The 57,671-nt window shown below is 34.1% G+C and carries 45 protein-coding genes (1 of these 45 cut by a window edge); 31 read left to right on the forward strand and 14 right to left on the reverse strand.

The window, feature by feature from the left end; genetic code table 11:
* Positions 1 to 273: 273 nt before the first annotated feature.
* Positions 274 to 792 carry a hypothetical protein gene (locus Q1A60_RS11325; RefSeq protein WP_299765640.1) on the forward strand — a complete coding sequence of 173 codons (519 nt, stop codon included), beginning with the start codon at positions 274 to 276 and terminating at the stop codon, positions 790 to 792.
* Between the two features lie 98 nt (positions 793 to 890).
* Here the strand turns inward: Q1A60_RS11325 and Q1A60_RS11330 are convergent, their stop codons facing one another.
* The gene (locus tag Q1A60_RS11330; RefSeq protein WP_299765642.1) at positions 891 to 2,984 is read right to left on the reverse strand and encodes a M1 family metallopeptidase; all 2,094 of its coding nucleotides are present in this window, start codon (positions 2,982 to 2,984) and stop codon (positions 891 to 893) included.
* A gap of 192 nt (positions 2,985 to 3,176) precedes the next feature.
* Here Q1A60_RS11330 and Q1A60_RS11335 point away from each other — a divergent pair, with 192 nt between their 5' ends.
* The 7 genes from Q1A60_RS11335 (at position 3,177) to recG (ending at position 10,894) form a co-directional block, all read left to right on the forward strand.
* Entirely contained in the window at positions 3,177 to 4,430 is a 1,254-nt protein-coding gene (locus Q1A60_RS11335) for a hypothetical protein (protein ID WP_299765644.1), read from the forward strand.
* Positions 4,431 to 4,463: 33 nt separating this feature from the next.
* Entirely contained in the window at positions 4,464 to 5,597 is a 1,134-nt protein-coding gene (locus Q1A60_RS11340; protein WP_299765646.1) for a DUF819 family protein, read from the forward strand.
* Between the two features lie 128 nt (positions 5,598 to 5,725).
* Positions 5,726 to 6,547: a PHB depolymerase family esterase gene (locus Q1A60_RS11345; protein WP_299765648.1), complete on the forward strand. Its 822-nt coding sequence runs from the start codon at positions 5,726 to 5,728 to the stop codon at positions 6,545 to 6,547.
* Between the two features lie 63 nt (positions 6,548 to 6,610).
* Positions 6,611 to 7,321 carry an ATP-grasp domain-containing protein gene (locus Q1A60_RS11350; RefSeq protein WP_299765650.1) on the forward strand — a complete coding sequence of 237 codons (711 nt, stop codon included), beginning with the start codon at positions 6,611 to 6,613 and terminating at the stop codon, positions 7,319 to 7,321.
* Positions 7,322 to 7,424: 103 nt separating this feature from the next.
* The gene (locus Q1A60_RS11355) at positions 7,425 to 7,952 is read left to right on the forward strand and encodes an SRPBCC family protein (RefSeq protein WP_299765652.1); all 528 of its coding nucleotides are present in this window, start codon (positions 7,425 to 7,427) and stop codon (positions 7,950 to 7,952) included.
* A complete protein-coding gene (locus Q1A60_RS11360) occupies positions 7,952 to 8,476 on the forward strand; it encodes a hypothetical protein (RefSeq protein ID WP_299765654.1) in 525 nt (174 codons plus the stop codon). Before Q1A60_RS11355 ends, Q1A60_RS11360 begins: the two co-directional genes overlap by 1 nt.
* Positions 8,477 to 8,791: 315 nt before the next feature.
* On the forward strand, positions 8,792 to 10,894 hold the full coding sequence (recG, locus tag Q1A60_RS11365; RefSeq protein ID WP_299765656.1) for an ATP-dependent DNA helicase RecG: 2,103 nt from the start codon (positions 8,792 to 8,794) through the stop codon (positions 10,892 to 10,894).
* A gap of 2 nt (positions 10,895 to 10,896) precedes the next feature.
* Here recG and Q1A60_RS11370 read toward each other — a convergent pair whose 3' ends face one another.
* The 4 genes from Q1A60_RS11370 to Q1A60_RS11385 form a co-directional block, all read right to left on the reverse strand.
* Positions 10,897 to 12,012 carry a hypothetical protein gene (locus Q1A60_RS11370; protein ID WP_299765658.1) on the reverse strand — a complete coding sequence of 372 codons (1,116 nt, stop codon included), beginning with the start codon at positions 12,010 to 12,012 and terminating at the stop codon, positions 10,897 to 10,899.
* A 232-nt stretch (positions 12,013 to 12,244) separates the two neighbouring features.
* On the reverse strand, positions 12,245 to 13,351 hold the full coding sequence (locus tag Q1A60_RS11375; protein WP_299765660.1) for a DUF2911 domain-containing protein: 1,107 nt from the start codon (positions 13,349 to 13,351) through the stop codon (positions 12,245 to 12,247).
* Between the two features lie 72 nt (positions 13,352 to 13,423).
* Entirely contained in the window at positions 13,424 to 14,650 is a 1,227-nt protein-coding gene (locus Q1A60_RS11380; RefSeq protein WP_299765662.1) for a TlpA disulfide reductase family protein, read from the reverse strand.
* A gap of 112 nt (positions 14,651 to 14,762) precedes the next feature.
* Entirely contained in the window at positions 14,763 to 17,060 is a 2,298-nt protein-coding gene (locus tag Q1A60_RS11385; protein WP_299765664.1) for an endonuclease, read from the reverse strand.
* Between the two features lie 323 nt (positions 17,061 to 17,383).
* Here Q1A60_RS11385 and pheT point away from each other — a divergent pair, with 323 nt between their 5' ends.
* The 3 genes from pheT (at position 17,384) to Q1A60_RS11400 (ending at position 21,192) form a co-directional block, all read left to right on the forward strand.
* The gene (gene pheT, locus Q1A60_RS11390) at positions 17,384 to 19,810 is read left to right on the forward strand and encodes a phenylalanine--tRNA ligase subunit beta (RefSeq protein WP_299765666.1); all 2,427 of its coding nucleotides are present in this window, start codon (positions 17,384 to 17,386) and stop codon (positions 19,808 to 19,810) included.
* A 146-nt stretch (positions 19,811 to 19,956) separates the two neighbouring features.
* On the forward strand, positions 19,957 to 20,679 hold the full coding sequence (locus Q1A60_RS11395; RefSeq protein ID WP_299765668.1) for a hypothetical protein: 723 nt from the start codon (positions 19,957 to 19,959) through the stop codon (positions 20,677 to 20,679).
* Positions 20,680 to 21,192 (forward strand): DUF2007 domain-containing protein, encoded by a 513-nt coding sequence (locus tag Q1A60_RS11400; RefSeq protein ID WP_299765670.1) that lies wholly within the window; start codon positions 20,680 to 20,682, stop codon positions 21,190 to 21,192.
* A 2-nt stretch (positions 21,193 to 21,194) separates the two neighbouring features.
* Here Q1A60_RS11400 and Q1A60_RS11405 read toward each other — a convergent pair whose 3' ends face one another.
* A complete protein-coding gene (locus Q1A60_RS11405) occupies positions 21,195 to 22,814 on the reverse strand; it encodes an ABC-F family ATP-binding cassette domain-containing protein (RefSeq protein WP_299765672.1) in 1,620 nt (539 codons plus the stop codon).
* Positions 22,815 to 23,121: 307 nt separating this feature from the next.
* Between Q1A60_RS11405 and Q1A60_RS11410 the strand changes: the two genes are divergently transcribed.
* A complete protein-coding gene (locus tag Q1A60_RS11410; protein ID WP_299765674.1) occupies positions 23,122 to 24,495 on the forward strand; it encodes a thioredoxin-like domain-containing protein in 1,374 nt (457 codons plus the stop codon).
* Positions 24,496 to 24,621: 126 nt separating this feature from the next.
* On the opposite strand, the gene fsa is transcribed toward Q1A60_RS11410, so the two are convergent.
* Together fsa and Q1A60_RS11420 are read right to left on the reverse strand one after the other, a co-directional pair.
* On the reverse strand, positions 24,622 to 25,278 hold the full coding sequence (gene fsa, locus Q1A60_RS11415; protein ID WP_299765676.1) for a fructose-6-phosphate aldolase: 657 nt from the start codon (positions 25,276 to 25,278) through the stop codon (positions 24,622 to 24,624).
* A 98-nt stretch (positions 25,279 to 25,376) separates the two neighbouring features.
* Positions 25,377 to 26,180: an SDR family oxidoreductase gene (locus tag Q1A60_RS11420; RefSeq protein WP_299765678.1), complete on the reverse strand. Its 804-nt coding sequence runs from the start codon at positions 26,178 to 26,180 to the stop codon at positions 25,377 to 25,379.
* 171 nt (positions 26,181 to 26,351) lie between these two features.
* On the opposite strand from Q1A60_RS11420, the gene Q1A60_RS11425 reads away from it, so the two are divergent.
* Positions 26,352 to 26,792, forward strand: coding sequence for a hypothetical protein (locus Q1A60_RS11425; RefSeq protein WP_299765680.1), 441 nt, complete (start codon positions 26,352 to 26,354; stop codon positions 26,790 to 26,792).
* A gap of 22 nt (positions 26,793 to 26,814) precedes the next feature.
* Here Q1A60_RS11425 and Q1A60_RS11430 read toward each other — a convergent pair whose 3' ends face one another.
* The 3 genes from Q1A60_RS11430 to Q1A60_RS11440 all read right to left on the reverse strand — a co-directional run bounded on the left by Q1A60_RS11430 (position 26,815) and on the right by Q1A60_RS11440 (position 28,428).
* Complete coding sequence (locus Q1A60_RS11430) at positions 26,815 to 27,261, reverse strand: thioredoxin family protein (RefSeq protein WP_299765682.1); 447 nt, start codon at positions 27,259 to 27,261, stop codon at positions 26,815 to 26,817.
* 123 nt (positions 27,262 to 27,384) lie between these two features.
* Positions 27,385 to 28,017, reverse strand: a complete 633-nt coding sequence (locus Q1A60_RS11435) for an NAD(P)H-dependent oxidoreductase (protein ID WP_299765684.1) — start codon at positions 28,015 to 28,017, stop codon at positions 27,385 to 27,387.
* 159 nt (positions 28,018 to 28,176) lie between these two features.
* Positions 28,177 to 28,428: a type B 50S ribosomal protein L31 gene (locus Q1A60_RS11440; protein WP_089372536.1), complete on the reverse strand. Its 252-nt coding sequence runs from the start codon at positions 28,426 to 28,428 to the stop codon at positions 28,177 to 28,179.
* Positions 28,429 to 28,613: 185 nt separating this feature from the next.
* Here Q1A60_RS11440 and Q1A60_RS11445 point away from each other — a divergent pair, with 185 nt between their 5' ends.
* Together Q1A60_RS11445 and Q1A60_RS11450 are read left to right on the forward strand one after the other, a co-directional pair.
* On the forward strand, positions 28,614 to 29,126 hold the full coding sequence (locus Q1A60_RS11445) for a DUF4199 domain-containing protein (RefSeq protein WP_299765686.1): 513 nt from the start codon (positions 28,614 to 28,616) through the stop codon (positions 29,124 to 29,126).
* 1 nt (position 29,127) lies between these two features.
* Positions 29,128 to 30,069 (forward strand): glycosyltransferase family 2 protein, encoded by a 942-nt coding sequence (locus Q1A60_RS11450; protein WP_299765688.1) that lies wholly within the window; start codon positions 29,128 to 29,130, stop codon positions 30,067 to 30,069.
* 7 nt (positions 30,070 to 30,076) lie between these two features.
* On the opposite strand, the gene Q1A60_RS11455 is transcribed toward Q1A60_RS11450, so the two are convergent.
* A complete protein-coding gene (locus tag Q1A60_RS11455) occupies positions 30,077 to 32,728 on the reverse strand; it encodes a T9SS type B sorting domain-containing protein (protein WP_299765691.1) in 2,652 nt (883 codons plus the stop codon).
* A gap of 137 nt (positions 32,729 to 32,865) precedes the next feature.
* On the opposite strand from Q1A60_RS11455, the gene Q1A60_RS11460 reads away from it, so the two are divergent.
* From Q1A60_RS11460 to Q1A60_RS11480, 5 genes are all read left to right on the forward strand, one after another.
* Positions 32,866 to 34,593 carry a phospho-sugar mutase gene (locus tag Q1A60_RS11460; protein ID WP_299765693.1) on the forward strand — a complete coding sequence of 576 codons (1,728 nt, stop codon included), beginning with the start codon at positions 32,866 to 32,868 and terminating at the stop codon, positions 34,591 to 34,593.
* 55 nt (positions 34,594 to 34,648) lie between these two features.
* Entirely contained in the window at positions 34,649 to 36,478 is a 1,830-nt protein-coding gene (locus Q1A60_RS11465; RefSeq protein WP_299765695.1) for an ABC transporter ATP-binding protein, read from the forward strand.
* Between the two features lie 327 nt (positions 36,479 to 36,805).
* Positions 36,806 to 37,363: a sigma-70 family RNA polymerase sigma factor gene (locus Q1A60_RS11470; protein ID WP_299765697.1), complete on the forward strand. Its 558-nt coding sequence runs from the start codon at positions 36,806 to 36,808 to the stop codon at positions 37,361 to 37,363.
* A 21-nt stretch (positions 37,364 to 37,384) separates the two neighbouring features.
* Positions 37,385 to 37,882 carry a hypothetical protein gene (locus tag Q1A60_RS11475; RefSeq protein ID WP_299765699.1) on the forward strand — a complete coding sequence of 166 codons (498 nt, stop codon included), beginning with the start codon at positions 37,385 to 37,387 and terminating at the stop codon, positions 37,880 to 37,882.
* A 7-nt stretch (positions 37,883 to 37,889) separates the two neighbouring features.
* Positions 37,890 to 38,348, forward strand: a complete 459-nt coding sequence (locus Q1A60_RS11480) for a hypothetical protein (protein ID WP_299765701.1) — start codon at positions 37,890 to 37,892, stop codon at positions 38,346 to 38,348.
* Here Q1A60_RS11480 and Q1A60_RS11485 read toward each other — a convergent pair.
* Positions 38,332 to 39,423 carry an oxidoreductase gene (locus Q1A60_RS11485; protein WP_299765703.1) on the reverse strand — a complete coding sequence of 364 codons (1,092 nt, stop codon included), beginning with the start codon at positions 39,421 to 39,423 and terminating at the stop codon, positions 38,332 to 38,334. The two genes, Q1A60_RS11480 and Q1A60_RS11485, sit on opposite strands and share 17 nt — an antisense overlap.
* 68 nt (positions 39,424 to 39,491) lie before the next feature.
* Between Q1A60_RS11485 and Q1A60_RS11490 the strand changes: the two genes are divergently transcribed.
* The 11 genes from Q1A60_RS11490 (at position 39,492) to Q1A60_RS11540 (ending at position 56,972) form a co-directional block, all read left to right on the forward strand.
* On the forward strand, positions 39,492 to 40,703 hold the full coding sequence (locus Q1A60_RS11490; protein WP_299765705.1) for a methyltransferase domain-containing protein: 1,212 nt from the start codon (positions 39,492 to 39,494) through the stop codon (positions 40,701 to 40,703).
* A 15-nt stretch (positions 40,704 to 40,718) separates the two neighbouring features.
* The gene (locus Q1A60_RS11495; RefSeq protein WP_299765707.1) at positions 40,719 to 41,750 is read left to right on the forward strand and encodes an endonuclease; all 1,032 of its coding nucleotides are present in this window, start codon (positions 40,719 to 40,721) and stop codon (positions 41,748 to 41,750) included.
* Between the two features lie 308 nt (positions 41,751 to 42,058).
* A complete protein-coding gene (gene purL / locus Q1A60_RS11500) occupies positions 42,059 to 45,724 on the forward strand; it encodes a phosphoribosylformylglycinamidine synthase (protein ID WP_299765709.1) in 3,666 nt (1,221 codons plus the stop codon).
* Positions 45,725 to 45,800: 76 nt separating this feature from the next.
* A complete protein-coding gene (locus Q1A60_RS11505) occupies positions 45,801 to 48,182 on the forward strand; it encodes a M14 family zinc carboxypeptidase (RefSeq protein WP_299765711.1) in 2,382 nt (793 codons plus the stop codon).
* 201 nt (positions 48,183 to 48,383) lie between these two features.
* Complete coding sequence (locus Q1A60_RS11510; RefSeq protein WP_299765713.1) at positions 48,384 to 50,159, forward strand: AMP-dependent synthetase/ligase; 1,776 nt, start codon at positions 48,384 to 48,386, stop codon at positions 50,157 to 50,159.
* 235 nt (positions 50,160 to 50,394) lie between these two features.
* The gene (locus tag Q1A60_RS11515) at positions 50,395 to 51,117 is read left to right on the forward strand and encodes a DUF1028 domain-containing protein (protein ID WP_299765715.1); all 723 of its coding nucleotides are present in this window, start codon (positions 50,395 to 50,397) and stop codon (positions 51,115 to 51,117) included.
* A gap of 26 nt (positions 51,118 to 51,143) precedes the next feature.
* On the forward strand, positions 51,144 to 51,509 hold the full coding sequence (locus Q1A60_RS11520) for a BlaI/MecI/CopY family transcriptional regulator (RefSeq protein WP_299765717.1): 366 nt from the start codon (positions 51,144 to 51,146) through the stop codon (positions 51,507 to 51,509).
* 44 nt (positions 51,510 to 51,553) lie between these two features.
* The gene (locus Q1A60_RS11525) at positions 51,554 to 54,100 is read left to right on the forward strand and encodes a M56 family metallopeptidase (RefSeq protein ID WP_299765719.1); all 2,547 of its coding nucleotides are present in this window, start codon (positions 51,554 to 51,556) and stop codon (positions 54,098 to 54,100) included.
* A gap of 150 nt (positions 54,101 to 54,250) precedes the next feature.
* On the forward strand, positions 54,251 to 54,757 hold the full coding sequence (locus Q1A60_RS11530) for a hypothetical protein (protein ID WP_299765722.1): 507 nt from the start codon (positions 54,251 to 54,253) through the stop codon (positions 54,755 to 54,757).
* 464 nt (positions 54,758 to 55,221) lie between these two features.
* Positions 55,222 to 55,350 (forward strand): hypothetical protein, encoded by a 129-nt coding sequence (locus Q1A60_RS11535; protein ID WP_299765723.1) that lies wholly within the window; start codon positions 55,222 to 55,224, stop codon positions 55,348 to 55,350.
* 437 nt (positions 55,351 to 55,787) lie between these two features.
* Positions 55,788 to 56,972: a hypothetical protein gene (locus Q1A60_RS11540; protein ID WP_299765725.1), complete on the forward strand. Its 1,185-nt coding sequence runs from the start codon at positions 55,788 to 55,790 to the stop codon at positions 56,970 to 56,972.
* A 123-nt stretch (positions 56,973 to 57,095) separates the two neighbouring features.
* On the opposite strand, the gene Q1A60_RS11545 is transcribed toward Q1A60_RS11540, so the two are convergent.
* Positions 57,096 to 57,671, reverse strand: partial view of a T9SS type A sorting domain-containing protein gene (locus Q1A60_RS11545; protein WP_299765727.1) — the 3' end only. It continues 627 nt past the right edge of the window; the window shows 576 of its 1,203 coding nt (coding positions 628–1,203); the start codon falls outside the window, past its right edge; it ends in the stop codon at positions 57,096 to 57,098.

Here is a 57,671-nt window from a genome sequence, read left to right on the forward strand (position 1 = left end):
TGATTGGGATTTACTATTTCGTGAAGAAATAAGAATTGATAGTATCTCGTTATGTAATACATTTTTTCTTACTCCAGATTGTAAGATTTGTATTATACTCATAAGACTTTCGAAATTATCAAGGGTTGCGTTTATTCAAAAAATATTTTTTCTAAATCAAAAAATCATATCCTCTTATCAAAAAAATTACGTCTTAATAAAACAAAGCGTATGCACTAACGTTGTAAAACTGTTATAAATCATTTACATTAGTCATCCCAAATTTGCATACCCATGGAACAAAACATAGTTAACCTTGCTTTTAATTTACTCCCTGCTCTTATTGTTGCTGGTATTTCATATTACTTTTTTAGTCAGTATACTAAAAGTGAAGATGGAAGAAGACGCTTTCTTTTACACAAAGCAAATCAGGCATCTGCATTGCCTCAGAAACTACAGGCATACGAACGCTTAACCTTATTCTTAGAGCGTATTTCTCCAGGAAGTCTCCTTATACGTGTAAAACCATATAGTGATGATAAAAACGAGTATGAATCTCTTTTACTTCGTAATATAGAACAAGAGTTTGAGCATAACTTAGCGCAACAGATTTATGTAACAGAAGAGTGTTGGAATGTAGTACGTACAGCAAAGAATGCAACGATTTCTATCATTCGCAAAACCAACATGAGTGGTAAAATAGATAATAGTGATAAACTTCGCGAGACTATTTTACAAGACCTTATGGATAATCAAGCGCCTAGCGAAGCTGGAATTACCTATATCAAAAGAGAAGTGGCTGAACTTATTTAAATAAAAAAAAGAAAAGAGAGTATAGAATATAGATCGCTACGCTTTTAGACTTATATATTTACAATTCAACGATTTAGGACTTAGGACTTAGGACTATATCACAAATTTACACGTTCTAAATAGGCAAGCTCTTTCTTAGAAAGCAACGGCCTCACACTTTCCATAATGTCTTTGATACGATCTTCTTTACTGAGTTGATTTAAAAGCGCCCGTGAGCTTTCTCTAAATCGCCAGTTATGATGTGTACATGCTTCCACTAAATTTTTAAGACTTGTACGATCAAATGATTGTATTTGGGTTAAGAACTGAAAGGCATTTTCACGTAATTGAAAGGGATGCTCTTCGCCTGTATACGAAACCAATTCATCATATCGGGCGCCTGCCTCATCACTTTTATACCCTTGTGTTGCTAAACTTAATGTCAACCATAACGTACGGATATTTCCATCTGAAAAACCAAACTGTCCGTCCATTTGATTCAATACTTCTTTTTGTTTTTTAAAGTTAGTAGTTGCGCGATATAGTAACCATAATTTTAAAAATGCTTGCTCTCTCGTTACATAACTATCATCTCGTAAAAAGCTTTCAAATTGATACACCAAAGGCTGTGGAATTTGTTCTACAGAGGTAGCAATTGCCTGTCGTATTAATGTATTTTTACTCGTAAACGCTTGTTTATACAATCCGATGCTCTGTTGTAAATTGGTTCCTGCAAGTTGATATACAGCCTCCTGCCCTAAATAATCATTTGGGAGTTTTAAGATATTATCTAGCTGTCGTATCTTATCTTTCAACGCTACTGGACGTAATGCTTGTAACTCAAAATACGATCGCATAAATGACGATTTTTTTAGAGATTCTAAGGCTTCAGCTGCTTGAAAAGCACTTTGGTATAGCCAGCCCTTTTTATATTCCGTTAGTTCTTGTCCATACGCAGCTTCCACCTCGTTCATAAAGTCATCGGTGGTTACATTTTTATATTGGTAGGTTTCAAGATATTTTTTAACCGCTTTCGCGAAAGCGTACTCCCCTACCGTCTCTTTTAAAATATGCAAGGCCCAGGCTCCTTTTTGATAGTAGGTCAAACTACTGCCACCAGCCGCTACCAATTTTTGACCTTTTCCTTGATCGCTTAACTCCCGCAATTGCTCTGCCGATTCGTATAACTTATAATAGAAATAATCATCTCCAAATACTTCGCGTTCGGCGAGTAAGGCATAATACGTAGCAAATCCTTCTTGAAGCCAATGGTGTTCACTTTTTGTAGCTGTCACCAAATCTCCAAACCACTGATGGGCGAGCTCATGCGCATTTACATTGACATAATTACGATCTGTAAATCCGATGCTATCTACTACAAAACTATCGGAGAAAATAGTGGTTCCCGTATTTTCCATGCCTGCATATAGAAAGTCTTTTACAGGAACTTGTTTATAATTTTGCCAAGGATAGGGTACGCCTATTTTCTTTTCAAAAAAATCAAAAATCTTTTTAGAATAGCGATACGTAGATTCCGCTAATAGTGCATCTTCTGGATAATAATAAAATTCTAAAGGTATGCCTGAAGTAGATGGGAAACTTGTTTTTTGATAATCTCCTATGGCAAGCGCTACTAAATAACTAGACATCGGTTTTTTCATATCAAAACTCCAAACGATATTACTACCAAGGGTTTCCTTTTTAATCATTTTTCCATTAGTAATCACTTGATAGGCTGAAGGGGCAATCACTGAAATATCAAATTCTATTTTATCATTTACATCATCTATACTAGGCAACCAATGCGAGGTATACTTCCCTTGTCCTTGTGTCCACACTTGATCTTTTTCGTTAGTATTGACAAAGTACATCGTTTGTTTAGGGGTAGCTGTATACTCAAACTGTACGGTATATTTTTTAGATGCTTTAAAATTTCCTTTAAACAGAATATGGTCCTTTTCTGCTAGTACCTCAGCGATATCAGAACTATCGGTCACTGTCATTTTTTTGGCATCTAGACGTACTTCGCTTACATTTTCAAAAGGCTGAAAACTCACCCATATTTGACCTTTTATACTTTTGGTTTCAAACTGAGGTGTTAAAACAGCACGAATACTTTGTATATCGACTGTCGCTGTTTGTGGTGCTATTTCTTGCGTATACGCTTTCGCGAAAGCGAACACAGCAATCATAAAAGAAATAAAATACTTCATGAAAGTAAAAATACAATTATCTCATTGTATACACGATATCAAAAATCCATACTATGTATATTTTCACAAGAATTTAATACATCTACCACATCTATAAATTGATTACTACATAAAAGCTTGCTAATTTATCTTGTATATTTACTACATACCTTTAGCATTTCGTAACGCTTCTTTTGTTTTAACACCCTATATATGACACGTAATATCTGTATTGTTCTTAGTATTTTATCTAGTATAACTTTATTATATGGACAACAAACGCAAACTGACAGTTATACACAATACGAATTACTTGATCCAGGTAGTCAGTCATTTCGTATTATCTACGACGTAAGCGGAACGTCTAGTGGTGCTACTTATTATTGGAATACGCTTAGAAAAGGAAGTGAGCATATCGTTAATGCCGTCTGGGATTTATATTCAGGTAACCAACTAACTTGGGAAATTGTAACGGGTGCTATTGCTAGAAAAAATGGTTTATCTAGTGCGGCATTGGATACAGAGTACCTACAAATAAAACTCGCTAGACCTATACCAAAAGGAGGTCAAGCTAGACTACGAATAGACAAAACATACAAAGACACTGCTAGTTATTTTAAGGAAGGGAACGCAATTATTTTTTCTCGCACATTAGGGATTAAACGCAACAGTATTGTGTTACCAAAAGGATATGAATTGATACATTGTAACTATCCATCACAAGTACAACTTACGGATGATGCTCGTATCAAAGTCAGCTTTTTAAATCGAGGATCGCAGGCCGTCCCTTTAGTTATTAAGGCAACACCACTTCCTAATAATAAATTCCCTGCCATTCCAAAAGAAGACACCTATGTTCCTGGGTCAGGAAATGGACGTGATGCGAGTAAAGCCCGATTAGGTTGGACATTTAGAGAACGTGCATTTCAAGATCGAGATATTGTTTACTTTTTACAACAGCCTGAAACCCATTCTTTTTTACTGTATCATGATTATACAGAATCACGACCTGGTATTGATCGCTATCTAAATATAGTACGCAAAGGGAGTAAGGCTAAAGATCCATCAGCGATTATTTTAGACACGGGAGAACAGTTAAAAATAGAATCTTTAAAAGGAAATGAGATTAGCCAACGTGGTATTACGATTTTCTCTCCTATTACACCAGAAACCGAAGTGATTGCAATTTGGTTTGATCCTGTAAAAGAAGGAGAAACAAAACGTTTACGTATTACAGAAACCTATACCGATCCTAATCGCTATGTAGTGTATAAAGATCAATTGGTTTGGGATCGTAGTTTTGGAAGAAGTAGAAATACAATAGTACTTCCAAAAGGATGGTTTTTGACCACTTCATCTATTCCAGCTATCATACAACAGAATGAAGAAGGCTTAACAACCTTACGATTTATAAATGATAGACCGGATCTTATCGATGTATTTATCAAAGCGCAACGAAGAAAATAATAACTAATCCATTTCTAGTACGTATACTATCTTATGAATATCACAGAAAATCCCGTTTATGTATTACTCATGCTGTTAGGAATGGTGATTCTGGCTGTATATGCAGCCAAAACAAAATTGGGCAAAAAATTGGGCGTCGCTTTAATCGTTATTCTTTTTACTGCGGTCATCGCCAACTTAAAACTGATTCCATCTGCATCCAATTCGATTCCATTATACAGTGGTATTTTTACATACCTAGCACCTATTTCAATATTTTATTTACTCTTAAACGTAAATCTCTCTTCTATTAAAAAAGCGGGTGCCCCTATGATTATTTTGTTTATAATTGGGTCATTAGCGACAACGCTTGGTATTTTAATCTCTTGGTATTTGATTTCACCTCAAGAAGTTTTAGGAGATGATGCTTCTATTATAGCAGGGATGCTTACGGGTACATATACTGGAGGAAGTGTCAATTTTAATGCGGTTGCCTTAGAATATAATTTCCAAGAACGTGGTGTTTTATATGCGGGTACCATTGCCATTGATAATGTAGTGACAACCTTATGGATTATTGTAACGCTTGCTTTTCCTGCACTTTTACGCAAGTTTTGGAAAGATAAAAAGATAAGTACTCCAGACAAAACTAGTGATACAGAAGAAAACGAAACTCTCAATTTTCATAGTTTGATGTGGTTGTTATTCTTAGGGCTTGCTGCCTATTTTGCATCTGATTTATTAGCGACCTACGTTCCTCAGATTCCATCTATGATTACTATTTCTACTTTAGGAATTATCTTGGCTCAGATTCCATTTGTTTCTAAATTAAAAGGGAGTCAGACCTTAGGGTTGTATTTGGTGTATATTTTTTTGGCAGTAATTGGTGCCTACTGCGAACTTAGTGCTGTGGTAGAACTAAAAACTATAGGACTTACACTTCTTGGCTTTACTGCATTTGCTGTGTTTCTTCATGGTATCCTCACCATTCTTTTTGGCGGTCTGATCTATAAAGATTGGGATATGATTGCGATTGTGAGTCAGGCAAATATTGGTGGTGGGACTACGGCAATTGCACTTGCAGAAACTTTTAAACGTAAAGAACTCCTGCTTCCTGCTATACTTGTTGGTTCTTTAGGGAATGCAGTGGGTACGTATTTAGGATTTATGGTGGTGTATATATTGTGATGTTTTAGTATACGCTCCTGCCTATAGGCAGGCAGGTTTGGTTCTTTTTTTGGCGATGAAAAAAAGAACAATTAATACTTCGTAAACATATTCGCCGTTATATAATAACCTAACGAACAACGCATCGTATGAAAACCACACGCAAGATTTCTCTGATCATAGCACTATGCCTTCTTTCTTTCAATCATAGTATTGCACAAATAACGACCACTACTTCTGATATTGCTACGTTTACTACCGTAGAAAAAAACTATCCTGATAGCGCCATTGATGGATATAATTTATATGTTCCAAAATCATGTACCTCAACATCTGAAGCATATCCCGTGATTGTATTCTTACAAGGAGGACTTGGCGTAGGTGGCGATGTAGATGTGATTTACGGATGGGGATTACCTAAAATGCTTACAGAACCTGACACTATAGATAAAGATCTTCGAAAACTTGTAACAGATACTTTTGTAGTGATCATGCCGCATATAGAAGAAGGGCAATTTTACTCGAATGAAGATGCTATACAGACTATTATAAAGGAGGTCGCAACTACTCAGAATATTGATACTAAGCGTATCTATTTAACAGGGTTAAGTCGTGGTGGACATGGTACTTGGGGACTAGCAAGCCGGATTCCCGAGACCTTTGCTGCCGTAGCACCTATCTGCGGAGGGAATCACGGTATTTCTGATTATCAAGCATTGGCGCAATTACCCATTTGGAACTCTCATAATACTGGAGACAATAGAGTCAGTTATAATAATTCTGAGCGTACTATTTCAAGATTAGAAGCAACAGGTATTTCCTTTCAAAAAACAAAAAGTATCGCAAGTACCAATTACAAAAAATACAATCATATTTTTACAGCTACCAAAAGTGATAGTCATGATGCATGGACAGAAATGTATTCTAATCCAAATGTATACAATTGGTTTTTGAAGTATCGGAAGGAGTAATTCTAAAAACGGATTGCAAAAAAAATAAATAATAGTTCTAGATACTTGTTTATCTTCATATCCATGAAAAACGAACTATTATTAATTCCTAACAAAGCAGATATTGAACGTGATGCCATTGCTAATACGTGGATTAATAATGGAGGAGAAGTAAAACGTATTGGTAAATTTTGGGAACATCCAGATATTGGTACAAAAAGAGTAACTATCTATGGAATAGACACTTTTAGTTTGGTTTTAGCACAAGTAATAGGTGTGAGCTTAATTGAACCTAAAGATGAAGTTATAAGCGAGCTCTCTCAAAAATGGATAAAACGTTCTATACACGTTTTGCCTATTTCTAACGTATCTGAATCTTTGTTCCCTACGTTTATTAAACCCGTAAAACCTAAGACATTTAAATCGCAAGTGTATCTTAGTTACGAAGAGTTCATAGTAGGAACCAAGGGAATTGGATCAGAAGAAGAAATTATTCAATCTGAAATCTTACACATAGATGTAGAAGTAAGAACATTCATTTTAAATAACAACATCCTTGATATGGCAATCTACGAAGGAACTACCAATCTCGAAGATGCTAAGACATTCTTAAAAGACTTTTTAACCCATCACACTATTGATGTACCCAACACTTATGTTATTGATTTAGGATACAATACAAAAGATGATTGGTTTATTATTGAGTTTAATTCAAGTTGGGGTGCTGGACTAAATGGATGCAACCCTGATAAGGTAATTGCAGGAATACGAGAAGCCACTATAAACCTTTTTTGAGAAATTTTGTAACTTTAGTAAGATCATTGTTACAAGAAAATCAATATATCTATACAGATATAATACAATGTAACTAATACTCAACTAACCAAAATCACTCATTATGAAATACCTAAAGTATCTCTTCATTCTCATTATTGTACTGCTATTAATATTTATCGGGAAAGGACTTTTAACCTCTTCTATATCCTATGAAAATGAAATTACCGTAAATGCATCTGCCAAAGAATCTTGGGCAATCATGTCAGACGAATCCAATTTACCAAAATGGATCAAAGGATTTAAAAAAACCGAACATGTAAGTGGTACACCCAATACCGTAGGCGCAGTGTCTAAAGTGTATATTGAGGAACAAGGTGAGGAAATGACAATGGAAGAGACTATTACTGCAGTAAAAGAAAATGAACTCATGGCAATGACCTTTACCATGGATTTTATGAACATGGATTATGAAATGTCTTTTAAAGAAAAAGATGGTAAAACAGTCATCTCTTCAAAATCAACAACCACTGGAAATGGTATCATGGCTAAATCTATGGTTTCTTTTATGAAAGGGTCTATGTCTGAGCAGGAGGATAAAAACTTAACGAATCTTAAAAACTTAATTGAAGGGAATACAAAAAATTATTAATGAAATACCATATTATACTATTACTGATAATACTGTCATATAGAGGTGTATATTCTCAAGAAAAAGAGTACCTAGTGACTAATGACAATGACACCATTTACGGTAAAATAATTAGAGGAACAAACTATTTAAATCCATCAAAAACAATTTTCAAAATTAAAGACAAAGAAGGGAAGAAACACTTAATTAATCCTGCCGAAGTAAAAGTCTTACGCTCATTAAAAGGTGTTGATGGCGATTGTATAATAAGAACTGTTTATGGTACTTTTTTTATTAAGAAAATTATTCACGGTCGTATAAATGTATTTCAAATGATTGATAACGTTTTTTATTATACATCAAAAGATAATGAAAAGATTAAGGCTGCTGACTTTGGTGGGTTTGGATCAAGAAAAAAAGCACATGCTGAAATTAGAACTTTAATTAAAGACAACCCTAAAATATTGAAAGAATTTGATTCTCTAAAAGGAAGTGCTAAAAATATTTTATATATCATAAAAAAGTATAATCAATTTTATTACTAATTATATTATCAAACTTTAAAATCTACATTATAACTCTAGAAAAAACTTAATTAAATACAAAAGTTATTATCTAGAACCTATTACCAAATACCAAAAGTAACAACAGAATAAAAGATTAATCCGAATAATTAGCCACCACATAATCTCCCCAATCGGCGACGGCTTTAAGAAGAAAATTATTATTTTTCTAAAATAGTGAAGAAGTGGTATACGCTTTCGCGAAAGCAATAAAAGCATAATCACAATCTTTATCATAACATAAAGTGGTTACATAAAATTTTCAAATCCTGTAGAATTTCATTTAACTTAGCTTTAATGAATCCCACATTCCTTCAAACACCTATCGATTACTTAAAAGGCGTTGGTCCTAACAGGGCTGACCTGTTGCGTGCAGAATTGGGCATTCATACCTACCAAGACCTCATCCATCTATTTCCCAATCGATATATAGACCGTACGCGCTATTATACCATTTCAGAATTAGAACGCAATAGCGCCGATGTGCAAGTAATTGGAAAAGTGACCAGCTTGAAAATGGTGGAAGGAAAAGGCAGACGACTCGTCGCTACCTTTAAAGATGATGGCGGTGTGATGGAGCTCGTTTGGTTTAGAGGTCAAAAGTGGATTCGGGAAAGCATCAAACTCAATACAACCTATGTCATTTTCGGAAAAACCAATTATTACAATGGGAAATTTTCGATGCCACATCCAGAAATGGAATTACTGGCAGATCACAAAAAAAGTTTGCGAAGTGCCATGCAACCGGTCTATCCAAGCACCGAAAAATTAAGTAATAAAGGGATCACAAATAAGGTTGTAAATACCTTGATGCAGACACTCTTTTTGGAGGCTAAAAATCACCTCTATGAGAGCCTTTCAAAACCCATTGTAGAAGCTTTGAAATTAATGCCAAAAAGAGAGGCATTATTGAACATTCATTTTCCGCAATCTCAAGCCGATTTGGCACGGGCACAATACCGTTTAAAATTCGAAGAATTTTTCTATATCCAACTTCAATTGGCATTCAAAAATCGGATGCATAAAACCAAAATAAAAGGATATCCTTTTGAAAAAATAGGAGACAATTTTAACAACTTCTATAACAACCATTTACCTTTTGAATTAACAGGTGCTCAAAAAAGAGTACTTAAAGAAATCCGTCACGATTTGGGTTCCAATGCGCAAATGAGTCGGCTTTTACAGGGAGATGTAGGCTCTGGGAAGACAATTGTAGCGTTATTATCAATGTTAATAGCACTTGACAACGGTTTTCAAGCTTGTTTGATGGCACCAACTGAAATTTTGTCAGTCCAACACTATAATGGATTATTAGAATTATGTAAACCATTGAATACCAGAATATCATTATTAACTGGATCAACTAAAACTTCAAGTAGAAAAATCATTCACGAACAGCTTGAAAGTGGCGAATTACAGATACTTATTGGTACACATGCATTGCTCGAAGATAAGGTAAAATTTAAAAACTTAGGGCTTGCTATTATTGATGAGCAACATCGTTTTGGTGTAAAGCAACGTAGTAAATTATGGCATAAAAATGAGTTCCCGCCACATGTATTGGTAATGACTGCCACTCCTATTCCGCGTACGCTTGCGATGACCGTTTATGGAGACCTCGATGTGTCCATTATTGACGAACTTCCGCCAGGTCGAAAATCAATAAAAACAGTACATAGATATGACGCTAATAGACTCAAAGTTTTTGCCTTTATTCGAGACGAAATTAAGAAGGGAAGACAGGTCTATATTGTGTACCCGTTAATCCAAGAATCTGAAGCGATGGATTACAAGGATTTGATGGATGGTTACGAGAGTATTTCGAGAGAGTTTCCCCTACCCGATTTTCAGATTTCTATCGTTCACGGAAAGATGAAACCTGCCGACAAGGATTATGAAATGCAACGCTTCATTAATGGTGAAACACAAATTATGGTTGCCACTACGGTGATCGAAGTAGGAGTTAATGTTCCAAATGCTTCGGTGATGATTATTGAAAGTGCTGAGCGTTTTGGATTGAGTCAGCTACATCAATTACGTGGTCGTGTGGGTCGAGGAGCCGAGCAGAGTTATTGTATCCTTATGACCAGTTTTAAGCTCTCTAGCGACTCCAAAACCAGATTGGAGACAATGACACGCACCAACGATGGTTTTGAGATTGCAGAGGTTGATTTAAAGCTCAGAGGCCCTGGAGATATCACCGGCACACAACAAAGCGGTGTACTGCATCTTAAAATAGGCGATATCATTCGGGATAATGATATTCTGAAAGTCGCTCGGAGTTATGCTTGGGGCGTGGTGAAAGATGATCCCGCTTTCGCGAAAGCGGAAAACCAAATCATACGCTTTATGTATGCACAAATGGTCAAGTTTAAAAATATCTGGAGCTATATAAGTTAATACTATTCCAACAACACAAGATTCCAAGGATGATCTGTCACTTCAAGGTTTACTAAAAGCTCAGCTTCATTAGAGAACTTAGCAACACCTCCTTTTGCTGTACCTGTAGCGTCTGTATAGCTATACCCTATCAACCAACTATTGGTTACTACCGAATAGTCTATTGTCGTTCTAGTAAGATTTGTCCATTCATTTTCACTGGCAAGCATTTCTAATGCAGGCGTTACATCTATGACCGTTTCTTCTTGTGTCGTAATATCATATATCGCTGGCAAAGGATCTAAAACAGTAGGCTCTGGAAAAGCGCGCACATAATATATTTTTGAATCGAAAACTATTTCTGATCCATTTAACTGTACAGGTAAAGAAGAATTACCAGTATCTAATGCAGCAAAAGATGCAAGATCAAAACGAGTATAAGTGGCATTATTGAAAAACACAAAAACATCATTTGATTCTCCAAAAACAAAACCATTAATACTTCTATTTTCAAATAGCTGTATTCCCAAAGATTCCATGATATTAGTATTCACAAACACTAATTTTGATTGCAAATTACCAGCATCAATTTCTCTGTTTTCATAAAAAACAAGATGATCATCCTGATATACAGCTTCTACAGTTTGTCCTATATCCCCTACAGGAATAGTCGTAACTATATTCGTATCTAAGTCAATAACGCGAACAGTAAAATTATCAAAATTGCTTGAATCATGAAGCCCTGAAAAAACAGTAGTTTCAGAATTTATAGTCCAGTTTCTAATTTCGTTTTCTCCTTCTGAAAAGAAATTCATTGCACTTACGACTCTGTCTGTTCGTAAGTTTTTTAACCAAACTTCATTCCCCGAATACATACCTGCTACATCTCCAGATTCATGCACTCGTTGAATAAACGGACTTATACCGTTAGAAACCGTTAGATTAGAAATTATTCCTGTTTGTGTAGATACATCAAATTGATACTGTAATACGGCACCTTGTGTCGAAAAATTTAGAAATGAAAAATCAGGAAGACTATTCGTTGCTTCCTCAGGGAGTATCATTGCGGTATCGTCTGTATCTGAACAACTACATAGCATAACAGCACTCAATACAAGGGTATATAAGAAATACCTCATCAGCTTTTTTTTAGAAAGATACTCAAAAAGCTGCTTAATGTATAGGGATATCACAAAAAAAGCCCATCAAAATGGGCTTTTTAGCATCTAAAAAATGCTTTTGATTTCAATGTCAGGTTGAGTGCAGTCGAAACCTATTTATTAAGCATTAAGCAGCAATAGTTCTCGACTGCGCTCGAAATGACATTTGAATTTACGTTTAGCATTCTTTTAAAATTATATATTCTATAACCTAATTAATATCTTCTCCTTTTTTAAGCTTATCTATGTTTGCTTGCACATTCCCTTTAGAACCTGCATTAGGTGCATTTGCTAAGGCTTTTTCAAGATATTTGATCGCTGTTTTATAATCGCCTTTAGCAGAATAATATCTCCCTAACCCGTATTGTGTAGGCCACGCATTGTTATTCTTCTTTGCATTCTCTTTAAAAGCTTTTTCTGCTTTATCTAGATTTCCATTTGCAATTAATTGTCTTCCATACCCATGCATTTCTAATGCTGTTGCTTGATCTAATACACTTTCTATTTCTGCAATTGCTTCATTAGGCTTCCCCATTTGATTCAAAATTGCCGATTTAATTTGTGCATTTGCAAATGTCTTTTGGCTAAAGAACCAGCCATTTTGTGCACTATTAATCCACTCTAAAGCTTTTTCCATATTTCCAGCTCTAAATGCATATTGCGCTGCATTTTCCCAAGCCTGACGGTTAAATCCTGTTTGATCTCTTAGTTTATTACTAATATCATCCATCACAATTGAAGTGACGTCAAATCCAATTTTAAAAGGAATTGCTTTTTTCTCCCATTGTAATGCTACTGTTGCTGATGTAGCATCTACCGCTGTAAATTGATACGTAAGTAATTCTGTATGTGGTACCTCAGTCGTAGTTACCTTCACACGTAATGCATCTTCTTTTTCATCATAAAAATAACTTCCCCAAGAACTTGAGTTGTTTGAAAATACAATCGTAGCTGTATTATCTTCTCCCAATGCAACATGCAATCCATAGGTCCCTGCTTTGATTGCTTTTCCTTCTACGGTAGCATCATGTGTTAATGTAATCACCGTATTTTCATCGGCTCCAGCACGCCATGGCGCCGCTGTAGATGTTCCAAAACCTAAATTTTGAAACCCATAATGTGCAAGTGGTGTTCCCCATATTTTACGACCACGTACACTAGGTCTAGAATACGTTATGGCAATATCAGAAATTCCTACCGTCTGACTTACTGTTGCTTTTTGACTTGTAGCGGGTGTTTTAATTTGTGCCGTACCGTCAATACTAAACACAAGAAAACAGATTACCGATAAGGCAATCCAATGTTGGATATTTTTCATTTTAAGGTTGTTTTTTTAGACCTTAAAAGTACAAGACCTTCTTTTATGAAAATGTTATGCTCTTGTTAAAACCTACTCAGCAAGTAGATTTTTAACATACTGATCAAAATCTACTTTAAAATCTATGAATTTTTGACCTGTAGCCGCTCCATTAAATCCTGTATGAATACGTCTTACTTCTCCTTTCTTATCTATAAAAATAGATGTAGGATATGAGATAATATGATTCAACATAGGTAATTTCTCTTGTGCTAGTTTTTTATCAGAATCACCGTATTGTGCCAATAAAATAGGATATGAGATATCCAGTCGGTCTTTTAAACGTTGTATACTCTTAAATGCCTTTTCTTGTGTAGGTGCATATTCAAAGGCCAATCCTATAATTTCAAAATTTGAGTTTGGATTTTCTTTGATATACTCTACATAAAACTTAGATTCTTCCAAACAGTTTGGACACCAAGATCCTAAAATTTGAACAAGTACTACTTTGTTTTTATAGCGCTCATCACTAAGAGATACCATCGTTCCATCTGCTTCGGGAAATGTAAACGCTAACCCATCATATCCTTTTTTGATATAGGTCAAATCTTTTGCATCTGGAAGTTCATAGGCATCATTTCGTTTTGAGACAAAAGGTTCTTTCCAGTGATTTCCGCTATAAAAATGTCCTTCAAGTGTGCTATCCGTCACTGTTGCGGTAAATAAAAACGCATGTGCCCCATCAAAGGTAGACAACTGTAATTGATCGCCATCTATACTTCCTTCTAGAAACCGGTAATCGCCTGTGGTAGTTCTAAAAGTACCTGTTACGTTACTTCCTTCTTGCTTAAAGATTCCTTTGGCAATATAGGTCTCTTCAGGTCCGTTTTCGCTGAACACAGTTTCCCAATTTCCAGTGATATTAGTGGTAGGCTTTTTTACGCTTTCGCGAAAGCGTACTCCGTCACCATACACCATTTTAAAAGAAACCACACGATCTAAACTAGGCTTTATAAAATCACCTGTGATTTGATGTCCATCTTCACTAAACGCTCCTTGAAAATACCCTTCAAATACGGGCGTTTGAATACGAATCTTATTTCCATCAATCTCGATTTCATCTACTGTGATGCGCTCTTCTGCATTTTGAATCACCAGAGTTCCGTTTTCTTTTACTTCAAAAATAAAAGGCAATTCTTTAGTGTCTTGCACGTCTAGCGTAGCTCTCCAGAAACCTGTTTGTAGAGTTGGAGAGGTAGGTGTTTTTTTTTCGCACGAAAGTGCACTGATGCATAATATAATGAGGAATATTTTTTTCATAGTACGTCTAAAGTCTACTGAATCGTTGTATTCTTACAATATACATAATATAGTATATAAAAAAATCGCTTAAGAACGAATCCTTAAGCGATTTCAGGTATGTTATTTATATTTATTGTTTTATAAACTTCTTAGTCATAGTTCGCTGTCCATCAGAAAGGTGTATAAAATAAACACCTTTACGTAAACCTTCTATCATAGTTGCAGTATTAAATGTATTTTGAGCGATCTCCTGCCCTAGTACATTGTATACTACATAACTCACAATTCTGCTATCTGCCATTTGTAAACGTACCGATGTGTCTTGTTGTGTTATTTGAACATCATAGGTACGTGCTTCTGATTGTAACTTCCCGTCCGTTTTAACTTTTGGAGCTGCAGTGGCATTCCTATTTGTGCTAATAGTTATATTGTAGTCTTCTACTTCGCCATACGAAAATGTCTCACAGGCTGTAGGAACTCCGTTCCACTTCATAGCCACACGCATTCTAGTTGTTCCAGCTATAGCAGCTGTAGGTACTGTAAAGTTGTAGGATAGGTTTCCTGCATTTGACGTAGATCCTGTTACTACTTTTTCGGAAGTTTCAAACGTTCCGTTTTGATTAAAATCAATCCAAACACCCCAATTTTCTGTGTAGGATTGTCCAGAAAACCCAATACTTAATACGATTGAATTTGATCCATATCCTATCACTCCAGTTTGATTTGTAAAATCGCCATACCCTCCATTAGCTCCCGTTGCATTAGAAATTCCTCCTAGTCCAACAAAATCGATGTATTCAAAGTTGACATTATTTCCGTTAGCATTACAGTAGTTTAAAACGATCGCATCTGTTGTTACGTTTACTGAATTACTTGCATTAGAAACATTAGAAGCGGCATCTTTTGCACGTACACTAAATGTATAATTAGTAGCTGGAGTTAATCCAGACACGGCATAGTTTGTACTAGCAGTGGTTCCTATTACGGTGTTTCCATTATATACATCATATGCTGTAACACCTACATTATCTGAAGATGCATTCCAAGATACTGTAAGAGAGGTTTCTCCTACATTTGAAGCTGTAAGGTTGGAAGGCGCTGTAGGTGCTTGTGTGTCTGCTGCTGGTGTATTTCCTTCTACAATATGTGATCCAAGATCACTAGTTGTGTTTGAAGGAAAGCTATCCCATTCTGATGTCGTATAGGTTGTAGAAGGTGATACCACAGTTGCTTTTCTTCGCAATGTTACATCTTTCGCAAAATTAGAACTCCCTCCGTTAAATGTTCCGATGATATCAATAAGTACTCCGTTTTTAAATAATCCAACGGCATCATTTCCATTAAAAGTGATTGCTGAATTTGTAGTCGTTGTATTTGCTACATTTAAAATCGCTGTATTTGCTGAGCTATGTGCCACGACAAAAACAGTTTCGTTTGCTAAAGAACCGCTCAATGAGAAGTCTGAACTCCATCCTCCTGATCCATTGGTTTGCTTTCGCAATGAGTAATTAGTTAATGTTACGGCTGTTCCTGTAAAGTTTGCGATCTCTACTGCTTTATTAAATGAAGATCCTTCTACATATTCGGAAAAGAATAGTTCAGTGGCTTCAGCGTCCCCATTTCCAGGATTGCCAGTACCATCTCCAAATCTATCTTCGGCTTGTGGTCCTCCCCATATTTGTGTCGCAAAAGCTGGATTATCAATAAAAGGGTTTCTATTTCCTTGTATCCCTGCTAAAACATCATTACGTGTATCTTCAAAATCGCTTACAGGGTCTTCTACATTCCATTCCAAAAATAGATCAATCATATTTGCGTCACTTGCTACTGCATTTCCTACCCCTACATTAGAAGGCAAACAACGGCTATTATAACGGATGTACATATATAACATCATACGAGCAACATCGCCTTTCCATTCATCTCCAGGATAAAAATGACCTTGTGCTGTTACACCTGCATTTCCTGAACCTGCAGCATATTTTCTATTACTACGTTGGGAATTCAATTGAATATCACTTGGGCGAATGTGGTGTGCATCTGCTCCTGGGCCTTCACTCCCTAAATTAGGATTTCCTAAAGATCGTGGGTAGGCATGCTCCCTATTCCATTCTCCTGCACTTCCTCCGTTTAAGTTTTTATCTCTAGACCTATCTGTTAATGTATTCCCATCGGTATCATCATATCCATATATAAGCAATACGTTATTAGCATTGGTTGGATCTAAATCTGCCGCTTGTAATGCTTCCCATACTCCAGGGGTATAGCTTAAAAAAGTAGTGTGAGTTTGCGTGACTTTCGTTGATAATTCATTTTGCAAGGAGGTGCCTTGCAATGTTAGATTTACGTCATCATAATACGATGGTATTTGACTAAATGCAATAGTAGTAACACAAAAAAGCGCTACTAAGAGTAATGATTTCTTCATAAAAAATTATGTTTGGTTAGTGTACTTCTGCAAAAATAAAGATTCTAATCTAAGTTTCTTATTATTAAATTGTTATCTCTACAATACGTTACGAATCTACTAGAAAAATCAAGCGATTCCTATGCGCGCATAGCAACTATTCTAAAGGATACTAACATTACGAAAATAGCTGTCTAAAAATCAACACATTAACGCTCAATGCATTGTTTATAATTCATTCTAAAAAAATATTAAAAATATCTATTAGATAGTCTCGTGACTTCTTTGTCTACTTAGCATCTTATTCTATCTTTGTCAACTTATTAAATTATTATTTTAATTTCATGAAAATATCCTATAACTGGCTAAAACAATTTATCAAGATAGATTGGGATGCAGAAAAGACTGGAGAACTTTTAACAGATTTAGGTCTTGAAGTAGAAGGTATAGAATCATACCAAAGTGTAAAGGGAGGCCTTGAAGGGGTTGTTATTGGACACGTACTCACTTGTGAACAACATAGCAACGCAGATAAGCTTAAAGTAACTACGGTAGATATAGGAGGTGATGCTCCTGTACAGATTGTTTGTGGTGCACCAAATGTAGCTAAAGGACAAAAGGTACCTGTAGCTACCATAGGTACTACATTATATACAGATGAAGGAGAAGCATGGACGATTAAAAAAGGAAAGATACGTGGAGAAGAATCTCATGGTATGATCTGCGCCGAAGATGAATTAGGTCTTGGAAAGAGTCATGATGGGATTATGATACTAGATGCTGATCTTGTACCTGGAACTCCTGCTGCCGATGTATTTGAAATAGAAAATGATCAGGTATTTGAAATCGGACTTACTCCTAACCGTGCAGACGCCATGAGTCATTTAGGAACGGCTCGTGATTTACGCGCAGGTTTAATGCAACAGGATATCATACCAGAACTGATTACGCCTTCTAATTCTTCGTTTAAAATAGAAAACAGACTTAATAAAGTAGATGTTTCTATTATAGATGGGGAACGTGCTCCTAGGTATGCAGGTGTCGTCATTAGTGGATTAAAAGTTGCTGAGTCTCCTGCTTGGATCCAACACCGTTTAAAAGCAATAGGATTAACACCTATCAATAATATTGTAGATGTTACTAATTATGTACTTCACGAATTAGGACAACCGCTTCATGCCTTTGATCTTGCAAAAATCAAGGGGAATAAAATTGAAGTTAAAACTGTAGAGAAAGGAACTAAATTCACAACACTTGATGGTGTAGAACGTGAACTCCATGAAGAGGATCTTATGATCTGTGATGAAGAAAAACCTATGTGTATTGCTGGAGTTTTTGGAGGAGAACATAGCGGAGTTACTGAAGGCACTACAGCTATTTTCTTAGAAAGTGCGTATTTCAATCCTGTTTCTATACGTAAAACTGCAAAACGCCACGGACTTAATACAGATGCTTCTTTCCGTTTTGAAAGAGGGATTGATCCTAATATTACAGATTATGCACTCATGAGAGCTGCTGTTTTATTATTAGAAGTTGCAGGTGGAGAAATCACTAGTGAAATTGTAGATATCTACCCTAAAAAAATAGAAGATCAACAAGTATTCTTGAGTTTTGAAAATGCTACAAAACTTATTGGAGAAGAATTACCAAGAGAAAAGATAAAAGCCATTTTATCTTCCTTAGATATCAAAATCAATAATGTTACTGAATCTGGTTTAGGAATGACCATTCCTGCCTATCGTAATGATGTAACTCGTGAAGCTGATGTTATAGAAGAAGTATTACGTGTATATGGGTATAACAACATTAATTTTGGAAATAAATTAAATGCTACTATAGCCAACTCTTCTAAATTTGAAGATCACAAAGTGCAAGATGTAGTTGCAAATCAACTCGTAGCGCAAGGGTTTTATGAAATCATGGCTAATAGTTTAACGACACCTAGCTATGTAGAGTATTCTGAGTTATTGAACACTGAAAATAATGTCACCATGCTTAATCCTTTAGGACAAGAGTTAAGTATTCTAAGAAGATCTATGCTTTTTTCAGGATTGGAAGCGATTTCATACAACAACAACAGAAAACATGCAGATCTGAAGTTCTTTGAATATGGCAAGACTTACCATAGTTATGATTCTGGAACTGTAGAAAATAAACACCTCGCCATATTTGTTACTGGAAATCGTCATACAGAACATTGGAAACATACTTCTGAAACTACCGATTTCTTTTACCTTAAAGGGATGGTACAATCTGTTTTAGATCGATTAGGTATTACGCGAGGAAGAACAGCTACTGTAAAAAATGATGTTTTTGCTGAAGCCGTAGGCATTCAACTAGGCAAAACCAAACTTGTAGAATATGGTCTTATAAAAAAATCTATTCTTAAGAAATTTAATCTATCGCAAGATGTGTATTATGCAGACTTCAATTGGGATAATATTCTGGAAGTCGCAAAACGAAATAAAATCAAATTTCAACCGATTCCAAAATATCCATCGGTACGAAGAGATTTTGCATTATTACTGGACTCCGCTACTCGATTTGAAGAGATTCATACGATTGCCAAACAAACAGAAAAACAATTACTTAAAGACATCCAATTGTTTGATGTATATGAAGGTAAGAATTTACCTGAAGGCAAAAAGAGTTATGCCGTAAGTTTCTTATTACAAGATGAACATAAAACACTTACCGATAAACAAATCGACAAAGTAATGAATAAGTTACAATTCCGTTTTGAAAAAGAATTAGGTGCTAGCTTACGTTAAAGTTATTACGGATCTATTATAATTACAAAAGTCCTGTTTTACTTAAAACAGGGCTTTTTTGTTTAACGTTTATAAAACCTGAAGAGCTGTTTCTTTTGAATATTGACAAATACAGGAAAACTATGTATCTTTAAAATAAAAAGAAAATGCTACTTCAACGTACTAATATCCAAGAGAAATTACTCAAAGAGCGTAATAAAATAGGGACAGGAGATGATATATTAGCTCAAGTACATCGTGTTTTTGAAGAAGACCGCTTTCGCGAAAGCGGAATTTTAGATGTCTTAAAAGGAGTTCAAAAAGAAGATAGTGTACCATTTACTATCGATCTTCTCGATAAAGACCGAATCTTTCACAGTAAACAAATCAAAAAGATTTGCATTAACTATCGCTTACGATTTTTGGATACGAAATACTTTAAAGGGAAATATCCACAAGGTGCTTTAGATGAAATTAAATACCTAGAAAATAAACATAACACCCTATTAAGTAATTTTAAGATTATAGCCCCTTCAAAAATGTTTGTACTTGAAAAAGCAGATGATCCTTTGCTTTTTGCTCCTATGGGAAATGGGTATTATTATTTGATACATAAATGGGGAAATGATCTTCACCCTTTACGAAAGTTATTGATGTGGCCTTATAAGTCTTTTGAAAATTTAATCGTTTTCATCATATTAGTAAGTATACTTGCAACAGCCCTTATACCTGATGGATTATTTACTAAAGAACAAGATTTTTCTCAAGACATTATGGTATTCTTTTTTATGTTTAAATCTATTGCTGCCGTTGTTTTATTTTATGGGTTTGCATTAGGTAAAAACTTTAATACAGCTATCTGGAATAGCAAATATGACAAAACACGTTAGATGAATATATTACCAAAATCTCAATACGAAAAGATTTTTAATGGTTCTCAAATTACCACACAACATATAAAGCTTGTGTTGGAAGAAGCAGGTATTTCTAGTATTATTAGAGATGATGGACAAAGCGCTTTACGAGGTGGCTTTGGTGTGGCTCATACAAATGATGTTACACTCCTTGTAAATAAGAAAGATGTTCTGAAGGCGAAACACATTGTCACTAGCACTTTAGAAAAAATAGAAACCGAAAAAATCTCTGATCAAGACCTAGAAGCATTATCGCAACAAAATGATCCTGTTATTTCTATGACGAAACCTGCACAAAAAAAAGAGACCTATCGTAGATCTCCTTTTAATTTATTTATAAATGTTGCACTTATTATATATTCAGCTTGGAGACTCTCTCCTTTACTTAAGGGCGAAACACTCTCTACATTACGTATTGTTGCAAGCTCTGGTATTATTATTTTTTGTACTTGGACAGTTATTTCCCATTTTTCACAAAAAAAAGCATAGTACTAGTTATACATACTAGCACGTAGTTCTTTTATTTTAGCATCGCTCATATATTCATCAAATGTCATATAGCGATCTATAACTCCTTTTGGTGTAAGTTCTATCACTCTATTCCCTACCGTTTGTGCAAACTCATGATCATGTGTTGTTAGCATTACGGTTCCTTTAAAGTTTTTCAAGGCATTATTAAATGCTGTAATTGACTCAAGATCTAAGTGGTTTGTAGGTTCATCTACCATTAAGATATTAGCACGTTTCATCATCATTTTACTGATCATACAACGTACTTTCTCTCCTCCTGATAGTACATTAGATTTCTTTAATGCTTCTTCTCCACTAAAAATCATTTTTCCTAAGAAGCCACGTAAATGCACTTCTTCTCTTTCTTCTTCCGTTTGTGCGTATTGACGTAACCAATCTACCAAGTTAAGATCTGCCGATTGGAAATACTCAGCATTATCTAAAGGAAGGTATGATTGTGTTGTTGTGATTCCCCATGAGAAATCACCACTATCTGCCTTTTGTCTTTCATTGATGATTTCATAAAATGCAGAAGTAGCTCTACTATCTCTAGAAAACAACACTGCTTTATCACCTTTAGCTAGGTTGATATCTATATTCTTAAATAACGTTTCGCCGTCAATAGAAGCAGCTAATCCATTTGCATTAAATATTTGGTCTCCGGCTTCACGGTCGCGATCAAATATAATACCTGGGTAACGTCTACTTGAAGGTTTGATTTCTTCGATATTTAACTTATCGATCATTTTCTTACGAGAGGTTGCTTGTTTTGATTTTGCAACATTGGCACTAAAACGAGCAATAAATTCCTGTAATTCTTTTTTCTTTTCCTCTGCTTTTTTGTTTTGCTGAGCTCTTTGTCTAGCCGCTAATTGAGAGGACTCATACCAGAATGTATAATTACCACTGTAATGTGTAATTTTATTATGATCTATATCTGATATATGTGTACATACGGCATCTAAAAAGTGTCTATCATGCGATACCACAATTACACAGTTATCATAATTTGCTAAGAAATGTTCTAACCAATTAATCGTTTCATAATCTAGATCATTGGTAGGCTCATCCATAATAAGTACATCAGGATTTCCAAATAATGCTTGAGCAATCAACACACGTACACGTTGTTTTCCATCAAGATCTGCCATTAATGTATAATGAAACTCTTCTTTTATTCCTAAATTAGAAAGCATTGCTGCTGCATCGCTATCGGCATTCCACCCATTCATTTCATCAAATTGCAATTGCAATTCTCCTATACGGTCTGCATTTTCATCAGAATAGTCTGCATATAAAGCATCTATTTCTTTTTTAATAGTATACAAGGGTTTATTACCCATCACTACAGTTTCTAAAACATTGTACTCATCATATGCATAATGATTTTGTTCTAGAACAGACATACGCTTACCCGGCTCTAGATGTACGTGTCCAGAAGTAGCATCTTGTTTTCCAGAAAGGATTTTAAGAAACGTAGATTTCCCAGCACCATTGGCACCAATAATACCATAACAATTACCAGAAACAAAAGATGTATTTACTTCGTCAAATAAAACACGTTTCCCAAACTGTACCGATAAATTAGAAACTGAAAGCATAGTCTATATCTATTTATATTTTTAAGCCTGCAAAAATACCGATAATTAAAGAGATTGTGAAGTAGATTTGAAAGTATACGAGTATTATTTTTTGTTTTTGTGTAAAAATAAATAGGACAAGCCCTACGTATGGTTGTAAAGTCTAATTATTTAGATAAAATGATATGCGTTTTAACTTCTAATTAACAACACTATTTCTACGTAAAAGTTACATTTGAAAGTTAATCTGTAAAATATCATAGTTATCACCTACACTCAACGACATACCACTTTTATAGGAATTATCCCCGTTCTCTTATCGCTATTTGTGTTAAGTGCTTGTGACACGACAAAAAAAGACACCGCAAATGGCACTTATATTGGTGGAGAAGTTATCAATCCTAAGAGGGATCACATATTGCTTCAAAAAGATGATAAAATTATAGATACCATCCCTTTAGATGCTCATAATCGTTTTTTGTATGAGTTTAAAGACTTTGAAACTGGACTATATAGATTTTGGCATAGAGAGCATCAACTTATCCATATTGAGCCTGGAGATAGCATTATGATGCGTGTAAATACACTAGAGTTTGATGAATCGCTTAGTTTTTCGGGGAAAGGCTCTGAACGAAGCAACTTTTTATTAGATATGTATCTTAATTGGGAGTTAGAAAATGAAGGTTTTACGCAACATTATCAAAAAGAACCCGAAGACTTTGAGGCATTATTAGATTCTATGCATCAAGTACGCTTACATAAATTAAATAAGTTTTATCAAAAACACGATGATATTTCTGATAGCTTCAAAGAAATCGCAGAAGCAACTGTCAACTTTGATAATTATCAACGTAAGGAAAGTTATCCGTTTTCTCATTATAAGAAAAATGACAAACTTACCTTTATTGATGAATTGCCGTCAGACTTTTATAGCTTTCGCGAAAGCATAAACATTAACAATCCAAACTTAAGAGATTTATATCCCTACCAACGGTATTTGAATGCTTTTTTAGATCATCAATCGTATAAAGAGTATTGCCAAGAGCAATCCTACAATACCGTCTCCTTTTTACACAATTACAACGAGATAAAAGTTATCGATAAATACATTGAAAATCCTGAGCTAAAAGACATGAAGTTGTTTAGGACAGCAAGAATATTTATTGCAAATAGTAATGACAAGAAAAGTGTTGATGAAATTTTCAGTCTACTTTCTACATCTATCACTTCTCCAGAGGTGAAGATGAACGTAGAAAAACTATATGATTCTCATAAGAAAATGGAAGCTGGTAATATTATTCCAGATCTTATGCTTGTAGATGCAGAACAGCGTATGGTAACACTCTCTAGTAGAATTCAAAAGCCTACAGTACTTTATTTCTGGTCTTATAATAATCATATGCATCTTGAGGAATCGCATAAAAAAGCAAAGGACTTACAATCAAAATATCCTGAATTTAATTTTATAGGCGTCAATGTAAATGATGAAAATGATAAGTGGGTAAAACACATTAGACAGCATAAATTTAACTCTTCTATGGAGTATCGATTTGACGATGCAAGAAAAGCAAGAATATCATTAGTGATCAATGATTTGAGTAAAACAATTGTATTAGACAGGAAAGGTAAAATATTAAATAGTCATGCTAACATTCACCGTACGGATTTTGAAAATGAGCTTCTAGCCTATCTTAATAAATAAACTGCCTCGAGACACCTAGAAGTATTAAACCTTTGGCGGCACCAATAAAATCTTGCTTAATAACATACAAAAGCCGATTCAAAATTTGAATCGGCTTTTGTATATATACCTAGAAATAGTAATGGTTTAGTTATTTCCTTTCTTATAATCTGCTAAAAACTTTGCAAGACCTATATCTGTAAGAGGGTGCTTTAGCAATCCTTCTATAGATGATAATGGTCCTGTCATAACATCTGCTCCTATTTTTGCGCAATCTATTACGTGCATTGTGTGACGTACAGAAGCTGCTAAGATTTCTGTCTCAAAAGCATAGTTATCATATATATGGCGAATTTCTGCAATAAGGTTAAGGCCATCTGTAGAGATATCATCAAGACGTCCTATAAATGGAGATACATATGTTGCGCCTGCTTTTGCTGCTAGGATTGCTTGACCTGCAGAAAACACAAGAGTTACGTTGGTACGAATTCCTTTATCACTAAAATATTTACAAGCCTTTATCCCGTCTTTAATCATAGGTAATTTTACCACAATTTGATCGTGTAATGCAGCTAATTCTTCACCTTCTTTTACCATTGCATCATATTCTGTTGCGATGACTTCTGCACTAACATCTCCATCAACGATATTACATATATCAACATAATGTTTTAAGATATTATCACGACCAGTAATGCCTTCCTTTGCCATAAGTGAAGGGTTTGTCGTTACACCGTCTAGTACGCCAAGGTCTTGTGCTTCTTTAATTTGAGCAAGGTTTGCGGTATCAATAAAAAATTTCATAAGATAGAGTGTTATTGTTTTATTTTTTGCAAAAATAGGTAAAGAAATAATCCTAATATATACGTGTGGTTTTAATTTATCTCACACTTATGCACAATCTATAATTTATAATGATTCAAAAGTAATTTTTCATACCAAGTATCTGGCAATATGCGCTTAAGTGCTATGCTAAATTTTTGCATAAAAAACCCAACGCGATAGTGAACTTTAGGATTCTTAGAAAGCATAATACGATGTACTACTTTTGCCATCACTTCTGTATCCATTCCTGCATCTACATGCTCATCCATTAATCGTAATGTATTTCCGTAGTTTTCTTTATATGGAGAATCATCCAAAATCGGAGCATGATAACGTCCCGCAGCAATATTGGTTGCAAAATCTCCAGGAGCTACTGTTGTCATCTTCACATTAAACTCTTTAAGCTCCATACGGTATGCCTCTGTTGTAATACCAAGCGCTCCTTTTGTAGCACTATAGATTCCTCTATAAGGCAATCCCATATACCCCGCTATGGATGTAACATTAATAATCATACCACTACGTTGTGCACGCATAGATGGCAATACAGCCTTTATGACTTCTAAGGCCCCAAAATAATTTGTTTCAAAGACACGTCTTACCTCGTTATCTGGAGTTTCTTCTAACGGTCCTGTGATTCCCATTCCTGCATTATTAATGACATAATCAATGCGATCTTGCTCTTTAAGTATGGTTTGAATAGCATTTGTGATAGAATCGTGATCGGTAACATCTAAAGAGACCATACGCACCTTTCCATCTGTAGTTGCTTTTGGATTACGACTTGTTCCATATACGGTATACCCTTTATCAGCAAGGTAATGCGCTATTGCTTTTCCAATTCCAGAAGATGCACCAGTTATTAAAACGACCTTAGACATGTGTATTTCATTTAAGCGCAAATATCAAACTACACACATCAATATGCAAATTATACATAAAAGGATTATAGAGAACAAACAATATATTTTCAAAACGCCTTAAAAAAGACTCATAAACAAATACTTACAAAGATATCGTATCTTAAGTAGACATACTAAAACCATACGTCAATGAAAACTCCTTACCTAAAAGATAATCGATTGTATGAAGTAATTGGTTTAATTCAAGTATTAGCTTTTGATATAGATACTAGTAGATCAGAAACAGGTATCGCTAGCGAGCTATCTCAAAAACCAATAAGTGGAAGTTCTTGGATACAAATAGCTACAGAACATCCTAAGCTATTTAGAGTAAGATCTGGAACAAACCAAAAAAAGAGAGCTGCCTTAATTTCAAGATATGTTTTAGAATATGAAGATCATGAGGAACACTCAAAAGGAAAAAGACCTCCTTTAGATCCTAATTTAGTTACAAAATTAATAGATACAGCTATTGAGCTTCATGATAGGCAATTGCAAAGAAAAGAAAAATGGAAAGTGATTGTCCCTATGTTAGTTGCTGTAATTGCAGCTATAGCAGCCATTACATCTGCATTTATTGGAAATTCATAAAAAATTAAAAAAATAGAACCTATTACTTAATAGCACGTGCTTTATCCAAAAAAGCAAAGTAACCACTTGTATCCCTTAACATACTATATGCAGAAATACTTTCTTTGACTTTACCATTTGCATCCATAGCCAATAACGTAGGAAACGCCCCTTCTTTATTGTATTTTTTCTGAAGTTCTTTATTTTTTTTAAACTGTTCTGGTGTTAGAATATCTTCTCTAAAAGGAACATCGACTTCAAGTAGTACAAAATCTGTTGATTGCTTTAGAAATGTTGGATTTTGCCAAAAATCTTTTTTCAGCATCTTACAAGGACCACACCAATCGCTTCCTGTAAAATACATTAAAATAGGTTTGTTTGTTTTTTTTGCTACTTTTTTTGCTTGATCAAAATCAGTAAGCCATGTAGCTTCTTGAGCATTTGAAACAGTAACTATAGCAAAACAAAGAATAAATAATAAGCGCTTCATGATAGGATTATTATATCAACAAATTTAAAGTTTTATATGAAATCAGCAAACCCAATAAAGAGTTGATCGATTTCTATTACTCAAAATAACAAGAATCTTGCCAAAATATTGTTAGTCTTTTATTTAAATTTCAATCACTGCATCAGATAATGTCTTTCGTACTTTCTTAAAATCAGCAAACATATCATCTGTTGCACGATACCCTATAGGCATCACCAAAACAGAAGAGAGACCTTTTTCCGAAAGATTCAAAAGTGCATCATAACTTTCAGAATCAAAACCTTCCATAGGACATGCATCTATTTTTTCTATAGCACATATGGTCAACAAATTACCCATTGCTAAATACGCTTGCTTTGTAGCCCAATTCTCTATAGCTTCGATAGACTCTTTTTCAAAATGACCATATAGATAGTCTCTAAACGGTTTTAAAATTTCATCGGGTGTATCTCTTGTCTTTTTAACATTATCAAAATAAGCTTCGATATAAGACTTATCAATATTTTTTTCAATACAGAAAACAAGTACATGAGAAGCATCAGAAACTTGCTGTTGATTCATAGATACAGGAACCAATTCATCTTGTAATTTTTGATCATGTATCACGAGTAGTTTAACAGGCTGTAAACCAAAACTAGATGCGGTAAGATTAAACGCATTCTTAATAAGAGTTACTTTCTCTGCTGTAAGATGACGCGTTGCATCAAACTTTTTTGTAGCATAACGCCACTGAAGTGCTTCTAATATTTGTGACATAATTATACGTATTAGGAACTACAAAGATACTATCAGACACCTATATAATAAGAATCTATAGATAGTAAAAACTAATAGTGGTATTTAGAATAAAAGAGTATAGAACTAAAAAAACCCTCCAAAATAAGGAGGGCTTTAGTATATAATATGTATGCAAGCTTATTTTTTAAACTTAGCATATTTGTTTTTGAATTTATCAATACGACCAGCAGTATCTACTAACTTAGCTTTTCCAGTATAGTAAGGATGAGAAGTTCTAGAAATTTCTAGTTTGATAAGTGGATACTCCGTTCCATCAACTTCTATCGTTTCTTTAGTGTCGGCAGCAGATTTTGTTAAAAACACTTCATCATTTGACATGTCTTTAAATGCAACTAATCTATAATTTTCTGGGTGTATACCTTGTTTCATCTCTTAACGCTATTATTAATGCTCGATTTTTCGAGGTGCAAATTTACATATAAATAAGTTATTTGCAAATTTAAAAACATAAAAATACACTTAAAAAATCGATTTTATGAATTTTAATCTTACAATGTAACGTTTTGGTATCTTTGTATACAAATGTAACCATAACCAACACCTCTCAAAAAACTATGGAAAATATAAAATTAAATGTTCAAAAATATGCTTTAGGTTTAGGACTAGTTGCTGGGGTTACTAGAATTCTAATTGATGTCATCCCTAAAACTTTAGATTTATCTCCAGTAGCATGGTACTCTACGTACGCTATAGCATTTATTCTTGAAATTATATTTATAGTTTATGCAATTAGAAAGTTTAAAAAATCAAACGGATCTTTAAACTTAGGTGAAGCTGTCAGAGTTGGTGTAATAATTATGCTAGTTTTAGGTTTACTTTTCACAAGTTTTGCTTATATCTATGACAATTTTATAGATACAGAATTTACAATGCGCAAAACTATTGAGTTTATGGAAAGTTTTAATCCGGATGGAGTTGAACAAATAGAAGCTCAATTTGCAGATGCAAATGAAAATAAGGCTAAATCTTTATTAGGAATATTAACTTATACACTGTATTTTGTATTCATAGGAGCTGTAATTTCATTAATTGCTGGTGCAGCAATGCGTACAAAAGAACCTCAATAATATGCAACTATCTGTTGTTATCCCCTTGCTCAATGAGCAAGAATCTTTAAAAGAATTACACCATTGGCTTTCAGAAGTACTGGAAGCCAATGGTTTTTCATATGAAATCCTATTTATTGATGACGGAAGTACCGATCAATCGTGGGATGAGATTTATACGCTTTCGCGAAAGCATACACAAGTAAAAGCCATTCGGTTCAGTAAAAACTACGGGAAGTCACAGGCATTACACGCAGGTTTTAAAGCCGCACAAGGAGATGTGATTATTACCATGGATGCCGATTTACAAGATAATCCCGAAGAAATTCCTGAGTTATATAAAATGATCACAGAAGAAGGATATGACTTAGTGTCTGGATGGAAAAAGAAGAGATATGACTCTGTTATTGCTAAAAATTTACCTAGCAAATTATTTAATGCTGCAGCTCGTAAAACTAGCGGATTAAAATTACACGATTTTAATTGTGGCCTGAAAGCATATAAAAAAGATGTTATAAAAACTGTAGATGTCTATGGAGAAATGCATCGCTATATACCAGTATTAGCAAAAAATGCTGGCTTCTCTAATATTGGAGAGAAAGTAGTTCAACATCAAGCTCGTAAATATGGAACTACCAAGTTTGGGATGGAACGCTTTATCAATGGGTTTTTAGATTTATTAACTATTTGGTTTCTTTCAAGATTTGCCAAAAGACCTATGCATCTTTTTGGAGCGTTAGGTGTTTTTATGTTCTTTATAGGGTTTTGCTTTTCTCTTTATCTAGGTATCGATAAATTATTTATAAACCCAGAAGGGCGTTTAATTACTGATCGGCCTCAATTTTATATTGCTTTAGTTGCTATGCTTATCGGTGTACAGTTATTTATAGCTGGATTTATTGGAGAACTCTTACAACGATCTTCTAAGGATAAAGAACGTTATCAAATTAAAGAAACCTTATAAGGCTTGATTAACGACGCCTTATTAATGTAAAGTGTCCATAATATTCTGCACCTTCATAGTTGATACGGTACCAATACGCATTTGTAGGCATTAAAACACCGGCATACGTACCATCCCAGCCTTTATCGTTATAATCCATCGCATAAAGTAGTTTCCCAAATCTATCAAATATAGACACTTCCATTCCTTGATAGTCTAGTGCCTGATTTACATGCCAGAAATCATTATACCCATCATTATTAGGTGTAAAATAACGCGGTGCACCTCGTACTAATAGGAGTTCATTTATAGTATTACAGTTATCTTCTGCCATTACGACTAGATTATAATAACCCGGAGCTATATCATTAAATACGGGAGATGTTTGAAATGTTAATCCACCATCTATAGAATACAACAGATTTGGATTATTATTTTCATTAGTAATAACGATACTATTGTATTGTTGAAAATCATTTATGGTATACGTAATATTTATTGCATCTGCATCAACGACAAAAAATGTAGCTCTATCTTCACAACCACCATTATTAGCGACTACTATTTCATAGTTCCCTGTTTCAAAAACAGTAATAGATGGTGTCATTTCTCCCGTAGACCATAGATAGGAGCTAAACTCATCAGAGACAGACAAAATAACCCCTTGTTCTTCATCACATAAAATGATTTCTTCATTAAACAATTCAGGTGTTTCTAATATAAAAAGTTCTATAAAACCTATCGCTAAACAACCTAGTTCACTTTCAACTCTATAATAAAGCCCAGGAAATCCCTGAAAGGAATCTATAGGCGCTATAAACACATTATTATTTTCAGATATAGCATCTTCTGCTGATGTATATAATTTTATAGAAAGGTTTGGAAAATCTACTTCTAATTCTTCAAGTATTTCTTCTATTACTATAAATATATCTTCTTGACTTCCTACAATATCACAAACCTCTCTAAATCTATCTTCTGGATTAGAGCCATCTTGAATAACAAGATTAATTTGACCAACAAAAAAACAATCAAATGAAATATCTACTCGTGTATAAATGATTTGACCATTCATTATGCTTTCATAAAAAGTAGGATTGGTTATACTATTTTCATTGTTTTGCGCATCTACAAATGAATTAAAAAATTGAGCATTAAAAAATTCAGGTACACTTTGATTTTGGGTATCAAAAAATAAAGAAATTGCTTCTTCTAAATTAAAAAAGCCCGTATCTCCTCCGTCTAGATTACATTGTAAAAGCGTTACATCTAAAACTTCTGGTTGTGTAACTATAGGTACTATCTTAGTATACGGTACGACAGTACCGTCTTGAAAAGTTACTGTCGCTACTATATCATAAACTCCAGAATCACTAAATGTATGTGTAGGGTTTATCAATTGTGATGTATTATCTGCACCGCTAGCAGGATCATCAAAATTCCAATCTACACTCAATATCTGCTTGGATGTATTTAATGTAAACGCTGTCATATCACCAGAACATAAATCATCATACTCTATGATATTATTAAAGTAGGATTGCACATATAAAGGCAGACCTATTGAACTTATACCTGCAGATAATCTGAATATATTATTTCCAAATTCTGCATCTAACCCTAAACGATTAGGACGTTTAATGACAGATATAAACTGACTTGTCCTACTGCTATAATAAATTTTACAATCTATTGCCAGTTGTAAAGCTCCTGCAATATCACTAAGGGAATCACTTTCAATCTCCATAAGCAAAAAACTAGTCGCTCCAGGATTTGCGCTATTTAAATCATATTGATATAGAAATATATTACCCGTAAAAAGGCCTTGAGAGAATGGCATTTTTGCACTGGAATATAAAACCTCTGAATTAGAAGAAAATTCTACCCCATAATACACCATACCACTAGCAAGAAATTGTTCATTACTAACGACTCCACTCTGATTATTAAAATCATACAAATAGAGTTCTCCATTAAACTGAGGTTCAAAAATAGCATGAGCCACAGCGAGTCGCTCTCCATCTGGGGAAAGCTTAATAGCTCCTCTTATATTATTAAAGTCATCAATTAAAGGTCCTATGGTAGATGTCACTGGAGCAGATATTCCTGCAGCCGTTACTGAATATGCATAAAATGTATCTAAGTAGTGTGTTACTACCCAATACCCAGAGCCATCGCTTTTAGCAACAGCTGTTAATTTTTCAGATCCTTGAGGCAATAAATTCACATTCTTTTGTGCTGTAACTGCTCCTAATCCTCCTTGTAAACTCATGTCTACAACCGAGTAATTAAGACCTGCCCCAACATCATTTGCTTGATAATATTGAACCGCATCTGATGTGAAAACATAATATAAATTACTATTATTTGGATCAGGAATAATGACAGTGCCATTTGCAGAAGATTTATGGCCTAAAATTCCCCCTCCATTTTGCATTAATATGTAGTCCTTATTAAAAATGGATTCCCCATCAGTATAAAAAAGAAGATTGCCATTCGCATCACTAATACTTGCAGAAGATTCTATCGTATTGATTTCACTTTGGGCATTCGTAACAGGATTCCCTGTATTGAAGGTTAGACCTGCGTTATTTCCAAAAATCCAATTTGCAGCTTCTCGTTGCGCAGAAATCTGTACTGTAAATAACAGAAAAAAAGAAAGGGATAAAAGATATCTCAAAGTTTTTGGTTGCGTTTTATGTAGTGGTTTTGGTCATCTATGAATTCAAATATCTTCGATATTAAGTATAAAATAGTAATTACCGATAAAAATTAACACAAAAACGTATTTTTGTAGTATAATTTTTATTCTGAAAAATGATTTACCACAAGCCTGAGATTCTCGACAAAGCAAATACTTGGTTAACTGATACTTTTGATACAGAAACCCAAGATGCTATAAAAAACAATATTGCACATAACCCAGAAGAACTTGAAGATAGTTTTTATAAAAACCTAGAATTCGGAACAGGCGGAATGCGCGGTATTATGGGACCAGGCACCAATAGAATAAACAAATATACATTAGGAAAAAATACCCAAGGGCTTTCTAATTACCTTAAAAGAACATTCCCAGACACCGCGATAAAGGTAGCTGTAGCCTATGACTGTAGACATAACAGTAAAGAGCTGGCAAAGGTGGTTGCTGATGTTTTTTCTGCAAATGGTATTTCTGTTTTCTTATTTTCAGATTTACGCCCTACCCCAGAACTTAGTTTTGCTGTCAAGCACTTAGACTGTCAGTGTGGTATTGTACTTACTGCAAGTCATAACCCGCCAGAATACAACGGATACAAGGTCTACTGGGTAGACGGAGGGCAATTAGTACCGCCTCAAGACAAAGAAATTATTCAAGAAATAGAAGGATTAGATTTTAAAGATATTCAGTTTCAAGAACAAGCAGATCGTATTACATATATAGATAAAGAAGTGGACAAGGCTTTTATAGATGCTAGTGTTGCTAACGTAACATCAGATGTAAATGTGAATCAAAAAGAAGCCCTTTCTATTGTATTTACATCCTTGCATGGGACTTCTATAACACTTGTTCCTGACACATTAAGACAGGCAGGATTTACAAACCTTCATATTGTAGAAGAACAAGCTGTTCCCGACGGAAACTTCCCTACGGTAGCCTCTCCAAACCCTGAAGAATCTTCTGCACTTCAAATGGCCTTAACATTGGGAGAAGAAAAAAATGCAGATATCGTTATTGGAACAGATCCTGATTGTGATCGATTAGGAATTGCGGTACGAGGTGATGATGGAAAGCTAGCGATTCTTAATGGTAATCAGACCATGATTTTAATGACCGATTATTTATTAGAACGCTTTCGCGAAAGCAAAAACCAATACAATAGCCCTTTTGTAGGATCTACGATTGTATCTACGCCTATGATGGACATCCTAGCGCAATCCTATAATGTAGAGTGCAAAACGGGACTCACAGGTTTTAAATGGATAGCCAAGATGATAAATGATTTTCCTGAACAGCACTTTATTGGAGGTGGCGAAGAGAGTTTTGGATATATGGTTGGAGATTTTGTACGAGACAAAGACGCCGTAACTTCTACTTTACTTGCATGTACCATTGCAGCTAGAGCAAAAGCACAAGGGAAAACATTATATCAGAAATTAAAAGATTTATATGTAAAACACGGTTTTTACAAAGAAGCACTTATTTCATTAGTAAAAAAAGGACAATCTGGCGCAGCCGAGATCAAGCAAATGTTATTGGATTTACGTGAAAATCCAATGAAAGAAATTAACGGTAGTGATGTTGTTCGTGTGGAAGATTACCAATCTCAAACAGCAACAGATAGTAAGACCGGAGCAACAGAACCTATAGATATACCTGCTTCTAACGTACTTATTTATTACACAGAAGATGGAAGCAAAATAGCCGCTAGACCTAGTGGCACTGAACCAAAAGTAAAGTTTTATATCAGTGTTCAAGCACCTCTAAATAGCCTAGATGATTATGACACAATTTCAGCACAACTAGACGAACGTATTGCTGGCATAAAAAATGCGTTAGGCGTATAAACTAATTTTGCTTTCCTGCTTGCCGGCAGGCAGGCGCGAAAGCGTAACACTTCTTATGAATTACTTTAAAAAGATTCTGCGCTTTGCGCTTCCCTATAAAAAGTATGGGATTTTAAATATTATTTTTAATATACTCTATGCGCTTTTTGGTACGCTGTCATTTATATCACTAATACCAATGCTTACAGTTCTTTTAAAGCAAGTAGACCCAATTAGAGTTAAACCTGTATATGAGACAGCAAAATCGACTAAAGCATTTCTAGAAGATAGCCTCAATTACTTTATAAATACTAAAGTAGATGAACATGGAGAAGTATATGTACTAGGAATTATGGTTGGGATTGTCATTGTTGTATTCTTCCTTAAAAATCTCTTCGGGTATTTAGCCAATTTCTTTATTACTTACTTGCGTAATGGTGTTTTAAAAGATATTAGAGATGTGATGTATAAACGCATATTAAACTTAAATCTTAGTTTTTATTCAGAAAAACGTAAAGGAGATACTATTGCCAGAATTACATCAGATGTTTTAGAAGTACAGCATTCTTTCTTATCTATACTAGAACTTTTTGTGAGAGAACCACTTAATATTATTTTTGCAATAGGGAGTATGATTTTTATAAGTGCAAAGCTTACTTTATTTGTATTTATTTTTATCCCAGTAGCTGGACTCATTATCTCTCGCATAGGAAAAACCCTTAAAAAGAAATCTAATCAAGTACAAACAGAACAAGGATACTTTCTTTCTCTTGTAGAAGAAACTCTTGCTAATTTAAAAATAATTAAAGGATTTAGCGCAGAAGAGCGTCTGCAAGAAAAGTTTGAAACATCTACAGAACGTTTTAAGAACTATAGCAATGGCCTCACACATAGACAAAACTTAGCCTCTCCTGTGAGTGAGTTCTTAGGAATTACCGTTATAGGAACCTTACTATGGTATGGAGGAAATATGGTTTTAAATGTAGATTCTGGATTGAATGGGGCTACATTTATTGCATATATGGGACTTGCGTATCAAATACTAACTCCCGCAAAGGCTATTGCAAAAGCAAGTTATTCTGTAAAGAAAGGAGATGCAGCCGCAGCACGAATTTTAGAAATTATTGAAACAGAAACAGAGATTCAAGATGCACCAAATGCAAAAATGGCTGCTGCATTTTCTAAAGAGATTACGATAGAAAATATCTCTTTTAAATACGATCAAGAAACTGTTTTAGATAATTTTTCACTAAAAGTTCCTAAAGGACACACCGTTGCTCTGGTTGGACAGTCTGGTTCTGGTAAAAGTACTATTGCAAACTTGGTAACACGTTTTTATGATGTGCATAAAGGAACTATTAAACTAGATGGTATCCCTATTAAAGAAATTACTAAAAAGTCACTTCGTGATCAAATGGGACTTGTAACACAAGACGCAATCCTCTTTAATGATAGTATTAAAAAGAATGTCAATCTTGGTAAAGAAAATGCCACAGATGAAGAAATCATAGATGCTTTAAAAATTGCCAATGCTTGGGAGTTTGTTAAAGAATTACCTGAAGGCATAAATACCAATATAGGTGACGGTGGTGGCAAATTAAGCGGAGGTCAAAAACAGCGTTTATCTATAGCTAGAGCTGTATTAAAAAACCCGCCTATTATGATTTTAGATGAGGCAACTTCTGCTCTCGATACAGAAAGCGAACGCTTAGTTCAAAAAGCATTAGAAAATATGATGCAGAATAGGACTTCTATTGTAATTGCACACCGTTTATCTACGATTCAAAATGCAGATCAAATTGTTGTGATGCAAAAAGGAATTATTGTAGAACAAGGAAAACATCAAGAGTTACTAGATAAAAAAGGAGTTTATAGCAATTTAGTTGCCATGCAATCTTTTGAATAAAAAAAAGCTACTTTTAAAAAAAGTAGCTTTTCTCAGGTTAAGTGTAAGTTTTATTGATATCACATTTGGGGCTCGCGATATCAAAAAACATATCAAAATAAAATCAACATATGAATTTGGGGTTTCAGTAGGTCGATCATCGTTCAATGATGGTTCAAATATAATATGAGTTTTTTAAATAACAAAGAAAAATATGCACTTTATCCGAAAAAATATGCTTTTTATCGATGTTTTAAATAATCAAACACCCATAACTCGCTCATTATCAATGAAAAATTAATATTTCTTTAAGATTAAACTTTTTCAAAAAAAAGGAGTCAAAGTATTGTGATACATACCCAAATATCAGAAAGTCAACTTATAGAAGACCTAAAAAGGCAACCCAATCGTGTTGCTTTCAATACCTTGGTACAACAATATCAAGAGCGTCTTTATTGGCATATCCGTCAAATGGTAAAAAATCATGAAGATACTGATGACGTTTTACAGAATGTATTTATTAAAGTGCACCGTAGTATTCATTCTTTTAAAGGAGAGAGTAAATTATATACTTGGTTGTATAGAATTGCAACTAATGAAGCGATTACATTTCTCAATAAACGAGCAAAGCAATATCAAATATCTAGTGAGGATTTACAAGAAAGACTTATAAATTCTTTAGAAAGTGATCCCTATTTTGAAGGAGATGAAATTCAGATTAAATTACAAAGAGCTATTCAAACGCTACCAGAAAAACAGCAAGCCGTTTTTAGAATGAAATATTTTGAAGATATTACGTATGACGAGATGAGTGAAATAATGGATACTTCTGTAGGCGCTTTAAAAAGTTCGTATCATATTGCAACAAAAAAAATTACAACCTATTTAAAAACATATAGTCAGTAAGCTATAAAATAATAATTAGGAATGGAAACGAATAAAAACATACCAAAGAATACGGAGTACCAAGTTCCTGAAGACTATTTTATAGATTTTCAAGAACGATTACAAGTCCAAATAGAATTTGAAGATATTGTAGGTGCAAAAAAAGCTTCTGGCTTTACGGTACCAAAAGATTATTTTTCAAATTTGACTAAAAAAGTAGTCTCACAAGTAAAAGAACCTACAAAAGTAGTTTCGTTATTTAATACTAAATGGCTCTATGCTGCGGCAAGTATTGCTGCTATTATTGTATTCGTATTGATGTTAAGATCACCTAATACAATAACACCTTTTGAAGACTTAGAAAGTGATACAATTGCCACATACTTAGAAACAGATAATTATTTATTATCTGCTTATGAACTAGGTGAGTTACTAACAGATGATGAATTAGATAATTTATCAGACAATATACAATTAGAAGATACAGAGGTACTAGAATACCTTGATATAACAACAGATCCATATGATCTTATGAACTAAAAATATCATGAAAAAAATAATTATAATCTTACTAGTAGCATTTACAACAGTAGCAAATGCACAAAGACCCAATAAAGAAAAAGTAAAAGCTTTAAAAATAGCTCATATCACTGAACGAGTTGAGCTTTCTTCAGAAGAAGCACAAGCATTTTGGCCTGTCTACAATTCTTATGAAGATGCTATGGAAAGTTTAAGACGTCAAGAACGTAGGCTATTAGGAAATCTTAAAAACAACTTTGATCAATTATCAGAAACAGAAAGCGAAACAGCTTTAAATACCTTATCTAAACTTTCACAGGACAAATTAGATGAAAAAGAACGCCTTATATCACAACTTAAAAATGTAATATCATCAAAAAAAATTCTTACGTTATTAAAAGCTGAAGAAGACTTTAAACGTGTTCTTCTTGAACAAATAAGAAAAAGAAGAGGCAAATTTGGAGGTCGTCCTAACGGTGGAAACTAAGTCTAACAAGCCTATTTCTCCCTCCAGCATACGCAACACTATCATTTAAGAATCGAAAACTTAAAAGAGGTTCTTTAGAGATTTCTTTCCATTGATTTCCTCCGTCTTGTGAATATGAAATTCCTGTAAATCCTAATGCTATAAGTTCTTTACCATTACTTCCAGGGATATACTGTACGCAACTCTTATACCCCTGATTCGCATTATCTGCGGTTGTTGTCCAAGTTTTACCTCCATCTACCGTAGTGACTATATTAGAAATTGCAACTTCAGGTTTTGTATAGTCTCCTCCATAGATAATTCCATGACTCTCATCATAGAAATCCATTGAATATCCTCCTGAAGTTTCTGATCCTTGTAATATAGGGGTATCATATAATTTCCAAGACTCCCCTTTATTTGGGCTATATAAAACACGAGATTTCACACCTCCAGTTACAATCCAAGTATGGTTTCCTAGTACTTTTAAATTTGTATCGCTTGCCGCGAAAGCTGCTTCCCCTTCAATAGTCTCAGGTAAAATGCTACAATCTTTCTTTTCCCAACTAGCACCACCATTTCTTGTAATAATAATAGAGAGACAACCTTCTTCTATAGGATCTCCCATTGCAATTCCTTCTTGATCATTCCAAAAGGTCATTGTATCGTAAAAAACGCCTTCTACTTGTTCTATGTATACTAAGTCGATCTTTCCTGTACTTTTATGTATTCTATATAATAATGCTGGATTGTCTATACTTAGTATAAAAAAAGCATCTTTTGTATTTGCTAAAGACCTAAATGCAGGTTTTTTTTCTAAAAAATCAACCACTCCGCTATTCTTTGATTTGAAATAAGCAGGAACAATATTTGCACCTTTAGAAATAGTATCTGTATTAATTTCAAAATACCCATACTTTCCATTACTTCCCGCAAAAAGAACTTCCTTATTAGATACCTCTACAGCTCTTATACTTGTAGAATCTGAATAAATCTCATCTATAGTTACACTAGAAATAGGAGTAAAAACGATAGCTTCCTCTTTTTTAGCACAAGAGTAACAGCAAATAATAAATAAAAAAATGATGATTCTCATGGTTTAAATTTTATCAAAAATAGCACTATTAATACAAGAAGCAATACCTTTGCAGCATAATAGAAATTATGAAATTACATCGTAATCTTGTTTTTGCTGCTGTCGACGCCTTAAATCTCATTTTCAATGAAGATAAACAAGCTGACAAAGTTTTAAGACAAGTACTTAAGTTTGATAAACGTTGGGGTGCTCGTGATCGAGGATTTATCGCAGAAACAGTATATGACATTGTACGTTGGAAACGTTTGTATTCTGAAATTGCAGAAGTAAAAGCCCCCTACTCTAGACCTAATCTTTTTAGACTTTTTGCTGTATGGGCAACATTAAAAGGTATTGCAATTCCGGATTGGAAGCAAATAGAACCTGTCCCTACACGTCGTATAAAAGGGAAGTTTGATGAACTTTCTAAGATTAGAAAATTTAGAGAGTCTATTCCAGATTGGATGGATGCTATGGGAGAAAAAGCTATCGGTAAACAATGGGAAAAGGAACTTGCAGCACTTAATAAACAAGCGCCCGTTGTTTTAAGAGCTAATAGCCTTAAAACAACTCCTAAGGAATTACGTAATATCCTTGCAGATCAAGATGTTGATACTACACTCGTAGATGGATATCCAGATGCGGTACAATTGCTTGAACGTAAAAATGTATTTACTTCAGAAGCTTTTAAAAATGGGCTTTTTGAGGTTCAAGATGCTTCTTCTCAACGCGTTGCTCGCTATCTAGATGTAACACCTGGAATGCGTGTCGTAGATATGTGTGCTGGTGCTGGCGGGAAAACGCTCCACCTAGCGGCCTTAATGGAAAACAAAGGACAAGTAATTGCCATGGATATCTATGAAGGAAAGCTTAAAGAACTTAAAAGACGTGCTAAACGCGCAGGAGCACATAATATAGAAACACGTGTTATTGATAGCACAAAGGTATTTAAGAAACTATACGGAAAAGCAGATAGAGTATTAATAGATGCTCCTTGTACTGGTTTAGGAACTATTAAAAGAAGTCCAGATCTTAAATGGAAACTTCAACCTGACTTTGTTCAAAAGGTAGTAGATCGTCAAGCGTCTCTTTTAGAATCGTATAGTAAAATTGTAAAACCAGGTGGTAAATTAGTATATGCTACCTGCTCCATATTACCTAAAGAAAACCAAGAACAAATCAAGGCGTTTTTAGCAACCGAACAAGGGGCTGATTTTACCCTTGAAAAAGATGAAAAAATAAGCCCTGCTAAAACGGGGTATGATGGATTTTATATGGCTTTGCTTTCGCGAAAAGCGTAAAAAAATAAAATAAAAATGAAAAGAATACTACTATTAGTTACAGCCTTATGCACAATACAACTACAGGCACAACAACCTTATTATGATGATGTAGATCTTACGCTTACTGGAATAGATTTATATTTAGAATTACAACTCAAGCTATCTGCCTTCAATGAAGAGTATACTTATGGAGATGTAAGAGATTCTTTTTTAATCACAGATATTGATCCTACTAACAGCAATGACGTACTACTTATCTACGGATTTAATGATAGTGATGGAGATTGTACTACAGATAGAACTAGAGATACCGATAATTTTGGAGGCGATCCTTGCGAGTATAATCGTGAGCATGTATTCCCAAGAAGTAGATCAATGCCACCTATGGGGGATGCTGTAAATAGTGCTACTGGGATTGTAGCAGATCCTCATAATTTACGCCCTAGTGATGTACAACGTAATGGAAATCGAGGTTCTAAAAAATTTGATAACGGATCAGGAAACTCTGGTGATGTAAACTCGGGAAATTGGTATCCTGGAGACGAATGGAAAGGAGATGTCGCACGTATCATTATGTATATGTATGTTAAATATGGAGAACAATGCTTACCTGAATTTACAGGAATAGGAGCTACTCAAGATGATACAGATATGCTTCAAGTATTTTTAAATTGGAATGTAGAAGATCCTGTATCTGAAGCAGAAGACCAACGTAATCCGCAACTAGAAATTGAATATGGAAGTCGTAACCCGTTTATAGATAATCCTAGTTTTGCTACAATAATTTGGGGAGGACCACCGGCAGAAGATCGTTTTGATCTCTTAAATACCCAAGATTTCTCAACACCACGTATAGAAATCTATCCTAATCCTGCTAGTACATCTGTATTTATAACAACAACGCAGCCATTACAATCCATAGCTATTTATGATATTACAGGGAAGTTAGTGTTAAACACGACATCAGATAGCGCAATGACATCTGTTGTTAACACATCACATTTAAAAACAGGACTCTATTTTGTAAAAACACAAGGTAGTACTGAAAAATTAATGATTAGATAATAGCATCTTTCGATAGAACAAAAAAGCGGGCCATGTGCCCGCTTTTTTAGTATTATATAGCAATTATTTTCTCTTATAATGACTAGTTGCTTATTTAGAAAATCACCTTTAAGAAATAATTTTTGCTACTGTAAATAGATATTCTACGCATAGCATCAAATTAATTCTACCCAATACAAATACACACATATCAACATATACATTAAAAACCTGTTTATAATATGTATAACCTATCCCCTATTCATCGTGTATATTTTGCTTAAAAAATGTAAATTTGCGCCTTTAAATAACATCACATACTTACCTGTATGATTTACTTCTTCGGAAACTCAAAAGAAACTGTATTTGCAGTTCAAAGCAATCAAGATCTAACACAAGAAGATAGCCAAAAGCTAGTATGGCTTTTTGGCAATCAACCTAAGATAGAAGCGTCCATAATAGACGCTTTTTTTATTGGTCCAAGAGCAACAATGATTACTCCTTGGAGTACCAATGCTGTTGAAATCACCCAAAATATGGGGATTAAAAACATCATTCGTATAGAAAAGTTTTCTTCTTCTACAGAAGATGATACTTCTTTTGATCCAATGATTTCTCAAAAGTATACTGCATTGAATCAAGACATGTTTACGTTTGATATTGCTCCAGAACCTATTATAGAACTTGATGATATAAGAGCTTATAATGAACAAGAAGGCCTTGCCTTAAGCGAAGAAGAAGTTGTTTATTTAGAAGGCGTTTCAAAAAAAATAGGTAGAAAACTTACAGATTCTGAAGTTTTTGGCTTTAGTCAAGTGAATTCTGAGCATTGCCGTCATAAAATTTTTAATGGAACTTTTGTCATAGATGGAGAAGAAATGCCAACTTCTTTATTTAAACTTATTAAAAAGACAGCTGCAGAAAATCCTAATACGATTGTATCTGCCTACAAAGACAATGTAGCATTTACTGAAGGGCCTCGTGTGACACAATTTGCGCCTAAAACAGCAGATAAACCCGATTTCTATCAAGAGACAGCATTTGATAGTGTGATTTCGCTTAAAGCGGAAACACATAACTTCCCAACTACAGTAGAGCCATTTAATGGAGCTGCTACAGGGTCTGGAGGTGAAATTAGAGATCGACTTGCAGGAGGAAAAGGATCGTTACCACTAGCGGGTACAGCTGTATATATGACTCCATACTCAAGACTTCAAGAAGATAGACCTTGGGAGCAAAATATGCCTGCTAGAAAATGGCTATATCAAAATCCAATCGATTTATTGATCAAAGCTTCTAATGGGGCTTCAGATTTCGGAAATAAATTTGGACAACCCTTAATTACAGGTTCTGTACTTACGTTTGAACATGAAGAAGATGGACGTCGATTAGGATATGACAAAGTAATCATGCAAGCAGGTGGTATAGGGTATGGAAAAAAAGACCAAGCGTTAAAAGACACTCCTAATAATGGAGATAAAATAGTAATTCTAGGAGGCGAAAACTATCGTATTGGTATGGGTGGAGCTGCAGTTTCATCTGCAGATACAGGTGCTTTTAGTTCTGGTATAGAGTTAAATGCCATACAACGTTCGAATCCTGAAATGCAAAAACGTGCCGCAAATGCAATACGCGGACTCGTAGAAAGTAAAGAAAATCCGATTGTATCTATACATGATCACGGAGCTGGAGGACATTTAAATTGTCTTTCTGAACTTGTAGAAGAAACGGGAGGACACATAAACTTAGATCAACTTCCTGTAGGAGATAAAACATTATCTGCAAAAGAAATTATAGGAAACGAATCTCAAGAACGTATGGGACTTGTGATCGGTGAAAAAGATATAGAAACACTTAAACGTATTTCAGAACGTGAGCGTTCACCTATGTATGAAGTGGGTGAAGTTACAAACGACCATCGTTTTGCATTTATTAGTGAAACGACTGGGCAATCACCTATGAATCTTGCACTTGAAGATATGTTTGGGAGTTCTCCTAAAACGGTGATGACAGATACCACCATAAATCGTACGTATGAAAATCCAACCTATCAATTAGAAAATTTTCACGACTATTTAGAGCAAGTCTTACAATTAGAAGCCGTAGCCTGTAAAGACTGGCTTACCAATAAAGTAGACCGTTGTGTAGGAGGTCGAGTAGCAAAACAACAATGTGCAGGACCATTACAACTCCCTCTTAATAATGTGGGTGTAATGGCTTTAGATTATAAAAGTACCGAAGGTATAGCCACTTCTATAGGACACTCTCCCGTAAGCGGATTGATTGATCCTGTGGCAGGAAGTAAAAATAGTATTGCAGAAGCCTTAACTAATATTGTTTGGGCGCCGCTTACAGATAACCTAAAATCGGTGAGCCTTTCTGCAAATTGGATGTGGCCATGTAAAAATGAAGGAGAAGATGCTCGTTTATATAAGGCCGTAAAAGCTATCTCTGACTTTGCCATCAACTTAGGAATTAATGTTCCTACGGGGAAGGATAGCCTTTCTATGAAACAAAAATATCCAGATGGTGATGTGATTGCGCCTGGAACGGTAGTCATTTCTGCAGCAGGAAGCTGTAATGACATCAATAAGGTAGTAGAACCTGTATTAAAGAAAGGTGGTGGAGCTATTTATTATATAAATATGTCTCAAGACACCTATAAATTAGGAGGGTCCAGTTTTGCGCAAGTATGCAAAACAATCGGTAATGAAGCCCCTTCGATTGTAAATGATTCCGCTTTCGCGAAAGCGTTTAATACATTACAACATCTTATAAAGAATAATTTGATTTTAGCGGGACATGACGTTGCTAGTGGAGGACTTATCACAACCCTATTAGAAATGTGCTTTGCAGATACCGAATTAGGAGCAACCATAGATCTTACTGATCTAGGAGAGCAAGACCTGATGAAAGTCTTATTTTCTGAAAATGCAGGTGTTGTCTTCCAAGCTAGAGATACCTCTGTAGAAACTATTCTTACAGAACAAGGAGTTTCATTTTCAAAAATTGGAACGGTTACACATACAGATACATTAGAAATAAAAAATCATGGTGTTGAATTAGGACTTACGATCTCTTCGCTACGAGATACTTGGTATAAGACATCGTACCTTTTAGATAGCAAGCAAACAGCAAATAACCTTGCGAAAGAACGCTTTGACAATTATAAGCTTCAACCATTAAAATATATGCTTCCTGGTCATTTCACAGGAAAACTTCCACAAATAGATACTAGCAAACCTAGACCTAAAGCTGCTATCTTAAGAGAAAAAGGAAGTAACTCTGAAAGAGAAATGGCAAATGCTATGTACCTAGCCGGTTTTGATGTAAAAGATGTCCATATGACTGATTTGATTTCCGGAAGAGAGACATTAGAAGATATTCAGTTTATAGGGGCCGTAGGTGGTTTTTCAAACAGTGATGTATTAGGATCTGCAAAAGGTTGGGCAGGAGCTTTCTTATATAATGAAAAGGCAAACAAAGCCTTAAAAGACTTCTTTGCTCGAGAAAATACCATGTCTATTGGAATTTGTAATGGATGCCAGTTATTTTTAGAATTAGATCTCATCAATCCAGAACATGAGAAACTTGCTAAAATGACGTATAATGATTCTAAAAAACACGAAAGTAGCTTTACAAGTGTTACGATTGGAAATACAAATAGCATTATGATGTCTTCTCTTATAGGGACTACCCTAGGTGTATGGATAAGTCATGGAGAAGGAAAGTTTAATCTTCCTATGGAAGAGTGGAACTATAAAATAGTAGCTAAGTATGAGTATGCAAAGTATCCTGCAAATCCTAATGGCTCTGATTATCATACTGCAATGCTTTGTGATATAACAGGACGTCACCTAGTAACAATGCCACATATAGAGCGTTCTATATTTCCTTGGAACTGGGCTCATTATGTAGATGGAAGACAAGATCAGGTCTCACCATGGCTAGAAGCCTTTGTAAATGCGCGTGAATGGATTGAATCAAATAGTTAAAGAGTATATTTATAGGTAGGAAAGCCTACTGTTAAATTGTTTTTATAATATACAGTTATTAATCCTTACCGAGCTAATGAAAAATATCTACTTAATTGTATTCCTATTTTCTTTTGTTACATTAACTGCTCAAGAGAAATTAGAGACATACCAGCGCGCTAAAATATCTTTTAATCAAGATAGTGATCTCTTTAGATTACAACAACTTGATATCCCTGCTGATCATGGGGTTAGAAAAAAAGATCACTTTATCATTTCTGATTTTTCTGTAAAAGAATTAGAACGGGCTCGTGTAAATGGATTTCAAGTAGATGTACTTATTAACGATATAAGAGCACACCTCGCAGAACAATCTAAACTAAATGTCCCTTTACAAAGAAATGCAAGTTGTAATCAAAATTCAGGGACAACCTACCCCACTCCCGATAATTTTAACTTAGGTTCTCTAGGGGGGTATATGACCTATCAAGAATTTCTTGATGAGTTAGATGATATGCATGACTTATATCCAAATTTAATCACAGCAAGAGATGGAATAAGTGATTTCTTAACAGAAGGTCAAACAGATACTTCTGTAACACCATCTATAGGAAATAATAGAATTGAATGGGTAAAAATAAGTGATAACCCAAATGATTCAAATGAAGGGGAAGCTCAAATACTTTATACCGGTATACACCACGCTCGAGAATTTGCCACACTTTCTGAATTAGTTTTTTACATGTGGTATCTATTAGAAAACTATGATACCGATACTGAAATTCAGAGCATTGTTAACAATACCGAACTCTATTTTGTTCCTGTCGTAAACCCAGACGGTTATTTATACAATCAAGTATTAGACCCAACAAATGGTCAAGGTTTCTGGCGCAAAAACAGAAAAAATGGAAACGGTGTAGATAATAACCGTAACTATAATTATCATATTAATGGAGATCCAAATAATGGATCTTGGGGAGGTCCAGGAGCTTCATCTGATCCCAACTCAGGGGTATATCACGGACCATCTGCTTTTTCTGAAGTAGAAAATCAAGCAATTAAATGGTTTGTTGAACAACACGACTTTGTAATTGCATTAAATAACCACTCGTTTGGAAGATTGTTATACTACCCCTTTGCATATGCAGATGTCGCTACACCCGATGATGCTTTATATCAAGGAATAGGAGCTGAACTTACTTCTCAAAATGGCTATAATGCTCTCAGAGATTCTCCTTTTTCTGGGGATAGTGATGACTTTATGTATGGTACTGTAGGAACACACGATAAAATATTTGCTTTTACTCCTGAAATAAACAATTCATTCTATCCACCTTCAAATCAAATAGAAGATATTGCAAGAGAAATGATGTTTCTGAATCTTACTGCTGCAAAAATGACTAACAATTTTGCAACGCTATCTGATATGTCATCACTATTTATTGATACTACAACACCAGACGCTTCTTTCAACATTAGACGATTAGGGATTAATGGATCTGGAGATTTTACAGTAAGCATAAACCCTATATCTAATAATATCATAGCTGTAGATAGTCCTGCTACTTTTTCTGGACTTGATACGCTTGAAGATCAAGATGGTACTATTGGATTCACATTATCAAATACCGTCATTGCAGGAGATACTATAGATTATGAGCTTATAGTAAACAATGGTACGTTTAACACATCTATTTTTATTTCCAAAATATATGGAGAATCAGAACAAGTTTTTTTTGACGATGGGAGTAGTTCTACAACAAACTTTGAGACAAATGATTGGGGAATAACAGACGATTTCTTTGAGTCGGCGCCAACTTCTATCACTGATTCTCCAAATGGAAATTATAGTAATAATGAAAATTCATCTATCGTCATGAATACATCTATAGACTTAACAGAAGCATTATCTGCTTCAGTTTCTTTTTATGCTCGATGGGAAATTGAGAGTTCATGGGATTATGTACAGTTTGAAATTTCTATAGATAATGGAGCTACTTGGATTCCTCAATGTGGAAACTTCACTACAGAAGGAACAAATATACAGCCCTTAGGCGAACCTTTATATGACGGTACACAATCTGATTTTGTATTAGAAGAAATTTCGCTATCTGACTATATTGGTGAAGAAATTATCGCAAGATTTCAATTAGTCTCTGATAGTCAAGTACAAAGAGATGGATTCTATTTTGATGATTTAGAATTTGTAGTCGTAAATGAAGAAATTTTATCAATAGGAGAAAGTATTCTTGAGGAATTTACTGTTTTTCCAAACCCAGTAAAAGACATTTTAAACATACAAGCACCACAAGGTGAATACACATCAACTATCTATAATATACAAGGACAACGTGTTTCTGAAACAACTGTTCATACTGGAAATGCTCAATTAGATTATAGTACGTATGCTAATGGGATTTACTTTGTGAAAATTACTTCAAACAATGCACTAAAAACGATTAAGGTCATTAAAGAGTAATTTTTATAAAATTTCCAAAACGCCTCATAATTCTATTAGGCATTTTTTTATGTATAACAACTGCTAGACCTTTGATGTCAAGCTTCCTATAAATTCTTATTCTTAAATACTTGAGGAATCCTTAAAAATATCCTACATGATTTTAACATAATACCTAATAATACCATCATTTTTTCATATTTTGCATATAAATTATAATACATGGAAATTACGAGACTTTTTGATTTCCCTTATTACCAATTAGAGAAAAAAAATCTCTCTGATTCACTTTGCACAAAGAAAGATGGTGTTTGGGAAGCTACTTCAACTCAAGAATATATAAATAAAGCTAATGCAATTAGTAGAGGGTTGTTACGTTTAGGTGTACAACCTAATGATAAAATTGCATTAATATCAATGACAAATAGAACCGAATGGAATATTTGTGATATTGGCATATTGCAATTAGGAGCGCAAAACGTACCTATTTATCCTACCATTTCTATGGATGATTATGCGTATGTTTTAAATCATTCTGAGTCTAAATATTGTTTTGTTTCTTGTTCTGAGGTACATGGTAAGATTTCTGCCATTATGGATCAAGTACCATCATTAAAAGGCGTATACTCATTTGATGAACTTGGAAGTTGTGACAATTGGACAAAAGTTCTAGAACTTGGAGCTGATGAGAGCAATCAAGATGAAGTTGAGAAATTAAAAAATAATGTGAAAACAGATGATCTAGCGACTCTTATATATACTTCTGGTACTACAGGAAGACCTAAAGGAGTGATGTTATCTCATAAAAATATTGTGAGTAATGCTTTGGCTAGTTCGTATAGACTTCCTATACCTGAAAATGATGTAAGAGCATTAAGTTTTCTCCCTGTCTGCCATATTTATGAACGTATGTTGATGTACTTATATCAATATATGGGAGTTTCAATATATTTTGCAGAATCACTTGAAACAATAAGTGACAACCTTAAAGAAGTAAAACCGGTTGTTATGACGGCTGTACCTAGACTATTAGAAAAGGTATATGATAAAATTATAGCAAAAGGAGCTGATCTTTCTGGTATTAAAAAATCACTTTTCTTTTGGGCGGTAAAAATAGGATTACAATACAAACCATACGGACAAAATGGATGGTGGTATGAGAAAAAATTAGGACTTGCTCGTAAACTTATCTTTTCAAAATGGAAAGAAGGTCTTGGAGGAAACTTACAACTAATTGCTTCTGGTAGTGCTGCATTACAACCTAGACTTGCACGTATATTCAATGCAGCTGAGATGGGTATTATGGAAGGGTATGGTCTTACAGAAACATCTCCTGTTTGTTCTGTGAATGATATGCGCGACGGAGGTTTTAAAGTAGGTACCGTAGGGAAGTTATTACCTGGTGTTGAAGTAAAGATTGCTCAAGATGGAGAAATTCTTGTAAAAGGTCCTAACGTAATGTTAGGATACTATAAAGACGAAGAAAAAACAAATGAGGTAATTAAAAATGGGTATTTCCATACGGGAGATATTGGTGAAATTGATGAAGAAGGTTTCTTAAAAATTACCGATCGTAAAAAAGAAATGTTTAAAACGTCTGGAGGGAAATATGTAGCACCACAACTTCTAGAGAATAGATTTAAGCAAACCTTATTTATAGAACAAATTATGGTTGTAGGTGATGGAGAAAAAATGCCTGCTGCCTTAATTCAGCCAAATTTTGAATTTTTAACTGATTGGGCTGATAAAAAAGGAATTTCCTATACGGATCATGCTGATTTAATTTCTCAAGAACGTGTTGTAAAACGTTATCAAAGAGAAGTAGATGAAGCTAATGAAACATTTGCAAAATGGGAGAAAGTAAAACAATTCCGTTTAACGCCAGATGTTTGGTCTGTAGAAGATGGACACCTCACTCCTACTATGAAACTAAAACGTAAAATCATAAAGGAAAAATACAAACCATTATATAATGACATATATGGTCATACAGAATAATTATTAAAACACATTCTTTCAAAAAACTCCATTATACAATTATAATGGAGTTTTTTTATGCCCAATTATGATTCTTTATACGCTTTCGCGAAAGCGTAAACACAATAAAAAACTACAAAAATAGTTACATAACTATAAAAATAGTTGTTTAACTAAAAAAATCGTTATACATTTGAATTATCAATTAATCAATAAATTCATTTAAATGAATCAATCAAAAAACAAAAATATTTTTTTGCCCTCATCAAGCAGAAAATCAATACTTGTATTTTATACCTGTATTGTAGCATTTTTTTTATCGACAACAGCACACGCAACTTGGTCAATCATTGCCGTAGATCGAGTAACGGGAGAGATAGGTATAGTTGGGGCTTCCTGCACATTTGATGTACAAGGCATAGCTTCTATTGTTCCTGGAAAAGGTGCTATTGTCGTTCAAGCGGCGAGTAGTTACTTTGCAAGAATGAAGGGAGTAAATCTAATGATGACAGATGCTAGTCCAGAAAAAATTCTCGAAGCAATGAAAGACAAAGAATTTGATCCTGAAAAACAACAATATGGTGTTATTGTTTTGAATGAAGATACACTTCCTTTGGTATATTCTGGTCATCTTATAAAAGATTGGAATGGTTCGAAAACGGGAAATGACTTTGCCGTTTTAGGAAACATTTTAGTTAATAAAGAGGTAATTACTAATGCTTTTAATGCCTATAATAAAGCAGAGGGAAAGCCACTTGCAGATCGTTTAATGCTTGCTTTAAGAGCTGGAGAGAAGGCTGGAGGTGATAAAAGATGTGGAGCACAGTATGCTAGGTCTGCTTTTATATCTGTATATAACCCAAAAGATGATGCTATTTTAAAACTATCTGTTTATGGAATTAAAAAAGGAGGAAAACCAGCTGTTACATTACTCAATAAACAGTTTGAATTTTGGAAAAAAGAAAATGCTAGTAAATAATTAAAAACAAAGTGTCTATTAAAATCATGGAAAAGTTAACTAATAAAGAAGAAGAAATCATGCACGCCTTATGGCAGTTAGAAAAAGCTTTTGTAAAAGAAGTAGTAGCGACATTGCCTGCTGGTAATCATTACAATACGGTATCTACAGTCATACGCAATCTTGAAGAAAAAGGGTATGTAGCTCATACAGCATTTGGTAAAACACACCAGTACTACCCTATTCTAACCATAGAAGCTTATCGTAAACAGTTTATGCAAACGGCAACTCAAAAGTTTTTTGATAGTTCATATAAAGAGGTGGTCTCCTTCTTTGCTAAAGAAGAAAAAATTTCTGCTGCAGAATTAAGAGAAATCTTAGCTATTATAGAAAACAAAGAACATAAAGCGTAGTTAACTAGTAAGTATTCTTTTAAATAAGAGAAAACACAAAACGTATGGAAACATTCATTTACATTATAAAAAGCATAGCAATTCTTTCTATATTTTATATAATCTATCGTATAGTGCTACAAAAAGACACTTTTTTTACAGCTAATAGACACTATTTGTTAAGTGGAATCATAGCCGCGATGATATTCCCATTTATAGAATATACAAAGACTATTTATAAAGATATTCCTGCAATACATACAACTGTTATTGAGAATGCTCCTTTTCTAGCAGCTACAGAAACGATTATACAACCACAAGTACAGCCTTTAGAAATCAATTGGTGGCAAATAGGACTTATTATATATACTATAGGGGTCTGTATTATGATGATACGTCTTTGTATACAGCTTATATCTTTACATAAATTGATTGCCTCCTACCCTAAAATACATAAAGATGGGTATTCGTATGTTCAAATTACAGGTAAAACTATTACCCCATTTTCATTCTTTAAAACAATTTGTTACAATCCAAATCTACATAACGCAAAAGAACTCGCCATGATTCTGGCACATGAAAAAATTCATGTACGTCAGAAACACACAATAGATGTATTACTTACGCAATGTGTCCTAGCAATACAATGGTTTAATCCGTTAGCTTGGTTATACAAAAAAAGCTTAGAACAAAATTTAGAATTCATCGCTGATAATGGAGCCATACAAGAAGTTCCTTCGTCTAAAGAATATCAACGTACACTGGTTAAGGTCTCATCAACCCTACTGCAACCAGCACTTACTAATAATTTTTATCATTCATTAATCAAAAAACGAATCGTTATGCTAAACAAACAAACATCACGTAAACGCAACTTATGGAAGTTAGGTCTGGTATTACCAGCATTGGCTTTATTTATGTATTCTTTTAATATAAAAGAAGTCATAGAATATAGAGAAATACCTAGTACTCCTGAAAGTACTACAACGTCTTCTAAAGAGCTTAATTCTGTTTTAGAGGAAGAAGTATCCCCTAACAGAGATAACGTTAATACAATTGAACATTTAATCAAAAATGAGGCTGCCTCTACCACTACAGAGCAAAAACAATTTACAATTACCAATACAGCTACAGATGCATATTTAAAATCTATAGAAACGCATTTTGCAAAAACATTTAAAAGCACACTCGTTCGGTTTGCAAAAGTAAATCACATACATGATAAGCTTGTGAGCTTTGAGTTTCAGACAAAAATGGCCAATGACACACGTTTCTCTACTCGTTTTTCAGTAAATAGTTCAGAAAACTTTAATCCTTTTAATTTAATTCCTGTAGCTGAGCATGAAATTTTAATGGCAGATGTAAAAGGAACTAATATAAAAATTACTCCAGAACAATCGGTTTCATCATTTTCTATACAAGAATCGGGTACTAACCAAGAATCAATGGGAAAAAATCTTGTTGTAGTCATAAATGGAGAAATCGTACCCACTACTGATGGAGTCTTTTATGAAACTGATCAAGGAATAACAGCGTTATTACCTTCTAAAGCAATGGCTTTATATGGAAATAAAGCAAAAGATGGCGCTATTGTTATAGACGACCCTAACTATACAACAAAGGTGGATGAGAAGTATACAAAGACTTCTAATAATCAAACGTTAACCAATGAAGCTGTGACTGCTTCTCCATTTAAGGTTCGTATTACTAAGAATACTACAGATCAAGAATTAAAGGATATCAAAAAAGACCTTAAAGAAAATCATGATGTTGAAATAGATTATAATGTAACTCGTAATAATAGCGACGAAATTGTAAGTCTAAATATTAAATACAAAACTTCTAACAACAACACTGGAAATTATTCTATAAATGGAAAAACTCCTATAAGAGAAGTTTACATTTTTGAAGATGAAAATGGAAGAACAGGGATAGGAAATGCAGGTTCTCAAGAAGAGATTCGTGAGCAAATGGAAGAAAGAAAAGCTATACTAAAAGAGCGTTATAAGCAAATGGCGCAAGAACATAAAGAACGTCAAGAAGAAATGGAAACGATTCGAGAGAAGCATGAAGAACGTCGCCAGGAACTTGAGGAAATAGTAGAAAAACGCTCAGAAATCCAAGAGCAAAAAATGAAAGAGCGTCAAGAAGCATTAGAAGAAAAGAGAGCCCTTTTAGAAGAAAAAAGAGAGCAGATGAATGAGGTTCGTAAAAAAGCACTAGAAGAAAAAAGAATGGTGATGGAGCAGAAAAGAGAAGAAATGCATAAAAGAAGGGAAAGTGCTATTGCGACAGGTTATAATGTAAGTAATCAAAAACTATTTATTACATCAAGTCCTAACGGTATCGTTACGAATGCAAGTCATGGAGGTGTAACAACAAATACTATCGATAAGAACACCACAGATACGGCATTAAAAGAAATACAGGCATTATATGCTAAAGATGGAGTAAAGTTCTCTTATAAAGGATTAAAGCGTAACAGTCAAGGAGAAATCATTGCTATTACATTAAAACTTTCAGATAAGAAGAATAAGACCTCATCTACATTTAAAAGTAATACAAATGCAATCTCAAGATTATATATAGGTTATATTGGAAATCGTAATTAGCATCTTTATAACGGAGTTAATCACCTTGTGCTTTTCCAAAGCACAAGGTGATTTTTTTTACAAACTTTAGAAGTTCTAACAGAATATTTATAATAAAAACCAATCCTTGGCATTACCTTTGATATAGTATAATAAAACTATAACTCAAATATGATGATACGCAAAATTTTACCAGTACTCCTTTTTACATTTATTTTATGCTCATGTTCTAATGACGATGATGTTGTTAATACAGATACCATCGGGCAAACATTTGAAATAAGCAATGTAGACTTTGTAACTACAGATGGATTTCAAGGTGTTGTAAATGTAGTAGTACCCAATAACATTACTGTTTTTGAATCTGATGTCCCACTCGTTTTTGTACTAGATCCTATAGCGACTGCTGCAAATGGCGTAGACGTTTTTGAACCACTTCCACGCAGTTTCTTTTTTAATAATGGTGGATTTGCTCAATATAGATTCAATTTTATTTTTGACGATGCTACAGGCATTTATGATTTAGATCTTGTTTTGGAAAGCGACGACTTTGAAGCTTTAGGAAGCGATTTTACACAAAATCAAATATTCAGAATCGTCATTGTACCATCTGAATTTGCAGAAACACATAATACTGATGATTTAAACTCATTACTATCAGAATTAGATTTAGATTAAATACATATCATACCTTTTAAAAAAAATCGCTTTGAAAATATTCAAAGCGATTTTTTTATGTCCTCATGCTTTTAAAAACTAAATTCTACGACTAAAAAGTATCAAAAAAACACTTTTTTGATGCTTAATTTTTTACAATTTCTACAGGTAAAAAATAAATCTAAAAAGACGAAAGTCCCATTTTTAGGGGTTTTTAAGACAAAAGTTCCCTAGAGATTTTAAAAACACCTAAAATACCCCCTACAATTGTTTCATATTTATACAATAATTACAAAATAAAGTTACATACGTTAATTTTATTGTAGGCATTAATTTTAATATAGAAATACTTTTAATTTTTTTACTTACAAATTAGTATTCAAATGTATTAAATCTATTGAAAATATTTTGCAACCTCGAACAAACACCACTTCTTTGCTATATCAATCAAAAACAACTATTAAAAAACTTTAAAATTATTTATTATGGAAACGCAAAAAATGACAGCTACAAAACAAGTAAAAACAAACAAAGCATTAGGAATCTATACCGTATTTATGGTATCCCTATCTGTAAGTTACATTATTACTACTTGGTTACAATATGTTGGGTAACCAAAAAATATAAACATCAAAAAAGTATTTATTAACCACTTAAACTCACTCACTCATGGTACAAATTATTATTGCTGCTTTAGAAGTTATCTTTGGATAACAGCCTGACCACTTCCGTCTATGACTCATGCATATCAAAGACGTTACTCACTTACTCGATGAATTATTACAGGTTACGCTTTCGCGAAAGCGTATACCTCCTCATCACACTCATTTAACTAAATTTTAGAATATAGCCACAATTGCGACTACACACGCAGGGGAAACTACGTCCTATTTTAAATATAGAACTGACTAGTTTATTGCGTTTTCAAAGCTAGTCAATAGAGACCTCCTTGCTCTTGATCAGAAATAGGAGGTTTTTCTATGTAATATCTTTAGTACTTTTGAAATTAATTTGGCATCAAAATTGAAACTTGATAAAAAAGTCAATGATTATGAAGTACTTCTACACAACATTATGTATTCTACTCTGTTTTACAAGCTGCTCGTCTGTAAAAAAATCTACCTCTTCTATTCTTAGTGGTAATTATGATACAGCTATTAATACCTCCATACAGAAATTACGTAAGAACCCTACAAAGAAAAATAGAGAATCACATATCTTACTTTTAGAAGAAGCCTTTGCTAAAGCCGTACAAAGAGATTCTGATCGTATTACATATTTACAAAAGGAAGCAAACCCTACTTCTATAGAAGAAATTTATCAACTTTATAAGACACTCAACAGAAGACAAGAAAGTATAAAACCTTTGCTTCCTCTACGTTTACAAGAGCAAGCGAGAGATGCTGTTTTTGAGATTAAGAATTATGATAATGATCTCATTACATCAAAAAGAAAACTTACAGATTTATTATATAATCAAGTAGTTACTGATCTTGCTGCAGCTAATGCAAAGGTAGATTATAGAAGAGTTCATAATGATTTAGAATACTTAGATGACCTAACACCAAATCATAAAGATGTACGTCAGCTTTTGGAAGAAGCACACTTTAAAGGAACAGATTATATTGAAGTGGCCCTCTATAATGATTCTGATATTTTATTACCTAGACGTTTACAAGACGATCTCTTAGACTTTTCTACATACGATTTAAATGATTTTTGGAAAGTATATCACAGCACAGCACAACAAGGAATCACCTATGATTATGTAATGGATGTTTCTTTACGAGAAATTAATATCTCTCCAGAACGTTTTAGAGAAAGAGAAGTTCAAAAAGAAAAGAGTATTAAAGATGGTACAGAGTATCTTACAGATGAAGATGGGGATTATGTACTAGACGAAGATGGTGAAAAAATTGAAGTGGATAAAATGATCACGGTGCGTTGTACTTATTATGAAGTATTACAAACCAAAGCTGTAAACATTATAGGACAAGTACGGTATACATCACAAAGTACTAACCAAGTAATAGAATCATTTCCACTTGCTAGTGAATTTGTTTTTGAACATTACTTTGCCACCTATGATGGAGATAAAAGAGCGCTGGATAATGATTTGTTAAGATACACGCGTAATAGAGAGGTTCCATTTCCTTCTAACGAGCAAATGGTATATGACGTAGGAGAAGATCTAAAACAACGCTTAAAATCTATTATCGTCAACTCTAATCTTTAAGAAAGATATTGTGATATAAAAATGAGGCTGAATTCATCAAGTATAAAAACAAATAAAATGAATTTATTTTTTAAAGGTAGAAATCAACCTCATTAAGTATCAACTATAATAAACTAAAGGACTTTATTTCTTTAAGATTATTTTTTCACGAATCGTACTTCCATTAACTAATTCTATAGCAACATTATAAACACCTGTTGCTTCTTTAGAAATATCTACTTGAATATTATTCGCTTTAACATCCAAATTTCCTACAGACTTTCCTGAGGCTATATTGTAAACTTGAACATTCGCTATTTCTAAATCCTTATCTACTTCAATCATAAATTTACCAGAAGTTGGATTAGGGAACACACGAATACTATCCTTCAGTAAAGCACCTTCTATGCTTTTTTCCTTTAATTCATCAGGGAATTCAAATAAGGTATTTAACTTTCTCTTTGTAGAAATAACGCCTTCTTTTTCGTCACCGTTACTATTATTCCTACCGGACCATTCGCCTATACAGAAATCAAAACATTTTCTACATCTAGTACCATCTGGTAATCTTACATTCAAACAAAAAGTATAATTCGCTGGCATTGCTAGATAACTAATAAAAGGTCCGCTGTAAACATTTACCCCATTCTTTATAATAGTCATACTAGATGAAGCACCAGCTGGAATTCCTGTTGGTAATATAGATACTCCTGTGGCGCC

Source organism: uncultured Dokdonia sp. (assembly GCF_947492535.1).
In the GTDB taxonomy this organism is placed as follows: Bacteria; Bacteroidota; Bacteroidia; order Flavobacteriales; family Flavobacteriaceae; genus Dokdonia.

Bases quoted from the DNA above. Each gene is read 5' to 3' on its own strand.
- pheT (WP_299765666.1), top strand. From the start codon at position 17,384: ATGAAAATATCCTATAACTGGCTAAAACAATTTATCAAGATAGATTGG.
- Q1A60_RS11510 (WP_299765713.1), top strand. From the start codon at position 48,384: ATGGAAATTACGAGACTTTTTGATTTCCCTTATTACCAATTAGAGAAA.
- Q1A60_RS11435 (WP_299765684.1), bottom strand. From the start codon at position 28,017: ATGTCACAAATATTAGAAGCACTTCAGTGGCGTTATGCTACAAAAAAG.
- recG (WP_299765656.1), top strand. From the start codon at position 8,792: ATGAATCCCACATTCCTTCAAACACCTATCGATTACTTAAAAGGCGTT.
- Q1A60_RS11335 (WP_299765644.1), top strand. From the start codon at position 3,177: ATGACACGTAATATCTGTATTGTTCTTAGTATTTTATCTAGTATAACT.
- Q1A60_RS11360 (WP_299765654.1), top strand. From the start codon at position 7,952: ATGAAATACCATATTATACTATTACTGATAATACTGTCATATAGAGGT.
- Q1A60_RS11485 (WP_299765703.1), bottom strand. From the start codon at position 39,423: ATGAGAATCATCATTTTTTTATTTATTATTTGCTGTTACTCTTGTGCT.
- Q1A60_RS11380 (WP_299765662.1), bottom strand. From the start codon at position 14,650: ATGAAAAAAATATTCCTCATTATATTATGCATCAGTGCACTTTCGTGC.
- fsa (WP_299765676.1), bottom strand. From the start codon at position 25,278: ATGAAATTTTTTATTGATACCGCAAACCTTGCTCAAATTAAAGAAGCA.
- Q1A60_RS11405 (WP_299765672.1), bottom strand. From the start codon at position 22,814: ATGCTTTCAGTTTCTAATTTATCGGTACAGTTTGGGAAACGTGTTTTA.
- Q1A60_RS11370 (WP_299765658.1), bottom strand. From the start codon at position 12,012: ATGAGGTATTTCTTATATACCCTTGTATTGAGTGCTGTTATGCTATGT.
- Q1A60_RS11440 (WP_089372536.1), bottom strand. From the start codon at position 28,428: ATGAAACAAGGTATACACCCAGAAAATTATAGATTAGTTGCATTTAAA.
- Q1A60_RS11490 (WP_299765705.1), top strand. From the start codon at position 39,492: ATGAAATTACATCGTAATCTTGTTTTTGCTGCTGTCGACGCCTTAAAT.
- Q1A60_RS11340 (WP_299765646.1), top strand. From the start codon at position 4,464: ATGAATATCACAGAAAATCCCGTTTATGTATTACTCATGCTGTTAGGA.
- purL (WP_299765709.1), top strand. From the start codon at position 42,059: ATGATTTACTTCTTCGGAAACTCAAAAGAAACTGTATTTGCAGTTCAA.
- Q1A60_RS11465 (WP_299765695.1), top strand. From the start codon at position 34,649: ATGAATTACTTTAAAAAGATTCTGCGCTTTGCGCTTCCCTATAAAAAG.
- Q1A60_RS11350 (WP_299765650.1), top strand. From the start codon at position 6,611: ATGAAAAACGAACTATTATTAATTCCTAACAAAGCAGATATTGAACGT.
- Q1A60_RS11430 (WP_299765682.1), bottom strand. From the start codon at position 27,261: ATGAAGCGCTTATTATTTATTCTTTGTTTTGCTATAGTTACTGTTTCA.
- Q1A60_RS11535 (WP_299765723.1), top strand. From the start codon at position 55,222: ATGGAAACGCAAAAAATGACAGCTACAAAACAAGTAAAAACAAACAAA.
- Q1A60_RS11330 (WP_299765642.1), bottom strand. From the start codon at position 2,984: ATGAAGTATTTTATTTCTTTTATGATTGCTGTGTTCGCTTTCGCGAAA.
- Q1A60_RS11375 (WP_299765660.1), bottom strand. From the start codon at position 13,351: ATGAAAAATATCCAACATTGGATTGCCTTATCGGTAATCTGTTTTCTT.
- Q1A60_RS11475 (WP_299765699.1), top strand. From the start codon at position 37,385: ATGGAAACGAATAAAAACATACCAAAGAATACGGAGTACCAAGTTCCT.
- Q1A60_RS11480 (WP_299765701.1), top strand. From the start codon at position 37,890: ATGAAAAAAATAATTATAATCTTACTAGTAGCATTTACAACAGTAGCA.
- Q1A60_RS11540 (WP_299765725.1), top strand. From the start codon at position 55,788: ATGAAGTACTTCTACACAACATTATGTATTCTACTCTGTTTTACAAGC.
- Q1A60_RS11395 (WP_299765668.1), top strand. From the start codon at position 19,957: ATGCTACTTCAACGTACTAATATCCAAGAGAAATTACTCAAAGAGCGT.
- Q1A60_RS11425 (WP_299765680.1), top strand. From the start codon at position 26,352: ATGAAAACTCCTTACCTAAAAGATAATCGATTGTATGAAGTAATTGGT.
- Q1A60_RS11525 (WP_299765719.1), top strand. From the start codon at position 51,554: ATGGAAACATTCATTTACATTATAAAAAGCATAGCAATTCTTTCTATA.
- Q1A60_RS11505 (WP_299765711.1), top strand. From the start codon at position 45,801: ATGAAAAATATCTACTTAATTGTATTCCTATTTTCTTTTGTTACATTA.
- Q1A60_RS11450 (WP_299765688.1), top strand. From the start codon at position 29,128: ATGCAACTATCTGTTGTTATCCCCTTGCTCAATGAGCAAGAATCTTTA.
- Q1A60_RS11460 (WP_299765693.1), top strand. From the start codon at position 32,866: ATGATTTACCACAAGCCTGAGATTCTCGACAAAGCAAATACTTGGTTA.
- Q1A60_RS11495 (WP_299765707.1), top strand. From the start codon at position 40,719: ATGAAAAGAATACTACTATTAGTTACAGCCTTATGCACAATACAACTA.
- Q1A60_RS11325 (WP_299765640.1), top strand. From the start codon at position 274: ATGGAACAAAACATAGTTAACCTTGCTTTTAATTTACTCCCTGCTCTT.
- Q1A60_RS11530 (WP_299765722.1), top strand. From the start codon at position 54,251: ATGATGATACGCAAAATTTTACCAGTACTCCTTTTTACATTTATTTTA.
- Q1A60_RS11385 (WP_299765664.1), bottom strand. From the start codon at position 17,060: ATGAAGAAATCATTACTCTTAGTAGCGCTTTTTTGTGTTACTACTATT.
- Q1A60_RS11520 (WP_299765717.1), top strand. From the start codon at position 51,144: ATGGAAAAGTTAACTAATAAAGAAGAAGAAATCATGCACGCCTTATGG.
- Q1A60_RS11345 (WP_299765648.1), top strand. From the start codon at position 5,726: ATGAAAACCACACGCAAGATTTCTCTGATCATAGCACTATGCCTTCTT.
- Q1A60_RS11400 (WP_299765670.1), top strand. From the start codon at position 20,680: ATGAATATATTACCAAAATCTCAATACGAAAAGATTTTTAATGGTTCT.
- Q1A60_RS11420 (WP_299765678.1), bottom strand. From the start codon at position 26,180: ATGTCTAAGGTCGTTTTAATAACTGGTGCATCTTCTGGAATTGGAAAA.
- Q1A60_RS11355 (WP_299765652.1), top strand. From the start codon at position 7,425: ATGAAATACCTAAAGTATCTCTTCATTCTCATTATTGTACTGCTATTA.
- Q1A60_RS11445 (WP_299765686.1), top strand. From the start codon at position 28,614: ATGGAAAATATAAAATTAAATGTTCAAAAATATGCTTTAGGTTTAGGA.